The 56,667-nt window shown below is 64.3% G+C and carries 54 protein-coding genes and 2 tRNA genes (1 of these 56 only partly in view); 18 read left to right on the plus strand and 38 right to left on the minus strand.

The features are described 5' to 3' along the window. From C491_RS18490 to C491_RS18515, 6 genes are all read right to left on the minus strand, one after another. On the minus strand, positions 1-1,009 hold a 1,009-nt coding region (locus tag C491_RS18490), incomplete at its 3' end, for a PAS domain-containing protein (RefSeq protein WP_005559155.1). Positions 1,010-1,200: 191 nt separating this feature from the next. Next, positions 1,201-1,623 carry a universal stress protein gene (locus C491_RS18495; RefSeq protein ID WP_049892340.1) on the minus strand — a complete coding sequence of 141 codons (423 nt, stop codon included), beginning with the start codon at positions 1,621-1,623 and terminating at the stop codon, positions 1,201-1,203. 100 nt (positions 1,624-1,723) lie between these two features. Further along, on the minus strand, positions 1,724-2,395 hold the full coding sequence (locus C491_RS18500) for a cytochrome c biogenesis protein CcdA (protein WP_005559160.1): 672 nt from the start codon (positions 2,393-2,395) through the stop codon (positions 1,724-1,726). Then, positions 2,392-2,934 (minus strand): TlpA family protein disulfide reductase, encoded by a 543-nt coding sequence (locus C491_RS18505; RefSeq protein WP_005559161.1) that lies wholly within the window; start codon positions 2,932-2,934, stop codon positions 2,392-2,394. Before C491_RS18505 ends, C491_RS18500 begins: the two co-directional genes overlap by 4 nt. Before the next feature lie 2 nt (positions 2,935-2,936). Next, the gene (locus C491_RS18510; protein ID WP_005559162.1) at positions 2,937-3,782 is read right to left on the minus strand and encodes an SCO family protein; all 846 of its coding nucleotides are present in this window, start codon (positions 3,780-3,782) and stop codon (positions 2,937-2,939) included. Between the two features lie 849 nt (positions 3,783-4,631). Then, positions 4,632-4,706: transfer RNA gene (locus C491_RS18515), tRNA-Glu, on the minus strand. A gap of 161 nt (positions 4,707-4,867) precedes the next feature. Between C491_RS18515 and C491_RS18520 the strand changes: the two genes are divergently transcribed. The 3 genes from C491_RS18520 to C491_RS22340 all read left to right on the plus strand — a co-directional run bounded on the left by C491_RS18520 (position 4,868) and on the right by C491_RS22340 (position 7,353). Further along, on the plus strand, positions 4,868-5,605 hold the full coding sequence (locus C491_RS18520) for a fumarylacetoacetate hydrolase family protein (protein WP_005559163.1): 738 nt from the start codon (positions 4,868-4,870) through the stop codon (positions 5,603-5,605). A 45-nt stretch (positions 5,606-5,650) separates the two neighbouring features. Continuing rightward, positions 5,651-6,349 (plus strand): MBL fold metallo-hydrolase, encoded by a 699-nt coding sequence (locus C491_RS18525; RefSeq protein WP_005559164.1) that lies wholly within the window; start codon positions 5,651-5,653, stop codon positions 6,347-6,349. Positions 6,350-6,477: 128 nt separating this feature from the next. Continuing rightward, the gene (locus tag C491_RS22340; protein ID WP_049892343.1) at positions 6,478-7,353 is read left to right on the plus strand and encodes a zinc-ribbon domain-containing protein; all 876 of its coding nucleotides are present in this window, start codon (positions 6,478-6,480) and stop codon (positions 7,351-7,353) included. A 15-nt stretch (positions 7,354-7,368) separates the two neighbouring features. On the opposite strand, the gene C491_RS18535 is transcribed toward C491_RS22340, so the two are convergent. From C491_RS18535 to C491_RS18565, 7 genes are all read right to left on the minus strand, one after another. Beyond that, on the minus strand, positions 7,369-8,460 hold the full coding sequence (locus C491_RS18535; protein ID WP_005559166.1) for a DNA topoisomerase IV subunit A: 1,092 nt from the start codon (positions 8,458-8,460) through the stop codon (positions 7,369-7,371). Then, a complete protein-coding gene (locus C491_RS18540; protein WP_005559167.1) occupies positions 8,457-10,910 on the minus strand; it encodes a DNA topoisomerase VI subunit B in 2,454 nt (817 codons plus the stop codon). The genes C491_RS18535 and C491_RS18540 overlap by 4 nt, the downstream gene beginning before the upstream one ends. Before the next feature lie 57 nt (positions 10,911-10,967). Beyond that, complete coding sequence (locus tag C491_RS18545; protein WP_005559168.1) at positions 10,968-12,017, minus strand: potassium channel family protein; 1,050 nt, start codon at positions 12,015-12,017, stop codon at positions 10,968-10,970. 79 nt (positions 12,018-12,096) lie between these two features. Then, positions 12,097-13,344, minus strand: a complete 1,248-nt coding sequence (locus C491_RS18550; RefSeq protein WP_005559169.1) for a hypothetical protein — start codon at positions 13,342-13,344, stop codon at positions 12,097-12,099. Between the two features lie 80 nt (positions 13,345-13,424). Further along, on the minus strand, positions 13,425-13,847 hold the full coding sequence (locus C491_RS18555; RefSeq protein ID WP_005559170.1) for a universal stress protein: 423 nt from the start codon (positions 13,845-13,847) through the stop codon (positions 13,425-13,427). Positions 13,848-13,943: 96 nt separating this feature from the next. Beyond that, positions 13,944-14,723 carry a sulfite exporter TauE/SafE family protein gene (locus C491_RS18560; RefSeq protein ID WP_005559172.1) on the minus strand — a complete coding sequence of 260 codons (780 nt, stop codon included), beginning with the start codon at positions 14,721-14,723 and terminating at the stop codon, positions 13,944-13,946. A gap of 142 nt (positions 14,724-14,865) precedes the next feature. After that, complete coding sequence (locus C491_RS18565) at positions 14,866-16,101, minus strand: NRAMP family divalent metal transporter (protein ID WP_005559174.1); 1,236 nt, start codon at positions 16,099-16,101, stop codon at positions 14,866-14,868. A 348-nt stretch (positions 16,102-16,449) separates the two neighbouring features. Between C491_RS18565 and gyrB the strand changes: the two genes are divergently transcribed. Then, positions 16,450-18,381, plus strand: a complete 1,932-nt coding sequence (gene gyrB / locus C491_RS18570) for a DNA topoisomerase (ATP-hydrolyzing) subunit B (RefSeq protein ID WP_005559175.1) — start codon at positions 16,450-16,452, stop codon at positions 18,379-18,381. A gap of 59 nt (positions 18,382-18,440) precedes the next feature. Continuing rightward, positions 18,441-20,927 carry a DNA gyrase subunit A gene (gene gyrA / locus C491_RS18575; protein WP_005559178.1) on the plus strand — a complete coding sequence of 829 codons (2,487 nt, stop codon included), beginning with the start codon at positions 18,441-18,443 and terminating at the stop codon, positions 20,925-20,927. A 76-nt stretch (positions 20,928-21,003) separates the two neighbouring features. Here the strand turns inward: gyrA and C491_RS18580 are convergent, their stop codons facing one another. From C491_RS18580 to C491_RS18590, 3 genes are all read right to left on the minus strand, one after another. Then, complete coding sequence (locus C491_RS18580; RefSeq protein WP_005559179.1) at positions 21,004-21,537, minus strand: Rrf2 family transcriptional regulator; 534 nt, start codon at positions 21,535-21,537, stop codon at positions 21,004-21,006. 145 nt (positions 21,538-21,682) lie between these two features. Further along, positions 21,683-22,612 carry a ZIP family metal transporter gene (locus C491_RS18585; RefSeq protein ID WP_005559181.1) on the minus strand — a complete coding sequence of 310 codons (930 nt, stop codon included), beginning with the start codon at positions 22,610-22,612 and terminating at the stop codon, positions 21,683-21,685. 141 nt (positions 22,613-22,753) lie between these two features. Continuing rightward, positions 22,754-23,434 carry a metal-dependent transcriptional regulator gene (locus C491_RS18590; protein WP_005559183.1) on the minus strand — a complete coding sequence of 227 codons (681 nt, stop codon included), beginning with the start codon at positions 23,432-23,434 and terminating at the stop codon, positions 22,754-22,756. 96 nt (positions 23,435-23,530) lie between these two features. On the opposite strand from C491_RS18590, the gene rocF reads away from it, so the two are divergent. Beyond that, on the plus strand, positions 23,531-24,451 hold the full coding sequence (gene rocF, locus C491_RS18595; RefSeq protein WP_005559185.1) for an arginase: 921 nt from the start codon (positions 23,531-23,533) through the stop codon (positions 24,449-24,451). A 96-nt stretch (positions 24,452-24,547) separates the two neighbouring features. Next, entirely contained in the window at positions 24,548-25,717 is a 1,170-nt protein-coding gene (locus C491_RS18600) for an NAD(P)/FAD-dependent oxidoreductase (RefSeq protein ID WP_005559187.1), read from the plus strand. Positions 25,718-25,733: 16 nt separating this feature from the next. Here the strand turns inward: C491_RS18600 and C491_RS18605 are convergent, their stop codons facing one another. From C491_RS18605 to C491_RS18640, 8 genes are all read right to left on the minus strand, one after another. After that, positions 25,734-26,255 (minus strand): acyltransferase, encoded by a 522-nt coding sequence (locus C491_RS18605; protein WP_049892370.1) that lies wholly within the window; start codon positions 26,253-26,255, stop codon positions 25,734-25,736. A 52-nt stretch (positions 26,256-26,307) separates the two neighbouring features. Continuing rightward, the gene (locus tag C491_RS18610; RefSeq protein WP_005559191.1) at positions 26,308-27,132 is read right to left on the minus strand and encodes an Nmad3 family putative nucleotide modification protein; all 825 of its coding nucleotides are present in this window, start codon (positions 27,130-27,132) and stop codon (positions 26,308-26,310) included. A gap of 367 nt (positions 27,133-27,499) precedes the next feature. Continuing rightward, a complete protein-coding gene (locus C491_RS18615) occupies positions 27,500-27,688 on the minus strand; it encodes a hypothetical protein (RefSeq protein WP_005559193.1) in 189 nt (62 codons plus the stop codon). An 824-nt stretch (positions 27,689-28,512) separates the two neighbouring features. Continuing rightward, positions 28,513-28,583 (minus strand) — tRNA-Pro (locus tag C491_RS18620). 65 nt (positions 28,584-28,648) lie between these two features. Continuing rightward, a complete protein-coding gene (locus C491_RS18625) occupies positions 28,649-29,551 on the minus strand; it encodes an RNA-guided pseudouridylation complex pseudouridine synthase subunit Cbf5 (protein WP_005559195.1) in 903 nt (300 codons plus the stop codon). After that, positions 29,551-30,126 (minus strand): (d)CMP kinase, encoded by a 576-nt coding sequence (cmk, locus tag C491_RS18630; RefSeq protein WP_005559197.1) that lies wholly within the window; start codon positions 30,124-30,126, stop codon positions 29,551-29,553. Before cmk ends, C491_RS18625 begins: the two co-directional genes overlap by 1 nt. Before the next feature lie 84 nt (positions 30,127-30,210). Further along, positions 30,211-31,164, minus strand: coding sequence for a DUF106 domain-containing protein (locus C491_RS18635; RefSeq protein ID WP_005559199.1), 954 nt, complete (start codon positions 31,162-31,164; stop codon positions 30,211-30,213). A 348-nt stretch (positions 31,165-31,512) separates the two neighbouring features. Next, the gene (locus C491_RS18640) at positions 31,513-32,148 is read right to left on the minus strand and encodes an adenylate kinase (protein WP_005559201.1); all 636 of its coding nucleotides are present in this window, start codon (positions 32,146-32,148) and stop codon (positions 31,513-31,515) included. Positions 32,149-32,207: 59 nt separating this feature from the next. Between C491_RS18640 and C491_RS18645 the strand changes: the two genes are divergently transcribed. Beyond that, the gene (locus C491_RS18645; RefSeq protein ID WP_005559204.1) at positions 32,208-32,618 is read left to right on the plus strand and encodes a hypothetical protein; all 411 of its coding nucleotides are present in this window, start codon (positions 32,208-32,210) and stop codon (positions 32,616-32,618) included. Positions 32,619-32,701: 83 nt separating this feature from the next. Here the strand turns inward: C491_RS18645 and C491_RS18650 are convergent, their stop codons facing one another. After that, complete coding sequence (locus tag C491_RS18650; protein WP_005559206.1) at positions 32,702-32,992, minus strand: amphi-Trp domain-containing protein; 291 nt, start codon at positions 32,990-32,992, stop codon at positions 32,702-32,704. 300 nt (positions 32,993-33,292) lie between these two features. On the opposite strand from C491_RS18650, the gene trkA reads away from it, so the two are divergent. The 10 genes from trkA to wecB all read left to right on the plus strand — a co-directional run bounded on the left by trkA (position 33,293) and on the right by wecB (position 48,967). Then, positions 33,293-34,627, plus strand: a complete 1,335-nt coding sequence (trkA, locus tag C491_RS18655) for a Trk system potassium transporter TrkA (RefSeq protein ID WP_005559208.1) — start codon at positions 33,293-33,295, stop codon at positions 34,625-34,627. A gap of 378 nt (positions 34,628-35,005) precedes the next feature. After that, a complete protein-coding gene (locus C491_RS18660; protein ID WP_005559210.1) occupies positions 35,006-37,327 on the plus strand; it encodes an amino acid permease in 2,322 nt (773 codons plus the stop codon). Between the two features lie 102 nt (positions 37,328-37,429). After that, positions 37,430-37,876 carry a universal stress protein gene (locus C491_RS18665; RefSeq protein WP_005559212.1) on the plus strand — a complete coding sequence of 149 codons (447 nt, stop codon included), beginning with the start codon at positions 37,430-37,432 and terminating at the stop codon, positions 37,874-37,876. A 378-nt stretch (positions 37,877-38,254) separates the two neighbouring features. After that, entirely contained in the window at positions 38,255-40,612 is a 2,358-nt protein-coding gene (locus C491_RS18670; RefSeq protein ID WP_005559214.1) for an amino acid permease, read from the plus strand. A 295-nt stretch (positions 40,613-40,907) separates the two neighbouring features. Then, positions 40,908-41,735 carry a cytochrome c oxidase subunit II gene (coxB, locus tag C491_RS18675; RefSeq protein ID WP_049892371.1) on the plus strand — a complete coding sequence of 276 codons (828 nt, stop codon included), beginning with the start codon at positions 40,908-40,910 and terminating at the stop codon, positions 41,733-41,735. Beyond that, complete coding sequence (locus C491_RS18680; RefSeq protein WP_005559218.1) at positions 41,735-44,218, plus strand: cbb3-type cytochrome c oxidase subunit I; 2,484 nt, start codon at positions 41,735-41,737, stop codon at positions 44,216-44,218. The genes coxB and C491_RS18680 overlap by 1 nt, the downstream gene beginning before the upstream one ends. A 536-nt stretch (positions 44,219-44,754) precedes the next feature. Beyond that, positions 44,755-45,021: a cytochrome C oxidase subunit IV family protein gene (locus C491_RS18685; protein ID WP_005559220.1), complete on the plus strand. Its 267-nt coding sequence runs from the start codon at positions 44,755-44,757 to the stop codon at positions 45,019-45,021. 1,114 nt (positions 45,022-46,135) lie between these two features. Beyond that, complete coding sequence (locus C491_RS23025; RefSeq protein WP_005559222.1) at positions 46,136-46,285, plus strand: hypothetical protein; 150 nt, start codon at positions 46,136-46,138, stop codon at positions 46,283-46,285. Positions 46,286-46,803: 518 nt separating this feature from the next. Next, complete coding sequence (locus tag C491_RS18690; RefSeq protein ID WP_049892346.1) at positions 46,804-47,880, plus strand: DUF354 domain-containing protein; 1,077 nt, start codon at positions 46,804-46,806, stop codon at positions 47,878-47,880. A 1-nt stretch (position 47,881) separates the two neighbouring features. Continuing rightward, a complete protein-coding gene (gene wecB / locus C491_RS18695; protein ID WP_005559227.1) occupies positions 47,882-48,967 on the plus strand; it encodes a non-hydrolyzing UDP-N-acetylglucosamine 2-epimerase in 1,086 nt (361 codons plus the stop codon). 354 nt (positions 48,968-49,321) lie between these two features. On the opposite strand, the gene secY is transcribed toward wecB, so the two are convergent. The 13 genes in view from secY to rplX are tightly spaced (at most 3 nt apart) and all read right to left on the minus strand, a layout consistent with a single transcriptional unit that may run on beyond the window. Next, positions 49,322-50,776, minus strand: a complete 1,455-nt coding sequence (gene secY, locus C491_RS18705) for a preprotein translocase subunit SecY (protein WP_005559229.1) — start codon at positions 50,774-50,776, stop codon at positions 49,322-49,324. Positions 50,777-50,779: 3 nt separating this feature from the next. Next, positions 50,780-51,292, minus strand: coding sequence for an uL15m family ribosomal protein (locus C491_RS18710; protein ID WP_005559231.1), 513 nt, complete (start codon positions 51,290-51,292; stop codon positions 50,780-50,782). A 3-nt stretch (positions 51,293-51,295) separates the two neighbouring features. Next, positions 51,296-51,763 (minus strand): 50S ribosomal protein L30, encoded by a 468-nt coding sequence (gene rpmD, locus C491_RS18715; RefSeq protein ID WP_005559232.1) that lies wholly within the window; start codon positions 51,761-51,763, stop codon positions 51,296-51,298. Then, the gene (locus C491_RS18720) at positions 51,760-52,416 is read right to left on the minus strand and encodes a 30S ribosomal protein S5 (protein WP_005559234.1); all 657 of its coding nucleotides are present in this window, start codon (positions 52,414-52,416) and stop codon (positions 51,760-51,762) included. Before C491_RS18720 ends, rpmD begins: the two co-directional genes overlap by 4 nt. Beyond that, positions 52,413-52,961 (minus strand): 50S ribosomal protein L18, encoded by a 549-nt coding sequence (locus tag C491_RS18725; RefSeq protein ID WP_005559238.1) that lies wholly within the window; start codon positions 52,959-52,961, stop codon positions 52,413-52,415. The genes C491_RS18720 and C491_RS18725 overlap by 4 nt, the downstream gene beginning before the upstream one ends. After that, on the minus strand, positions 52,961-53,410 hold the full coding sequence (locus C491_RS18730; protein WP_005559240.1) for a 50S ribosomal protein L19e: 450 nt from the start codon (positions 53,408-53,410) through the stop codon (positions 52,961-52,963). Before C491_RS18730 ends, C491_RS18725 begins: the two co-directional genes overlap by 1 nt. Beyond that, positions 53,403-54,161 carry a 50S ribosomal protein L32e gene (locus tag C491_RS18735; protein WP_005559242.1) on the minus strand — a complete coding sequence of 253 codons (759 nt, stop codon included), beginning with the start codon at positions 54,159-54,161 and terminating at the stop codon, positions 53,403-53,405. Before C491_RS18735 ends, C491_RS18730 begins: the two co-directional genes overlap by 8 nt. A 3-nt stretch (positions 54,162-54,164) precedes the next feature. After that, on the minus strand, positions 54,165-54,698 hold the full coding sequence (locus C491_RS18740) for a 50S ribosomal protein L6 (RefSeq protein ID WP_005559244.1): 534 nt from the start codon (positions 54,696-54,698) through the stop codon (positions 54,165-54,167). 2 nt (positions 54,699-54,700) lie between these two features. Further along, complete coding sequence (locus C491_RS18745; protein ID WP_005559246.1) at positions 54,701-55,093, minus strand: 30S ribosomal protein S8; 393 nt, start codon at positions 55,091-55,093, stop codon at positions 54,701-54,703. Position 55,094: 1 nt separating this feature from the next. Beyond that, positions 55,095-55,277: a 30S ribosomal protein S14 gene (locus C491_RS18750; protein ID WP_005559248.1), complete on the minus strand. Its 183-nt coding sequence runs from the start codon at positions 55,275-55,277 to the stop codon at positions 55,095-55,097. Further along, the gene (locus C491_RS18755) at positions 55,270-55,809 is read right to left on the minus strand and encodes a 50S ribosomal protein L5 (RefSeq protein ID WP_005559250.1); all 540 of its coding nucleotides are present in this window, start codon (positions 55,807-55,809) and stop codon (positions 55,270-55,272) included. The genes C491_RS18750 and C491_RS18755 overlap by 8 nt, the downstream gene beginning before the upstream one ends. Further along, positions 55,802-56,512 (minus strand): 30S ribosomal protein S4e, encoded by a 711-nt coding sequence (locus C491_RS18760; RefSeq protein WP_005559252.1) that lies wholly within the window; start codon positions 56,510-56,512, stop codon positions 55,802-55,804. Before C491_RS18760 ends, C491_RS18755 begins: the two co-directional genes overlap by 8 nt. Then, positions 56,509-56,667, minus strand: the final stretch of a protein-coding gene (rplX, locus tag C491_RS18765) for a 50S ribosomal protein L24 (RefSeq protein WP_005559254.1). The gene runs 225 nt beyond the window's last position; 159 of the gene's 384 nt are visible here — the last part of the coding sequence; its start codon lies off the right edge, out of view — the gene reads right to left on this strand; its stop codon occupies positions 56,509-56,511. Before rplX ends, C491_RS18760 begins: the two co-directional genes overlap by 4 nt.

Consider the following 56,667-nt stretch of genomic DNA (forward strand, 5'->3'; position numbering starts at 1 on the left):
CCCCCTGTCGATTCGAGGTCTCGAGCTCGAGGGTCGTCGCCCTCTCGCCCGTCCGAACCGCTCGAACGGCCTCGAGTAACGGCTCACGAAGCGCCTCGGGGAGCAACCCATCGAGTGGGGTTCCCGGACTCGGATCACCCTCGAGCAGGTCGGTCGCTGCGGCGTTGGCGTACCGAAGTCTCCAGTCGTCGCCGATCTCGAAGACCGGATCGGTGATCCGATCGAGGATCGACGCGTCCCGATCCGACGGCTCGACGTTACCCGTCGGGCGGACGGTCGCCACGACCCCCTCGAGGCGGGGATCCTCGACCCGGTTTACCGTCCGAAGCTCCGCTGACCGCCACGTTCGATCGGGTCGACCGATTCTGGCCGTCACGCGCGCCGAGGCGCCGAACGCCCCCTCGAGAGTCGCCGCGAGCGCCTCGCGAACGTCGTCCCGGTCGTCTGGATGGATCGCTCGGGTCAGCATCCGTCCCTCGAGTTCGTCCGGAGGGACGTCGAGTTCGGCGTCGGTTGCCGGGTTCGCGTACGTGATCTCGCCGTTTGGCTCGATCACCCAGACGACGGCGGTGGCTCCCTCGAGTATCGACCGGTCTCTCGAGTTCGAGCCGTCCGCCTGCCGGCTTCGTTCGCTCTCGAGGATGCGTTCGAGTCGGGCGAGTACGACCCGGTCGGCATCGGCGGGGTCGACGACGTCGGCCGCACCGGCCCCGAGCGCGTCGACGGGAGCGTCCGTGACCGCGACGATCGGCACGGGATCGCCGGAGTCGGTCTCCCGGCGGAGTTGCTCGAGGGGCGGGCGATCCCGGTTCGGCTCGAACTCGCAGACGATGCAGTGGACGTCGACCGTCCCGAGGCGGGCGATGGCGCTCGAGACGGTTCGCTCCCGGACCAGCGAGACGGAGTCGAACCCCGCCGTCACCGTCTCCGCCACCGAGACGATCGGTTCGGAGGCGCCGACAACGAGCACCCGGCACAGCGGCTCGAGCGTCGAGCCGGCTCGGCTCATCGGGTTGCCTCCGAACCGGCGGCTCTCCGGGGACTCGAGCGTCGGGAGAACGAACGGACGATCGCCCGCGAATCGGCTGCCTGACGGGAGGCCACAGTTGGCTCCCCTCGTGTTCCGGCGGAGTTAATTATCGCTTCCGTAGCCGTCGGTAGCGATCCATTACGTCCCAAGCGACCGCTTCGTAGTCGTCGCTAGCTCTGGTCTCGGACCGTGACGACCGGTACCGGTGCGTTCCGGACGACCTCCTCGGCGACGCTGCCGACGATCAGCTGGTCCAGCCCCGACCGGCCGACGGTGCCGACGACGATCAGATCGGAACCGTGTTGTTCGGCGACGTCGACGATCTCCTCCTGTGGAACGCCGTGGCGGATCGTCTCTCTAACCTCGATCCCGTGACCGGCGGCCTTCTCTTCGACCTGTTTGATCGCCTCGGCGGCCTGGTCCTCGAGGTCGGTCCGCATCTGGTCGCGCTTCGTCTCGGCGTGGGGGCCGTCCTCGGAGACCGAAACGACGTGCAGGTCCGCATCCATCTGGCGAGCGAGCTCGATCGCGTGATCGGCCGCCTGCTGAGCGCCGTCGCTGCCGTCGGTTGCGAGCAAGAGTTCCTGGTACATTTTCGTCTCGGCATTCGGCACACTGTCGAATACGTTTCATACCTGCAGTTGCCAGGGTGTTCGCTGGCTCGAGAAACGGAGACGGGGAGGGAACCCGGCCTCAGAGGACGTCGAGGAAAAAGGCGACGTACAGCTGTCCGATACCGGCGAGGATCATCACCACTCCGGCGACTCGTCGGAGCGTGTCGCCGTAGGCCGACAGTCGACCCGCACCCGCGGCGAGCCCCATCCCGGTCGCGACCGTCAGCGAAACCATGAGAAGAACGACGATCCCGACGTAGGTTCCGATCACCAGCGCCCCCGACGCCGCCGGCAGCGCGGCCGCGCTGGCGACTACGCCGAGAAACACGGGTGCGACACAGCCCGCTGCGGCCAGCGCGTAGCCGGCGCCGAAGAGGCCGAAGCCGAGAGTCCCGGATCGGCGTTTCGGCAGCGCGACCGACAGCGAGGGCGCGCGGTCGAAGAGAACGAGCACCCCGAAGCCGATCAGGGCGATCCCGACGAGCGCCTCGAAAATCGTGATGTCCGCGAGCACCGAGTGACCGATCCAGAACGCGACGCCGAGCAGGAGACCGAACGTAGCGAGAACGCCAGTGCCGGCGACCAGACCGCGCCCGACCGCCCTCGAGAGCGACGACTCCTCGGCGTCGGTCTGGCTCACGTAGAAGCCGACGTAGCCGGGCAGCAGGGGGTAGGCACACGGCGAGAAGAACGTAAAGACGCCGGCGGTCAGCGCGAACGCGAGCGTCGACAACAGCGCCGCGTCGATCATTCGCTCTCGGACTCGAGAACGTCCTCGATGCGAGAGACGATCTCGTCGCTCTCCTTTCGGCCCGACTCCTCCCACCTGACGATCCCGTCGGAATCGAAGAGGACGCCGATCGGCGTCCCCGAGCCGTAGTGGACGATCAGATCCGAGGTCGCGTCCCGGCCGACCGGCCAGTGGCCGTCGTACTCGTCCCACCAGTCAGCGATCTCCGCGTCGGGCACCTGTTCCTCGTTCTCGTTGGTAACCGAGACGAACGTGACGTCGTCGCCGACGCGGTCGTAGGCCTCGCCCAGCGCGGGCATCTGTTCTTTGCACGTTCCGCAGGTCGTCGCGAACAGGTCGACGAACGTAACCGAACCCTCGGCGGGGATCTGCTGTGTGCCGTCGTTGCTGCCGGCCGCCTCGACGGTGTCGATCGTCACGGGATCGTGTCGGGGCTCCTCGTCGTCCTCGTCGTCCGGCATGCCGTACACCGCAAGCGCTCCGGCGCCAGCAAGCGTTCCCGCGCTCGCGACTCCGGCGAGGACGTCCCGACGCCGCATCGTTACTCGACCACCGTCCGGACGTCGTCGATGATCGCCTGCGGACGGTTCTCCTCGCGGTCGTCGGTTACGTTCGGGTACGACCGCTCGACGATCCCCTGCTCGTTGACGAGGAAGACGATGTAGTAGTGGATCTCCTGGTCGTGATCGTCGTGGTCGTGGTCATCGTCTTCGCCGTCGCCGTGGTCGTGGCCGTCGTCCTCGTCGTCTCCGTGATCGTCGTCGTGCTCTGCGTCTTCGTCGTGATCAGCGTGGCCGTCGTCGTGCGATCCGTCGTCGTGGTTATCGTGATCGTCGTGTGCTTCCTCGTCGTGATCGTCCCCGTTACCGATCTGTGCTGGGACGCCGATCTCCTCGTTGAGTAGCTCCATCGCCTCCTCCTCGGTTTCCGGTCGGAGGAAGTGCCAGTTCTCGGCCTCGTAGTCGACGCCGTACTGCTCGCCGTACTCCTGTAGGGCCTCCGGGCTGTCGGTTTCGGGATCGAACGTCATCGCCAGCAGGGCGACGTCGTCCTCGTACCCCTCCTCGACGGCGTCCTCCTGAACCAGTCCCAGCAGGTTCGTCAGAACGCCGCACTCGTCGGTACACGACGTGTAGATGAACGTCAGCAGGTACGCGCGCTCGCCCTCGAACTCCTCGAGCGAGACCTCCCGTCCCGCGTGCGGGTCCGGAAGCGTAAACGTCGGAAACTCGTCGCCGTGGATCGGGTGCGACGGGTTACCACGAGACTGCTCGGGTTCGCCCAGCGCCGTCTCGCTGTTGCCGACGACTGGGAGATCGCCCAGACACCCTGCCAGTCCCCCCATTCCGGCAACCCCCAGCGTTCCCAGATACGCGCGTCGCTTCATACTCGAGTCGTAGGAGCGGGGCGTCAAATGCTCGTTGGTTCACCCGTGAAAACCCACATATCGATGGGTTCGATCCCGCTCGCCGGTTTCCTGCCCGAACATCTCCGCCCGTTTCGGTCGCGCTCTCCCGCCACATTCATTGATTGTCACTGTCTAACAGCCACCTAATTCGTTCACCGAACTCCGCCTCGGACCGCAACGACTCCCCTCGCCACTCTCTCCGGGGCGTTCGGGAGTCCGATCGAAAACGGTCCGACCGATCGGACGCCTGACCGTGAAACGTCGCGAAACGTCACCGTGCCCACGACGTGCCGGAGCTTACGACTCGGATAACTATTTCGGAGTCCCGAGTACGTCGACGTATGTCACAATCCAACAACCCGGACGTGCGTGTCGGTTGCCCTCAGTGTAGCGGAACCGTAAACGCATCCCTCCCGCCCGGGTCCGGTCTCGGAAGCCCAACCCCCAACCGCCTTCGCGGCACGGAAACCGAGTGCCACAACTGCGGCCACGAACTCGAGTTCTACTACTACTGACCTCGTCGTCCCCGTTTTTCGCGTCGATGAACCGTCTCCCGCTCGAGCCGGAAGAGTCTCGGATTCGCACGAACACGTGCTTCTCTTTCGCGGGTAAGAAGGATATCCCGTCTGGGTTTGAACTACGCAAAACGCTCGCTCCGCTCGCGTTTCTCTCGTTCGAATCCAGGGCCACACTCTCGGCTCACGGAGTTGTTCGCCGAAAAGAGCTCCGTCTGGGATTTGAACCACGCGAACCGCTCGCTGTGCTCGCGGTTCTCTACTTCAAACCCAACATACAGCATTTACCGCTCACGAGTTGTTCGCAGCAAAATGCTCCGTCTGGGATTTGAACCCAGGTCATCGGCTCGAAAGGCCGAAATGATTGGCCGGACTACACCAACGGAGCTAACGCATCCTTTGATTGCCGAGGCCTAGTAAAAAACGTTCCGTTCCGCGCCCGTCGTGGCACACCCTGACTCAGAGACAGTCTTTCACTCGAGCGTGGCCCCCGTTGCGATACCCGCCGCCATCTCAATCCTTTTGGAGCCGGGCTACGACCGATCCGCCATGAAATACGTGCGATTCAGGGACCCCGCTGGAGCCGTCCGCCGGGGCGAACTCGAGAGCGGTCACGTCCACTTCGCGAACGAGAGCTACGCGCTCGAGGACGACGAGATCGACGTCCTCCCGCCCTGCGAGCCCTCGAAGGTGGTCTGCATCGGTCGGAACTACGCGGCCCACGCCGACGAGATGGGCAACGACGTTCCGGATCGACCGCTGCTCTTTCTGAAGCCGCCGAACGCGTTGGCAGCCCACGGCGACACTGTCACCGCCCCCGCGGGCAAGGAACGCATCGACCACGAGGCCGAACTCGGCGTCGTCATCGGCGAGCAGTGTCGCCACGTCCCCGAGAGCGAGGCGCTGGACGTCGTCGAGGGCTACACCTGCGTCAACGACATCTCGAACCGTGACGACCAGCGCGAGGAACAGAACTGGATCCGCGGGAAGGCGTTCGACGGCGCGGCACCGATGGGACCGGTGCTCGCGACGCCCGACGAGGTGCCAGACGACGCGACCGTCCAAACCCGCGTGAACGGCGAGACGAAACAGGACGGCTCGCTCGACCTGCTCATCTTCTCGATCCCCGAACTGATCGCCGAGATCACGACCTACATGACCCTCGAGCCGGGCGACGTGATCGCGACCGGAACTCCCGAGGGTGTCGGTCCGCTCGAGGACGGCGACGACGTCGAGATCGAAGTCGAGGGCGTCGGCACGCTCGAGCACTCGATCCGACGACCCTGAACCACACCGCCAACGCTTTTCGCCCCGCCTCACCAATCACCGTCCATGACTGTTCGATACGGCGCGGTCGATATCGACTGGCTCGGCTACGCGACGGTTCGCCTCGAGGGCGAGATGGGGACCGTCGTCTACATCGACCCCGGCCGGTACGGGGTGCTCGACGACTACGACGCCCGCGACGGCGACCTGATTCTGGTGAGCCACGACGACCACTACGATCCCGAGGGGATTCGACGGGTGGCCCACGAGGACGCTATCGTCGTCGCCCACGAGGCGATTGACGCCGACGAGATCGATCGGGTCGACGAACGGCTCGAAGAGCTCCCCTACGAGATCGAACGGGTACGAGGCGACGAGTCGTTCGTGCTCGGCCCGCTCGACCTGTACACGACCCAGGCGTACAACGAACCCGGCGGCCCGTACACCGACGACGAGGGCGAGCCCTACCACCGCGAGGGCGAGGGATGCGGGTTCGGTGTCACGATCGACGGTGTCACCGCCTTCTGGCCCGGCGACACCGACGTTCTCCCAGTCCACGAGGAGCTGGCCGTCGACGTCTTCCTGCCCCCGATCGGGGGCTCCTTTACGATGGACCGCCGCGACGCGGCCGAACTCGCGGGGACGATGCGGCCGGGCCTCGTCCTCCCGATTCACTACAACACGTTCGAGGCGCTCGAGACCGATCCCGAGGCGTTCGTCGTCGACGTCGCACGCCGTCAGGTTCCGGTCGTTCTGGACGAGTAAGCGGATCGTCGAGACGACCGACGACCGAGCGACCGACCGTCCGCTCTGCAGGTTTCGTCCCACCCTCGAGCGTTTCCGACGACTGATACCTCCAAAGAGTTAGTGTCGTCCTCGCCCTCCCCTCGAGTATGAGCGGTGATCGTCGGCGAGGAGGCAGTCGGGTCGCGACTGGCGGGCTGTACTGCGCTCACTGCGGGACGGCACTCGAGGCGTCGATGAACTTCTGTCCGGACTGCGGTCGTCCCACCAGCGACGACGGGTCCTCGGATCCGAACGCTCGCCCCGCCCTCGAGCGACGCGTCGCGGCCGCGATGCGAGACGGCTGGGAGCTCGAGCACGACTTCGGCGACCACGTCGTTATGGTTCGGCGATCCTTCGGCAGCGTCGACGCCCACCTCGTCGTCGCGGCGCTGACCGTCTGGTGGACGATGGGGCTGGGCAACGCCCTCTACGGCGCCTACCGGTACGTCGGCGACGCCGAACGAATGGTGTTGCGGGCCGAGCAGACCAGCGACGAAGCGGAGACCGACTCGAGCTGGATGATCGCGGGCCGGGTCGCCGGGGCCGGCTGTCTCGCAACCGCGCTCGCCCTCGTCGGCTCGGCCGTCTTCCTCGCCGGCTCGACGATCGCGCCGGTTCTCGTTGCGGCCGCGATCGGACTCGCGACCGTCGGACTGGGGCTGTTTCCGGGCGTTCGACGCCGGTTCGGGCTTCGACGCTCTCCGTCGACGAACGGCTCGGCCAGAACGGTCGACGAGCGGTCGATCACCGACTACGACCGCCCCTGTGCGGCCTGTACCGATCCCGTCGGTCGCGGGCTCGAGCGCGTCTACCGGAAGGGGTTCTACGTCCTCGGCGTCCCGGTGACGCTGTCGGAGGGGCGAAACGCCTACTGCAGGCGGTGTGCGAACGCGGAAGCCGACGGCTCGCCGACGATCGAGGAGATCACGATCCCGATCGAAGACTCGAGTACGAGCGAACGGGAAACGGAGCTTCGACGCTGAACGCTAGTGGCTCCCTCAGATGACGTCCATCTCGCTGAGACGCTCGGGGAGATACGTCTCCGTCACGAAATCAAGCCCGCGAGCCGCCAGCGACTGCTGTTCGGACTTCTTGCCGATCTCGAGCTGGAGCTCGATCTGTTCCTCCCAGTAGTCGGTCTGGAAGCGGGGGTCCTCGAGTTCGCTCTCCAGGGCGTTGATGTCCGAGTCCGACAGCGGATCCGTCGGCAGGTCGTACTCGACGATATCGGCGGGCTGGATGCCGATGTACTGAGCCTCTGGCGTCGCGAGGTACTCCGAGAGGTGAGCGGACTTGATCGAGCCGTAGGCGACCGAGCCGTAGATACGGTACGACCACGGGTCACCGTCGGCGAAGACGGTGACGGGAAGGTCGAGCTCGTCGTGGAGTCGCTTCGTGATTCGACGGGTCGCTCGTGCGGGCTGGCCCTTGAGGTGGACGATCAGGGCGTTGTACTCCTCGTCGAACCCGTTCTCGACGAGTCGGTCGCGCATCCCACCGGTCTCGACGGCGAGGATGAAGTCGGCGTCGGCGTCGAGGAACTCGATCGTATCGGGGTTGTTCGGGATCTGGTAGCCGCCCTCTCCAACGTCCTCCTGACAGTGGATCTCGCGCTCGCCGCGGCGGGTCTGCTCGCGGAGGTGCAGCGGTCCCATAATCGTCGCGCCGGACTCCTCCGGGCGCATGTGGAAATCCTCGCGGGTGACCCCCGAGACGATCTCCAAGTCCTCGATGAGCCCGTTGGACTCGTCCTGATCGTTGAACTGGGCTTCTTTGTTATCCCAGCTCTCGGAGAGGTAGTACAGTTCACGCAGCGTCGAGGAGCGATCCTGCTCGAGCTGGTTCGCGAGGAACTCGATCGTGTAGACCGCCTTGAGCAGTTTGCGGGCGCCGCGCACGGAGTTCGCCGAGCGGGTCGACTCGCGGTCGCCGTACACCCAGACGGCCTTCTCCTCATCGTACTCGATGTTGCTCTTGGTCCGCGTCGGCACGGACATGTGGGGGATCTCGCCCAGTTCGAACTGGTCGTAGAACTGCGCGGCGAGATCGAGCAGCTGTTCTCGGGCCTGCTGGTCGGTGTCTGCACTCATTGATCTGTTACGGTGAGTTTCGCGCTTTCGACGCCCTTCACGTCGAGGTCGAACGCGGCGTCGTCGTCGACCTCGTACTCGAGGACGGCCTCGTCCTCGCTCGATACCTCGGGTTCCCACTTGACGAACCACTCGCCGTCCATCTCGACGGCGGTCGCGCCGTCCGAGAGGTCGCGGGGTTCGGCCGAGACGATGTCGGTGACCTCGAGCGACTCGTTCGTACTCGAGTGGTTCTCGACGACCACGGAGACGGCCTGGCCGTCGCCGTTGGCCTCGCAGTGGCGCTCGACGAGCACGTTGTTCATGATGCGGGCGATGGCGTCGTCGATGTCGGGCTCCTCCCGATCCGTGACCTCCGCGACCTTCTCGGCCATCTCCGGGAGGATCTGTCCGAGGACGTTCTGTTTCTTCCGGCGTTTCTCCATCGAGCGGCGCTTGCTGAGGAAGCTCTTGAGTTCGCGGGCGGCCTCGCGGATCGCGAGTTCGATCTCGTCCTCGATCGCCGGCACGTTGGCGACGGCGTCTTTCGACTCGCTCGTGAACGGCACGTTCGTCGAGGCGACGTGGACCATGATGACGGCGGGGCCGTTGGGCAGCCCCGAGCCGCCGGGCTGGTCGAGTCCGTAGTTTCGCCAGCCGATCGACTTGACGACGTCGGTCGTCGCACACGCCCCGCGCTGGTAGACCAGCGGAACGCGGTTGGCGAAGCGAAGCACGTCGGCGCTACCCTCGGCTGGAATCTCGCCGCCGTAGGCGATACCGGCCTCGACGACGAACGGGTCGCCGGAGTGGACCTCGGCGTCCCGAGTTGCTGCAGCGTAGAACTCGGCGTCGAACTCCTTCTCGAGGCCCGCCCGAATGAGGTCGTCGGTGATCGGCGAGAGACACCGCGTCGGCGGCGCCATGATGTCAGTCGCCCGCATCCCGTCGACGAGCTCGCTCGTCGCGTCGCGGTCGCCCGCGAGCTCTCTGACCAGCGGTGGGTCGTCGGGGACGGTCACCATCAGGTCCCAGACCGCCTCCGTCACGTTCTCTCGAGCGGTGTCCCCGAAGGACACCTCGTCGTACTCCTCCGTGAGGGCGGCCGCGCGGTCGACGTGCTCGCGGAGCTGTGCGCGAGTGAGGCGGTGGCGATCGTCGTCCTCGTCCTCGAACTTCGCCGCGAGCCGGCTCGCGAAGCCGTGGATCACTGCGTCGTCCTTGCGGGTGCTCGTCGCCCCGTCGGCGATCTCGTAGCAGTCGGTGACGAGACGGGACTCCGCGACGGCGTCCTCGTCGGGATCGGCGGTCTCCTCGGGGGCGTCGATCAGCGCGTTCCAGACCGCGTCGGCGGCGTTCTCCTGGACCGTCTCGCCGAAGGCGGTGCCGTGTTCATCTTCGACGGCGTCGGCCACCTCGGCGACGAGATCGAGCAGTTGGTAGTGGGCGACCCGCTCGCGGTCCGCGACGGCGTCGGCGATGGCGTCGGCGAAGGCGGCCGTGGCCTCGGCGCCCTTGTTCGCGGTCGCGTCGGAAACCGCTGCCCCGATGTCGACGTCTTCGGTGTCGTCGGGAGAACTCCAGCGCATCTCGCGGCCATAGTGGCGGTCGCGGAACGCGTCGATCACCGAGTCGGCGGTCTTCTTCCCGACGCGGGTGAACTCCTCCTGGAGAAAGCCGGAGATGGTCTGGGAGTCCGTCGCCGAGAGCATCTTGATCACGGTGCCGAGTTCGACCCCGTGAGGGTGGGGTCGGATCTCCTCGGTTTCCTCGGGGAGCTGGTCGGTTCCGCGTTCGAATTTGAAGTGAGCGTTCGGTTCCTTGAGCTCGAGCCTGGCGTGGGGGTTGACGACCGCCGTGTGCTTGACGTAGTCGTGGAGCTGCTGGCGGGCGCGCATGTTGCCCTCCATCTCGAGTTCGATGCGGGTGCCGTGGGGACGGTCCCAGCTCGTGGTCTCCTCGACGCTGATCTCGGGCTCGTTCTCGTCGGTATCGACGATGAGCTCGAAGTACTCGGCCTCGCTCGAGCCCTGTGTTCGGCTGGTGATCTTCGCGGGTTTCCCGCTGGTTAGCTGGGAGTACAGCACCGCAGCCGAGATACCGATCCCCTGCTGACCCCGGGACTGTTCGCGGGCGTGGAAACGAGAGCCGTAGAGCAGCTTCCCGAAGACCTTCGGGAGTGACTCCTTCGTCAGTCCGGGGCCGTTGTCCTCGACGATCAGTTTGTAGTAGTCGCCCGACTCCTGGATCTCGACGTAGATATCCGGCAGAATACCGGCCTCCTCGGCGGCGTCCAGAGCGTTGTCGACGGCTTCCTTGACGGCCGTGACGAGGCCTCGAGCACCGCTGTCGAAGCCGAGCATGTGCTTGTTCTTCTCGAAGAACTCGGCGATGGAGATCGCTTGCTGGCTCTCGGCCAGCTCCTCGGCGATCCCCGACTCTTCGCCGAGTGTCGACTGGAACGACGTCATCGTCTCCCCCTACAAACGGCGAGGGTAAAAGGCGTACGCTACCGCGGTGAAAGTGAACTATCGCGAGCCGCTCTCCTCGGCGGCGTCGTCGGGACGGGGCACCGAGTCGTCGTCGCCGATCGGCGGCCAGTGCCACGCGTCGGCCTGGACGACTCCCAGCAGGTTCCGCCGGCGCTCGGTCAGCTCCGCGACGGCGTCCTCGAACTCCCCGTCGTCGACCGTCGGGATATCGTCCTCGCGGAGTCGCTCGAGGTCCGGCTGCGGGGGGACCTCGTCGGCCGGTTCGATAAAGGCGGTCTCGAGCGTGTCAAGGTAGCTATCCGTGCTCGAGCGGGCGTTCTCGACCAGGGCCGGGTTGAGCTGGGTGTCGTCGTCGACGCCGTAGCGAAACAGCGTCATCGCCTCGTCGAAGATCGGGACGGCCATCGCCGAGGCCCGTTCGCCCTTCTCGCTGTGGTAGTAGTGAAGGATTGGGTACGCTTTGTGTTTATCCGCGAGTTCGGAGAGGTCCGAGGCCAGCGACTCGACGGGCAGATCCAGCCCGCCGAACTTCTCGTCGCTCCAGCCCGCACGGACGAACTCCTCGCTTCGCTCGCCGAGCCCGGTGACGCTGTTGGCGAACGCCCGCTTTTCCGAGACCGCGCCGAGAACGGTCAGGATGTAGGAAACGCCGAGCGTAACGAAAGCCATCCCCGTCGCGGTCGTAAAGGAACTCGCGATCTCCCAGGTCCCCGAGGTCGGCGAGTAGTCCCCGTTTCCGTTGGTGAACATGGTGTAGGCGACGTAGTAGAAGTGCCCCGTCCAGTCGGCAGGCTCGCCGGTCTGGGGACTGATGAGCGCGGTGTCACCCCCGGCAAAGAGGAACGTCCAGCCGAACCACAGCAGCGCGATCCACATCGCGAGCGTCAGCGTGAGGATCAGCGGCCCGGCGATGCTGAGCGCCTTCGAGTGATCGCCGGTCAGAATTCGAAGCCCGCGCCAGACGGCCGTCGTCAGCCGACCCGAGAGCGGACCCGAGCCGCCGTCGACCCACAGCGTCGTCCAGATGATATCCACGATGACCGCGATCAGCACGACGATCCCGAGCGCGAGGTACAGCGGTTGCATTTCTCGAGGATACGATCTCGAGCCCCGTCAACGACACCCCGGTTACTGCACCGCCGGGTGAACGAATTCGGACCCGGCGCTACCGGTCGTCCTCGACGACGTCGGCCAGTACCTGGGCGATCTTCCTGTTGGTCTGGGGGCTGTAGTGGCCGCCCTCGCCGCGCTCGACGTACAGCGACTCGACGTCGCCGCCGCCCGAGAGGTGCGTCGCCATGTCGACCGTCTCGAGGTCGTCGTACTCGGTGTCGAGTCGCTCCATGAGGTCGCCGTAGATCGGGCCGTGCTCGGCCTCGTACTTCGCGTACCGGAGCTGCTGGACCATCACGAACACCGGGGTGAACTCCTGCTCGTCGGCGTAGTCGACGAACTCCCCGATCAGGGCGTCGAACAGGTCCTCGTGGGTGTCGAACAGCCGCTCGTGGTAGCGAACTCGGGGCCGTTCCATCCGCAGTTCGGTGCGAGTTTTGGCGTCGTCGAAGTCGACCCCCGGGATCGCTCGCCCGGTTCGTTTCTCGAGTTCGATTCCACCCTCACAGAACGCGTGGCGGACGTTCTCCGGGTCGTCGAGCAGGTCCGCGGTGTAGGGCCGCGAGGCGTGGTGCGGTTTGAACCAGTGGTCGTAGTGGAAGTCGTGTTCGCGCAGGAAGTCGGCCTTCGACTCCAGATCGAGCAGGTCCTCCTTCTCCTCGATCGGACTATCGATGCGCTTCAGGGCGCCGTCCTCGAGTGTGTAGCGGGGTTTGACCGCTAAGATGTTGCCGAACTCCTGGTAGTGTTTCCACACCGAGAGGATGCGGGCGATCGAGGAGGCGGTGACCACGACGAAGACGTAGTCGGTCTCCTCCTCGGGGTACTGGCGTTTCATCCGCATCAGCGCTTGGTCGAGTCCGTAGTTCCCCCCGCCGTAGTTGGCGACGTGGGTGTCGAGTTCCTGGGACAGGTAGTGCTGGAACGTCTCGTCGTCGTCGACCTCCCGGCAGAAACAGTAGGAGTCGCCGTAGGTCGACACCGTGACGTCGGCGTCTTCGTCCCGATCGTTCGCGCGACAGACGCGGCTGCCGTACTCGTCGGTCGAGTAGGTGACGACGCTGCGGACCTCCTCGCCGGGGAGGTGGTCGCCGGTGTCCTTCTGTTTCTCCCGGTCGGGCTGGGGAACCCAGCCCAGTTCGGCGTCGAAGCTGCTGAACTTGCCCAGCAGTTCGCGATCGATCCCGGGGAACTCCTCGGTCGCGACGGAGGGGTTTCGCTCGAGCGCCCGATAGGAGAGGCGCTCGAGACCGACCGCTGCCACGAGTACTGCGATGCCCAAGACGACGTACGGAAGCATTCTGCCGGTGATTTCGGAGCGAACTGGAAGTCGGTTGGGCCGGCAATGGCCACCGCCGGCCGACCAACACGCGCTCGCGGTCACCGAACGACGGTCACCGGAACCGGCGAGTGTCTGACGACGGTCTCCGCGACGCTGCCCAGCAGGAGTCGCGTCACACCCGATCGACCGCGACTGCCCATCACGACGTGGTCGAACGCACCCTCCTCGGCGCAGTCGATGATCTCCTGGGCCGGCGGGCCGATTCGACTTCGCTTCTCGAGGGAGACGCCGTGCTCGCTCGCGATCCGCTCTGCACCGCTCAGTTGCTCGTCGGCCTCCTCGCGGATCTCCTGGAACTCCTCGTCGGCCTCGTCGGCCGCGTTCGGGATCACCGGCTGCGAGTCGGTGTCGACGACGGTCAACGCGAGGAACTCACCGTCCGGAAACAGCTCGATTGCGTACTCGAGGGCCGCTCGAGCGGGTTCGGAGCCGTCGAACGGAACGAGGATCCGGGGTGGCATGCTATCGGGAGGCTAGGCCGGGATCCTCTTGAGTCTGCTACCTGATCGACAGGTTGCAGGGGCGATCGCCGACCCGAACCCCCGGGGTCCGAGCGGTCACAGCGCGAGGTACGGGCCGACGCCGAGCAGGACGACGCCCAGGGCAACCTTCAGTCGCGCGGGATCGACGACGTGGGCGACCTTCCAGCCGACGACGACGCCGAGCAACAGCGGCGTTCCGACGACGACTGCAAGCGGGAGGAGGACGTCGCCCTGGACGGCGTAGCCGGCGGTCGCGAACACCGCGATGAAGATCGACTGGACCTGCGCGACCGCGACGGCCAGCAACATTGGGACGCCGACAAGCACGAGCGCCGGCACCGCGAGGACGGGGCCGCCGATCCCCAGCAAGCCGCTGGCGACCCCGAGGACGAGCCCCAGTCCGCCGAGCGCAACCTGTCCCTCCCGGGTCAGCGGATCGACGTCGACGATCGGCGTGAACCCCCGGCGCTCGCGGTAGAGGATGACCCCGCCGACTGTCATCGCGACGCCGCCGAGCAGGATCCCGAACAGCGACCGCGAGACGAGGGGGTTGATCTGGGAGCCGAGCAGGGCGCCGAGGACGCTCGAGAGGCTGAGGACGATCGCGATCGCCCGGCTCTCACCAGTCTTCATCTCGCCGGAATAGAGGTAGGCGACGCTGCCGACCAGCCCGGTGACGATGAACGTCGCGTGGGCGGTGCCGGCGACCTGGCTCGAGGGCAGCGACGTCAGCGAGTAGAGCGCGATCGTCACGAAGATGCCGCCCGGACCGATGGTAGTGATGCCGATCCCGGAGAAAAAGGCGATACAGACGAGCAACAACGCGAGCGCGAAACCGAAGGGTAACTCGAGCATCTGGAGCGTTGTCGGGTCGATTAACTCGGGAGACCTGACTCTTCCGATTGCACCTCCAGCGTCGATACCGTCGGGATGGGACGCCGGTGACGTGAGAGAAGCAGCGGAGCGGGCGGGAGTCCCGGCCGAACGTCCTCGCCCGCTACAGCAACTCGAGGACGGAGCGAGCGAGGTCTTCGCCCGTGACGAGCGACGTGAGGAACAGCACGACGACAGCCGCCAGGAAGATCGCCTGCTCGAACCGCGACGGCTCGAAGTACCGGCGGACGGCCGCGAACAGCGCCAGCGCGGTCAGCGGAAGTCCGATGACGCCGTTGACCGCGGGCATCAACAGTGCCAGATCGACCGGCGTGAAGTCGGTGAAGGCGAGGATCGGAATCGCCAGGGCGACCGAGAGTCCGATCAGGAAGTGGACGGTGCGCCGGAAGTGCAGATCGCCGAACTGGGTCGAGATCCCCGAGGACTGGGGCACCATGAATCCGGCGGCGAACAGCGTCCCTGTGGCGCTGCTGAAGGAGGCGGCGCCGACTGCGAGGATGAAGAGGCCGAGGACCCACTCGCCGATCATCTCGACCAGGGGTTCGGCGGGCGTGGTAAACGCCAGGTCGGCGTCGGGCATCGAGATCGCGGCCGCGACGATCACGGTCGCACTGAGCGCGATGACGGCCGCCAGTCCGACCGTGTGATCGCGCCGGTAGCGCGAGACGTCCCAGTTTTTCTCGTGTTGCATGCTCGTCTGGATGAAGAAGTTCGGGTAGTAGACGGTCGTCCCGAGCAGCGCGATAATCATCGTCATGTACTCGATGTCCCCGACGATCTCGGGGACGAACCCACCGGCGATACCCGTCGCCGGCGGCTGGAGGTTCGCCACGATGACGAGATAGGAGGCGAATATCGCGAACACGAGCGCCGCGATCACGCCTTCGATCCGGCTGTAGACCCGGAGTTCGACCAGTGCGATTCCCAGCGCTGCCGAGACGATGACCGCGACGTACAGGTTCGACAGCGGCGTGAGGTAGACGAGTGCAGCCCCCGCGAGGGCGTAGTTGGCCACGCTCCAGAACTGCATGATAAACGAGATCCCGAACGCGAACGGTTTCGCGGTCCGCTCCCCGAGAACGTCCCTGATGTAGGTCATTAGCGGACGGTCCTCGGCGGCCAGGCGCGCGGACATTTCGTGCATCGCCAGCCCGACGCCGAGCCCGAGGGGTAACACCCACAGGAGGCCGTATCCGAACAGGAGTCCTGCCTCGGTCAGGATGTAGACGGAGCCGGCGCCGAAGATGTTCGCTGCGAACAGGAGCCCGAGCCCGTACTGGTGAACCGTTTCCTTCGCCCGCTCGAACGGCACGTCGACGACAGAACTGGTTTGGCCCATGGATCGAATCTCACCCTGAATCGCGCTGGAGAGTCAGCGTCGTTCGGTGCCGACTCTCCGACAACCGCTCGCCGTGGATCGGATTCCGAATCACCATACCCGAACCGTCGGGCGGGATTCGTTTGAGAAGACAGCCTGAGATGGCGTATGTTCGGAAAGATAGTAAAGAAGTGCAACCATTCGTCGACTGCCGATCGGGACGGACGCTCATTTACGGTCCGGCGATAGCCGTCAAACACCCGTTACACCCCCCACACACCCATTACACCCCCACATTCGTCTCATCGCGCTCGCGCGCGTACGCGAAGTTTTATACCCAACCGGGCGCTACCCGAAAACAGGTTTCTCATGTCCCAGGAAAGCGAGTACGGCGCCGGACAGATCCAGGTCCTCGAGGGCCTGGAGGCTGTGCGAAAGCGACCAGCGATGTATATCGGCTCTACCGACGCGCGGGGGCTTCACCACCTCGTCTACGAGGTGGTGGACAACTCGATCGACGAGGCCCTCGCCGGTCACTGCGACGACATCACCGTCACCATCAACGCCGACGACTCGGTGACCGTCTCCGACGACGGTCGCGGGATCCCCGTCGACACCCACGACGAGTACGAGCGCCCCGCACTCGAGGTCATCCTGACGGTCCTCCACGCGGGCGGGAAGTTCGACAACAAGTCCTACCAGGTGTCGGGTGGGCTCCACGGTGTCGGCGTCAGCGTCGTCAACGCTCTCTCCGAACGGCTCGAGGCGGAAGTCAAACGCGACGGTGCGGTCTTTCGCCACGCGTTCGAGGCGGGCGAGCCCGTCGGCGACATGGAGCGCGCTCGCGACATGGACGACGACGAGGAGACCGGAACGGAGGTCACGTTCTGGCCCGACACGGACGTCTTCGAGACCAGGGACTTTTCGTTCTCGACGCTGTCGAACCGCCTTCGGGAGCTCGCCTTTCTCAACTCCGGCGTTCGCATCACCCTCCGTGACGAGCGCCAGGAGACCGAGGACGGCGAGGTCATCGAGGAGACCTACGAGTACGAGGGCGGTATCCGCGAGTTCGTCGAGTATCTCAACGAGACGCGCTCGGTGATGCACGACGACGTTATCTACTTCGAGGACGAGGACCAGAATATCCAGGTCGAGGTCGCGATGCAGGCGACAGAGGACCTGCAGGGGTCGATCCACGCCTTCGCAAACAACATCAACACCCGCGAGGGCGGGACCCATCTCACCGGGTTCAAGACCGCGCTGACCCGGGTCGTCAACGACTACGGCAACGAGAACAATCTACTCGGCGACATCGACGGTAACCTCACGGGCGAGGACATCCGCGAGGGACTGACCGCGGTAATCTCGGTCAAACACCCCGACCCGCAGTTCGAGGGCCAGACGAAGACGAAACTCGGCAACAGCGAGGTTCGGGGAATCGTCGAGGGCGCGATGCACGAACAGCTGGGCACCTACTTCGAGGAACACCCCGACACCGCCCAGGCGATCGTCCTCAAGGCCGTCGAGGCCGCGAAGGCCCGCAAGGCCGCCCAGAAGGCCGAGGAGCTCACGCGCCGGAAGTCCGCCCTCGAGTCAACCTCCCTCCCCGGGAAACTCGCGGACTGTCAGACGAAAGACCCCGAGGAGGCCGAGCTGTTCATCGCGGAGGGTGACTCCGCGGGCGGCAGCGCAAAGCAGGCCCGCAACCCCGAGTTCCAGGCCGTCCTCCCGATCAAGGGGAAGATTCTCAACGTCGAGAAACACCGCCTGGACCGCATCCTCGAGAACGACGAGATCCGCAACATGATCACCGCGATCGGCGCGGGGATCGGCGACGAGTTCGACATCGACGACGTGCGGTACAAGAAGATCATCATGGCGACCGACGCCGACGTCGACGGCGCCCACATCCGGACCCTGATGCTCACGTTCTTCTACCGGCACATGCGACCGCTGCTCGAGGGCGGCTACGTCTACGCGACCCAGCCGCCACTGTACCGCATCCGCTACCGCGGCGAGACCTACGACGCGATGACCGACGCCGAACGCGACGAAATCGTCGAGGAGGTCTGCGACGGGAATCCGACCCAGGTCCAGCGGTTCAAGGGACTGGGCGAGATGAACCCCGAACAGCTCTGGGAGACGACGATGAACCCCGAGAACCGAATCCTCAAGCAGATCACGGTCGAGGACGCGGCCGCGGCGGACAAGATGTTCTCCGTGCTGATGGGCGACGCCGTCGAACCGCGCAAGCAGTTCATCAAGGACCACGCTCCCGAGGCGGAGTGGATCGACATCTGAGGTAATCGAATGCACGAGACTACACGAAGACGAGACCGAGACGCAGCGAGTACCCACGCATGAGTTCGGAAGTACCCGATCCCACCGATATCGAGGCGGCCTCGATCGAGTCTGTCCGGATCGAGGACGAGATGGAGCAGAGCTACATCGACTACGCGATGAGCGTCATCGCGGGCCGGGCCCTGCCCGACGTCCGGGACGGCCTCAAGCCGGTTCACCGGCGCATCCTGTACGCGATGCACGAACTGGGCGTCTCCTCGGGCAGCAGTCACCGCAAATCCTCCTCGATCGTCGGGGAGACGATGGGTGACTACCACCCCCACGGCGACAGCGCGATCTACGACACCCTGGTCCGGATGGCCCAGGACTTCTCGATGCGCTACCCGCTGGTCGACGGCCAGGGGAACTTCGGCTCGATGGACGGCGATCCGGCCGCCGCACCCCGGTACACGGAGGCCCGGATGGCCCCCGTCGCCGAGGAACTCCTCGAGGACATCGGGAAGGATACGGTCGACTTCTCGGCGAACTACGACGACCGCCTGCAGGAGCCCGACGTTCTGCCCGCAGCGTTCCCGAACCTGCTGGTCAACGGCTCCTCGGGGATCGCGGTCGGGATGTCGACGAACATCCCGCCGCACAACTTAGGCGAGGTGATCGACGCGACGATCGAACTGATCGACAACCCCGACGCCACCGTCGAGGACTTAATGGATCACGTCAAGGGTCCCGACTTTCCGACCGGCGCGAACATCGTCGGCCGAGACGCCGTCTACTCGGCGTACAAGACTGGCCGCGGACGGGTTCGAGTTCGCGCCGAGTTCGAGGTCGAGGAGTGGAAGTCCGGTCGCGAGCGGATCGTCGTCACCGAGCTTCCCTTCCAGGAGAACAAGGCTCGCCTCGTCGAGCGCATCGCCGAGGACGTCACGGAGGGCGACCTCGAAGGGATCACGGACCTGCGCGACGAGTCCGACCGCGACGGCGTCCGCGTCGTCATCGAGCTCAAGCGCGGCGCGAACGTCGACGTCGTCAAGAACAAGCTTCTCGAGAGCCACCTCGAGAAGACGTTCGGTATCATCAACCTCGCGCTGGTCGACGGCCAGCCCCGGGTGCTCTCGCTCAGAGAGACCCTGTCGGAGTACGTCGACCACCGCCGCGAGGTCGTCCGCCGGCGCAGCGAGTACGACCTCGCGGAGGCCGAGGACCGAGCGCACATCCTCGAGGGGCGACTGAAGGCCGTCGAGAACGCCGAGGACGTCGTCGAACTGATTCGCAACAGCGAGGACCGGTCCGCGGCCAAGGCGGGGCTGCAGGACCAGTACGGCTTCTCGGAGGAGCAGGCCCAGCACATCGTTCGGATGCAACTCGGCAGTCTCACCTCGATGGAGGCCGCCGAGATCGACGAGGAGTACGAGGAGGTTCAGGCCGAGATCGAACGCCTGACGGAGATCCTCGAGAGCGAGTCCGAACTGCTCTCGGTCATCAAAGACGAACTCCGCGAGATCAAAGAGGAGTACGGCGACGAGCGCCGAACCTCGATAATCGAGGACCAGGGGACGGTCACCCACGAGGACCTCATTCCGGAGGAGGAGGTCGTCGTCGTGATGACCGAGGACGACTACGTCAAGCGGATGCCGATCGACGACTTCGACCCCCAGGGCCGAGGCGGGAAAGGGATCATCGGCGCGGACGTGAAAGACGACGACCGCGTTTCGACGGTGTTCCGGGCGAACACCCACGACTTCCTGCTTTGCTTTACCAACCAGGGGAAGGTCTACCAGCTGAAGACCTACGAGATCCCCGAGATGGGCCGGACAGCCCGCGGGAAGTCCGCGGTCAACATCCTCGATCTGGACGCCGGCGAGGATATCACGGCGATCGTCGACACCGATGCGTTCGGCGACGACGAGTATGTGACGATGGTCACCAGAAACGGCTACGTCAAGCGGACTGCCGGCGAGGAGTTCGACAACATCCGCTCGACGGGGATCATCGCCGCCGATCTCGAGGAGGACGACGAACTGGTCGACGTCGAAGTCACCGACGGCTCCCAGGACCTGGTGATCGCCACCGAAGGCGGGATGACGATCCGCTTCGACGAGGGCGAGGTCCGGGCGATGGGACGAAACGCCCGCGGGGTCAACGGCATCAAGCTCACCGACGACGACGCCGTCGCCGGACTGGTCGCGACCGACGAGGCCGACGAGCGCGCGCTACTGACCGTCACCCGGAACGGGTACGGCAAGCGGACGCCGCTCTCGGAGTACCGGACCCAGTCCCGGTACGGGAAGGGGCTGATCGATATCAAGACCGACGGCCGGAACGGACACGTAACGACCGTCAAGGCCGTCGACGCCGACGACCACCTCGTCATGATGAGCGAGCGAGGCCAGATCGTCCGGACACGGGTCGACGAGGTCTCGACCGTCGGCCGGAACACGATGGGCGTGACCGTCATGGACGTCGACGACGGCGACGCCGTCGCGAGCGTCGACGTCCTGCCGGCGGCCTCGGTGGCCGAGGAGAACGAGCACGCCGACGCGAACTGACGGCGCCACAGCTCGGTTTTCTGAGGGGTAAGAACGGACGACAGAGCGGAGAATCGAGAGAACGGTCCCCAGCCAGCTAGTGGCTTGGCTCCTCGGCTGGCGCGACCATATCGTCGATCCGGAGGATGAGAATGTTGTTCGTATCGTCTCGCCCGTCGAGGGTCCCCTCGATGACGAGCTTCGACAGCGGCGTCGGGCCGACCGTGACCGCGTCTCCTTCCTCGATCCCGTCCGAGGTGCCCTGCATGTGGATCTCTGCCCGGCAGAGTTCGGGGTGGTGGACGCTCGAGAGGTCGATCTCCTCGACGATGATACCCTCGAGGGGTTCGCCCTCGTGTTCGACGGGGACGGAGGCGGGGTCGTCCATCTGCTGGATCTCGAGGGCCTCGAACGCGGCAGCGGTCGGCTTGTAGCCGCCTTTCGGACCGGGGACGCCCTCGACCAGCTGCAGTGCCTTCAGGCTCTGCATCTGGTTACGAATCGTTCCGGGGTTGCGGTCTACCTGTTCGGCGATATCCTCGCCCTTGATCGCGTCCTCCGATTCCTTGTGCAAGTTCGTCAACGCGCGGAGAATTTTCTTCTGGCTAGGGGTGAGTTCGATTGATGACATGCTGTATTCTTCGTGATTGATTTCCTTAAACCCGACGGGTAGGTCGGGACGTTCGGTCGATTAGGAGGTAGCTGCCCGACCCAGTAATCAGTTTCCTTTCCGCCCTCTGTGGAATTCGAGCTACAGCCGCGTCCCCGCGAACGGGTCAGCCGGGGAGGATCCACCCCTCCACGATGACGTCCTCGAGGACGAACATGAGCGCGACGCCGGCGACGAACGTCACGGCGTTGAGGCGCGTCACGATCGTGTCGGCGTCGAAGCGGATGAGTTCGGCGAGTTCGACCAGCACCTGCAGGATCGCGCCGATCGCGATCGCGTAGAAGATCACGGCGAGCAGCGCCGAGTCCGCGAGACTGCCGATCCAGCCGCCCAGGATCACCGGACCCCCGGCCAGTACGCCCATGATGGCGAAGTGGTGAAGCGGCGGGCTCGCCGTATCACGGGCGACCGCGGCGACGACGGTCGGGCCCTCCATGATGTTGTGCATGACGAATCCGATCACCAGGAGCATCACGAGTTCGCCCTGGCCGAGAACGAACGCCGTCCCGATGGCCAGCCCCTCACCGATGCTGTGGAGACCGAGCGCGACGGCCACCAGGTACGCGACGTGGAGGCCGCTCTTCTCGGCACCCGTCGCCGCCGTTCGCTGGCGCCACCTGCTGAGTGCGTACATGATTCCGAACGTCGCGGCTACACCTCCGACTGCGGCGACTACCGCGACCGACGTACTCTCGAGTTCGCCACCGTAGTCGATCACCTCCTCGGTCATCTCGAAGGCGATAAAGGCGAGCACGCCGGCCGAGAGGGCGAGAAACGCGTGGATGAGCCGGTAATCCAGTGCGCGAATGAACGGAAACCAGAGCATCCCGATCGCGACCGGAACGATCCCGGCCAGGAAGCCGATGATCGTGAGCATCCAGAGGATATCGACGGTGCTCGCGTCCGCCATCGATCCGAGATCACCAAACGGAGAGGTAACGACCAGCAGGGCGAGCACGGCCGCCAGAACGACGAGCGGAGCGATAGCGAGAACCCAGTGGGGGACTCGCTCGTGTATAGGCAACTCGTTATCCATACTGCCACACCTCGATCCGGACGCGTCGCTGATTCATTACGCATTCTTTAGACGCGTCTAATCATATACCTTTCTCACTTACGTTTCGACTGAGATTAATCAAATGTCGGCGACAAGACGACTACGGTTCGGAATCGTAAATTAGCCTTCGGCCTCGACCGGTCGGGCGACGCGGACGTGATGAGCGACCGTCTCGGGGATCGACACCGGCTCGTCGTGTGCACTCGAGCGGGCCGTCACCATGCCGAAGGGTGCGACCTCGAGGATCTCGAGTTCGACCCCCGGTTCGATGCCGTGGTCGGCCAGATAGGAGAGAATCTCCGGATCGCGGTCGGCGACCTCCTCGACGACGACGACGTCGCCTTCCTCGAAGCCGGCGATAGATTCGCCCGCTCGGCGCTCGGGCGGCTCGAGGTCCGCGCTGGGGATCGGCGAGCCGTGGGGATCGACCGTCGGCTCGTCGAGCGCGGCCGCGACGCGAGCCTCGAAGTCCTCGCTAATGTGGTGTTCGAGCCGGTCGGCCTCCTCGTGGACCTCCGACCAGTCGTAGTCCAGATGCTCGGTCAGGTAGGACTCGAGCAGCCGGTGGTGGCGAACGACCTCGAGTGCCACCGTCTCGCCCTCTTCGGAAAGGGTGACGCCGCGGTACTTCTCGCGGTCGACGAGGCCGCGTTCCTCGAGTTTCTCGAGCATGCTGGTGACGGTCGGCGACGTAACGTCCAGCTCCTCGGCGATCGCCGACGTTTTGATCCGGTCGTCGGTCCCCTGCTGAAGCTGGTAGATCGCCTTGAGGTAGTCTTCCATCACGTCGCTCAGCATCATTTCGATCGGTTTTCGAGCCGTCTAACCCTAAACCTATCGACGCCGAGATTCGACGTGAACCGGCACGAACAAAACGCTGCTCCCGAAAGGGATCGTATGGGTCAGACAGTGCGAATCATCGGCGCGCCGATGGACTACGGGGCGAACCGTCGCGGCGTCGACATGGGACCGTCGGCGATCAGGTACGCCGCCCTGGCCGACGAACTCGAGGGGGCAGGGGTCGAACCGGTCGACGCCGGCGATCTACACATCCCGCGGGCCGAGGAACGCGATCCGGACGCCACCCAGCCTCGCGAGGGGAACGCGAAGTTCCTTCGCGAGGTCGGCGACGTCTGCTCGCGGCTCTCGGAGGAAGTCGCCGAGACGCTCGACGACGGGGAGTTTCCGCTCGTGTTGGGCGGCGATCACTCGGTCGCGATCGGCTCGATGACGGGAGCCTCTCGAACCGCGGAGCTGGGTGCGATCTGGTTCGACGCCCACGCCGACCTCAACACGCCCGAATCCTCGCCGAGCGGGAACGTCCACGGGATGCCACTCGCCGCGGCACTCGGCTGGGGGGCGTTCGACGAGATGGAGTGGGCCAGCGCCCCCAACCTCCGCGAGGAGTCGATCGCGTACGTCGGCCTCCGCAGTATCGACGAGCGCGAACGCGAGTGGATCCGCGACAGCGAGATGACCGCGTTCACGATGGCCGATATCGACGAGCGAGGGATCACGAACGTTGTCGAGGACGCCCTCGACGTCGCGACCGACGGGACCGACGGGATCCACGTCAGCCTCGACCTCGACTGGCTCGATCCGAAGGCGGCCCCCGGCGTCGGGACCCCGGTTCGTGGCGGCGTCACCTATCGGGAGGCCCACTCCGCGCTCGAGCGGGTCTCGACGCGAAACCGGCGTGACGACATCCTTCGCTCGATGGACGTCGTCGAGGTGAACCCGATCCTCGACGAACGTAACGAGACGGCGACGCTCGCGGCCGACCTCACGGCAAGCGCCTTCGGCAAGCGGATCCTCTGAATCGCGTTCGCTCGGGCGGACTCCAAGCATGTGAATCTCTCTCCCGGCCATTCCTGTTTCAACACCTTTGTATCGGAGTGTTTCAGAGTGACACGTATGACCGAGAACGTCGTCGTACTCGGCGCCGGCTACGCCGGGGCCGGTGCGGTCAAAACGCTTCAATCGGAGCTCGATGACAACGCGCGCCTGACCTGGATCGCCGACGTCGACTACCACCTCGTCCTTCACGAGTCCCACCGCGTGATCCGTGATCCCGACGTCCAGGAGGACATCACGATCCCTGTCGAGGAGATCGCGGCACCCTCGACCCGGTTCGTCGAGGACGAGGTCACCGGTCTCGACACCGACGAACGAGTCGTCGAACTCGCCGACGGCGAGGACGTCGACTACGACTACGTCCTCGTCGCGCTGGGAAGCCAGACCGCCTACTACGGCATCCCCGGCCTCGAGGACCACTCGCTGACCCTCAAGGGCCTCGACGACGCCCTCGAGATCCACGAGGCCGTCGTGGAGGCGAGCCGCGAGGCGACCCGCGGCGACCCCGCCCAGATCGTCATCGGCGGCGCCGGCCTCTCGGGCATCCAGACCGCCGGCGAGATCGCCGAGTTCCGTGACAACCACCGCGCGCCCCTCGAGATCCACCTCGTCGAGGCCTTAGAGGAGATCTTCCCCGGCAACGATCCGGAGATCCAGCAGGCGCTTCGGGACCTGCTCCAGGACGCCGGCGTCCAGATCCACACGGACGATCCGATCACCGAGGCGAACGACGACGTGATCCACTTCGACGAGGGCGAGCCCCTGAGCCACGACGTGCTCGTCTGGACTGGCGGAATCACGGGCCAGGACGCCCTCGAGACGGCCGACCTCGAGAAGGAGCACAACCGCGTCAACGCCGGCGCGAACTTCCAGACGTCGAACGAGCGCGTCTTCGCGATCGGCGACTCCGCGGTCGTCGATCAGGGCGACCGACCCGCACCGCCAACCGCGCAGGCCGCCTGGCAGGCCGCGGACGTCGCCGCCGAGAACATCAACCGCGCCATCCAGAACCGACCGCTGAAGACCTGGGAGCACAAGGACAAGGGGACCGTCGTCTCCGTCGGCGACAAGGCCGTCGCCCACGGCGTCAAGCCGGCGTTCGGTCTCGCGCTCCCCGTCGACACCTTCGGCGGCGTCCCCGCGAAGAACCTGAAGAAGGCGATCGCCGCCCGCTGGATCGCCGACGTCTCCTCGGCGAACCGCGCTCGAAAAGCCTGGCCGTCCCTGTAGCTGCGCCGTCGTTCGATCAGTCCTCGGCGAGCGACTCCGCGTCCATCGGACGGGCCGGCACACCCGCCACGGTCGCACCGGGTTCGACGTCCCGCGTGACCAGGGAGTTCGCCGCGACGCTCGCGCCCGCGCCGATCTCGACGCCCGGTAACACGATCGCGCCCGCGCCGATCATCGCCCGCTCGCCGACGACGACCTCGCCCGTTCGGTACTCCTCCTGGAGGAACTCGTGACACAGCAGCGTCGCATCGTAGCCGACGATCGCGTGATCCTCGACGGTGATCAGCTCGGGCCAGAACACGTCCGGCGTGGCCTCGAGTCCCCAGGAGACACCGGTGCCGACGGTGACGCCAATCCGCCGCAGGAGCCAGCGCTTGAGCCGCAGGCTCGGCGAGATCCGGACGAGCCAGACAACGACGTAGTTGATCGCGACCCGGAGCGGGCTGCGCGCTCGGGTCCAGTGGGCGAGGGAGTTGGCGACACCGGGCGTTCGATGGCTGCGCACGCGGTCGTGGCGGGAGGGCGTCTCGTCGGTCACTACGGGAAGCGTTCGGGTCGTCGACACATGAAACCGATCGGTTTCACCGCCTTCACTCGGCTCCACTCCGTCTCGAGGGCGGGTCCGCACTCGAGCGCTCCCCGGGAAGCCCGACTTTCTCGCGGAAGCGCTCCCCCGAGAGTTCACACCGATAGGCGGGTTTGAACATCATGTTCGCGCCGCCCTCCCGGACGTTCCACGCGGACTCGACCTCCTCGCGCAGGTAGTACTGGGCCTGGACGTTACCCTCCCTGACGTAGTAGTCGCTGATCCGGATCGGATCCCGGTCGAACAGCCCGCCCGGCTCGCGGCCGTCGACGATCACGACCGGCTTCTCGAGGTAGAGCTCGTCGCCCCGCGCGCGCTTGGCGTGGGCGTTCTCGGGGTGGGCCTCGAGGATCGCTCGCCGCTCCTCGTCCGACTGTTCGGGGGTGACGACCGCGACCGAGTCGACGGTGAAGTAGCCGATCAGGTAGCGGTGAGCGCGGTCGCCGCCCGGTCGCCGGAGTCCGGCGTAGAAACCGACGACGTCGCCGGGTTCGAGGGCGCGCAGCCGGGAGACGTAGCCGCTAGTGCGGTGTTCACCGTAGGTCAGGGCCTCGAAGTTGGGATCGCGGTGTAGCGGCCAGGACTCGAGGTCGTCGCCGGAGATGGGGTCACGGCCGCCACGAACCGGCTGGGGCTCGATCCGGGTCGTGAGATCGGCCGCGACGCCGTCGTCGCCGCGCAGCGCCCAGGAGCCGAGCGTCTCCGTCTCCGTCGTCTCGCGGGTCTTCTCCGGGATCGGGACGTACTCGAACCGTCCGTCGTCGTACAGCGGCCCGAGCGCTCCGAGGTTCGTGCTGTCGGCGCCAACGCCGGCGAGAACGACCGTCATAGCCGACCTCTCCGCAACGAACGCCGATAAAGCCGCCGGTCGCGGACCGTTTGCGGTCGACAGCTACCGACCCGAGCGAGCATCGTTCGCTGTCGGCTCGTGTCGGACTGGAGCCATACCTACACAACGTGGTGAAGGCTACTCAACTGTCGAGTTCCAACCGTTTGGCAGTGCGCGAGTTCGTCGAGTGCAGCGACTGTGAGTTCGTCCTGCTGGCGGGGGGTGGCTCCGATCCCGTTCCAAAGCGCCAGGATGTCTGCCCGAGGTGCGACGGAACCGAATTTCGATTTCCCGACGGAGGGCCGGTCGACTGAAACGATTCCTACACCGATATACAACCGTCGCGTAGCTCGACCTGAACCGACAATTAGCGGCTGCTACCGCTCCCGTCGGGTGCGCCGAGCGCGTCGACGACGCGAAGCGCTCGCTTCTCGCAGTCACAGCCACTCGTCGAACTGATCGGACGAATCTTTCCGTCGGGTCGGCGCCAGACGGCACAGACCGCGCCGCAGTTCTCACAGACAGCGGCTCGTTTCTCTCGGTTTTCCGTCGTCATCGTCGAAACGCCGGGTCGGGGTGGTGGTCAGCGGGTGGTGGTCGGCAGGTGGTGGTGTGTCATCGGTAGCTCTTCCCGGCATCGTTCGTTGCTCGCGACGAGCGTATTGAACCGGGCGATCGTCCGCTCGAGTTACCGATCGTTTATCGGAATTATCGTGACTTTCTCCACGCCATCCCGAACCCGTTTGGATCTCACTTTCTTCGTCCGGTCTGCGAACGGTCGGGTCGGCGATCCTGCCACTATCCGCGTCGATCACCGAATCGGCCGCACGCTCGAGACGACACGCCGACCTCGGCTGCTCTCCGCGTTCAGTACGAGGATACGAGCGCGTTCTGGACGGTATTCTCGTCAGAATCCCACTGCCGACGCGTTCAACGCGGGTATTACCGTGGTTGATGATCCCTCGAGTCGACCTCCCCGGTGAAATACGCCGGCACTCGACTTCTGCGGCTCACGTTTTTGCTCGCGTCAAAAGAGAGAGTACGGGGACTCGCTACGCTCGCCCTCGTATCCCCACGTTTGCTCCGAAAACAGTGGGACAACGGTCGCAGCGGAGCTGCTCCCTGTTTTCATTTTCACGCTGCGAAAAGTGGGACCTCGGTCGCAGCAAAGCTGCTCCCTGCTCCCATTTCCACTCCTCACGTCACAACGGTCGCTCCGCTCCCTCTTTCGTTACGTCGTGAAAATGGGACCGCCGAGAATTGAACAGATGCAAGACGGTCCAGCTCGCTTCCGTTGGTCGCTCGCTGGCTGCGACTTGCGTGCTCAATTCTCGGCTCTTTCGATAGTTCTGCCGCTCACGTTTTTGTTCGCGGCAGAAATGGGACCGCCGAGAATTGAACTCGGGTCCTACGGACCCCATCCGCAGAGGATACCACTACCCCACGGTCCCGTACCTTGACCGATGGCCGTCTGCCGTTTAAGCGTGTCGTTTCGCCTCGAGACTGCCGTCCGAACTCAGATCAGCACTCGCTCGAGGTCGACGACGGTTCCCGACGCCGCGTCAGAATCCCCGACCAGTGTGCCCAGACAGACGGCGGCGCCGTCGGACGTGAAACAGGCCACCAGCGACCCCCGCTCGGCGTCGTCGGCCTCGAGCACGCCGGGCGCGTAGACGGGCGCGCCAGTCGCGACCTGCTCGGCCGCGCTGTCGGCGATCGTCACTCGAGGGATGTGCTCGAGGATGCGCTCGGCGGGCTCGACCACGTCGTACAGAGGCTCGGGGTCGTCGTCCTCGAGCCAGAACGCGAGTGCGTCGTAGAACTCCTGTGCCGTATGCAGCGTCGAGTCGTCGAACGGCGTCGTCGCCGTCCGGCGGAGGTGGCCCATGTGGCCGCCAGTGCCGAGTGCGAGCCCCAGGTCGTGACAGAGCTTGCGAACGTAGGTCCCGCTCTCGCAACCGATCCGTACGAGCAGCCGTCGGTCCTCGACCTCGAGGACGTCGAGGTCGTAGATCTCGCGCACCCGGAGCCGACGCGAGACGGCACTCTTCCGGGGTGGTTTCTGGTAGATCGGTCCCTCGAACTCGCTGGCGATCGATTCGGCGTCTCCCGGCACCGAGCCGTGACACTCGAGGACGGCGACGTACTCCTTTTCGCCCTCGAGAAACGTCTGGGCGAGTCGGGTCGCCTCGCCGAGCATGACCGGCAGACAGCCCGTTACCTTCGGATCGAGGGTGCCGGCGTGGGCTGCCTGGTCGATCGGCTCCGCGCCGTGTTTGGTGAGGGCGTCGGCGACCTCGTCGCGGAGCCAGCCGCTGACCTGATGAGAGGACGGTCCCGGAGGTTTGTCGAGGTTGACGACGCCGAAGCGCAACAGTTCGGCGGGTGAGCGTTCCTCGGGTGGGCCACGTAACGCCATCAGAACTCGTAGTCTGCGGTGACGGGTGCTTTCCCCTCGTCGCCGTCGGCCTCATATTCGTCGACGGCGGTAACGAGCATGTCGAGGACGGCGTCCGGACCCCAGCGGGCCGTGTTCACCGAGAGGTCGTAGATCGTCAGATCCCGGATGTCGATCCCGTAGTACTCCTGGTAGCGCTGGGCCTCGCTCGCCTCCCGTGCCTCGGTCTCTTCGGTCGCCCGCCGCGGATCCTTCTCCTCGCGTTCGGCGATTCGCTCGCCGCGGACCGACGCCGGGGCGTCGAGCCAGAACCGGAAGTCGGCGTAGTCGCCGGCGAGCCAGCCCGCCAGCCGGGACTCGAGAACCAGATCGTCATCCTCGGTGGCGATCTCGCGGAGCCGACGGTCGAGATCCCGATCGATCTCGTCGTTCTCCTCGGCCAGCTTGTTGAACTCGAGGGGGGTGTAGCCGCGTTCGTCGGCCAGTTCGCGGAAGATATCCCCGCCGCTGACGTGGTCGAGATCGAAGGCGTCGGCGAGTAACTCAGCGGTCGTACTCTTCCCGCTTCCCGGCGGGCCGGAGACGGTAAGTAACATATTCGAACTGCGGCGGGGCGGGTAAAATGGGTTTTGAATCGGCCGACGCCTCGAGCTCGGTCGCGCGAAGGGCGTCTCCGCGCTTTACGTGCTCGAGGGCGTCATGTCGATGTTCAACGCCTTGCGAAGCAGCTGGGTGAACCCCATCGAGCACAGGAAGTACCAGACGATCCAGGCCCACATCGGACCGAGCAGCCCCTCGTCGAGGGCGACCTCGCCGACGATCGGCATGATCATCATTCGGTCGGCCTCGGTGATGTGGCCGCCGAGGATCTTCCAGTACATCCAGAGGAACAGCGGGATGGTAAACAGCATGATCCAGACCATCGGCCGGAACTGCTCTTTGAACATCCCGAGGTTGTCGGCCATCGCCTCCATCTGTTCCTCACGAACATCCTCCATCTCGTTCTCGAGGCGCTCGATCTCGGCTTCGCTCGCGTCCCGTTCCTCGGCTTCCTTCTTGCGCTCGCGGACGTCCTTCTGTTTCTCCTGCATCGCCTTCATCCGTTCCTGGTACTTGCCGATCCGCTCGGGGTTCATCAGGTTCGCCTGCAGGAGCGTCGAGTACAGTCCCGTCAGCAGCGCGACCGAGAGGATCACCGCGTAGAACGGCAGCGCCGCGTCGAGCGGGCCGAACACGAGATCGATTGTGCCGCCGACGGTGTTCCGGACGGAGTCGAGCCAGTAGCCGATCATCAACAGGACGGAGCCGACGGCGGCCAGCTTGTCCCACTGGGACCAGCTCGCGGCATCCTCGTCGATGTCGACGTCCGGCACCCCGCCGCCGACGTCGCCGTCACCGTCGAGGGCCTCGTCGTAGGCCTCGCGGTCGGCGATTTCGAACCCCTCGTCGCCATCGACCAGCACCCCCTTCTCGATCAGTCGGCCCCACTGTCCGCTGGTCAGATCGTCGTTGACGTCTCCCCACTGAACCTCGCCGCCGTTCCTGTCGGCTTCCTCGCGGACCGCCTCCAGGGCCTCCGTTATCGAGGAATCCTCGCGGACGAGGGCGTTGATCTTCTCGGCTGTACGCGTCATCTGCCAGAGGCTAGGGTACGTCCGATATACAAGTGTTTTTCTTCGCGTGCCCGAGCCCCGACCGGACTCGAGTCGCGTTCGGTCCGGCTCAGGTAACGTCTTCGATCGTCGCCCTCTCGAACTACTCCGGTGGTAGACAGCCTACAGAGCGAAAATACCGCACTCGAGACGTTACTCCCGCTCGAGCTGGTCGTACGTCTCCCTGTTCCGATCCCGATTGTATCGGGCAAGATTCAGTATCGCTTCACGGCGCTCCTCAGCCATGGATCCGGTTCGAACCGCCTCGAGAAGCCTCAAGCCTCGAGTGTTGGGAGTCGATCTCACCGGACGTCACGCTTGAGACTCGTTCTACGCGGCGTCTTCGATCGTCGCCTTCACGTCTGCCCAGACCTCGTCGGGCGCCTGATTGCCGTCGACGCGTTCGAGGACGCCCTCCTCCTCGTAGTGTTCGACGACCGGCTCCGTGTTCTCCCGGTAGACTCGCAGCCGTTCCTTGACGGTTTCCTCGGTGTCGTCCTCGCGCTGCTCGAGGCGACCCTCGATCTCAGGGTCCTCCGGCGGGTTGTACTCGACGTGGTAGATCTCGCCGGTCTCGGGATCCATCCGACGACCCGTCAGCCGGTGAACCAGCTCCTCCTCGTCGACGTCGAGGTAGAGCACGACGTCGAGGTCGGTCATCTCCGAGAGCTCCTCGGCCTGCTCCAAGTTCCGCGGGTAGCCGTCGAGCACGTAGCCGTCGGCTTGGGAGAGCGCCTCGTCGACGATGGCGTTGACGACCTCGTCGGGGACGAGTTCGCCCTGGTCCATGTACTCCGCCGGCGTGTCGTACTCCGTGTCCATGTCGGAGATGTCCATCTCCTTGTTCGAGCGGAGCGCGTCGCCGGTCGTGACGTGTTCGACGTCGAACTCTTCGGCGATGTTCGCGCTCTGTGTCCCTTTTCCCGCTCCGGGTGCGCCCAGGATCAGGATGTGTGGCTGTGCCATGTTCCCTCGTTCAGCACCGTCACATAAAGGCTTAAAGAATCGGGCACGTCGGTACGGGTATGACGCGATTCGACGCCGACGAGCCGGCCGAGCGACGGAAGCTGTACGCCGACGGAATCCAGGCACACCGCGAGCGAGGGGACGGGTTCGTCACGTTCGAGGTCGATACGGACTCCGTCTCGGCGGCCGAGGACCTCGACCCCGAACTGGGAACACCGTGGGTCCAGTTCGCCGACGGGACGATCAACGTCGACTGCACCGACGAGGAACTCGAGACTCTCAAGGGACTGCTCTCGGAGTTTCCCGTGTTCAAAATCGACGAGATCCACCGCTCCGAGGAGGTCGAGGGCGTCAACGTTCGGATCAGCGCGAAGGCCGATCCGAACCGGATCGGGCAGTTCGTCGACGCCGTCTTCGCCCGCGTCTACGGGCTCCCCGAGGAGTTTCGCGTCTGGGTCGTCGATCTCTGATACGGACTACTGGAAGACAGTTTCGGCGCAACCCCGAGCCGTCTCGCGGTTACGCCGGCAAACTGGTACAGCGGACCGTCTGATCACTCGATTCGGAGCTCGCCGCCCGAGCCGTCCTCGCCCTCGCTTCCCTCGTCCCACTCGAGTTCGAACTCGACGCTGAGCTCGGCGGGGCCGCCCGAACTCGAGGTTTCGCGTTCGGCCTTGATCTCGAAGGTCGGGCGAGCGGGCGGAGACATCGTGACCGACTCGCCGCCGGCCTCGAGGGAGATGTCGCCGCCGCCGTCGACCGAGTCGGCGACCGACCGGAGGTAGTCGGCGATCTCGTCGCGGTCCATCGATTGTTCGAACTTGAACAGCACTTCTTCTGGCATACGAGAGGAGAGGAGCTATCGGGTATAGAACCTGTCGCCGAGTTCTGACCGACGGGAGCGATCGAAAGCCGTTCGATCCGTCCAGTCGCTGGATTTATCGCGGCCGAAAATAGAGGATACGGTACAGACGGAATCGGATCGCTCCGGTCTACGGATCCGACCGTTCGCCGCTTCGGAGCGGCGATCCCTTACCTTGTTACGCATGACGTCTGCTAGATCTCCGCCCTGTCGATCGTCGTCTCGCCTCGAGATCCCCGATCTCCCGAACTCGATCGTCAGCACGAGTATGAGGTGGTCGCCGTGCACGTGATTATCGTCGGGGCCGGCGAAGTCGGCCAGTCGATCGCCGAAAACCTTCAGGAAACCCACGACGTCGTCGTCGTCGACCGGGACGAGGAGATCATCGAGGATCTCACCTACTCGATGGACGTCCTCGCGATCCGGGGGAACGGAACCGACATCTCGACGCTTCGAGAGGCGGGTCTCGACGAGGCCGATCTCGTGATCGCATCGACGGACAACGACGAGTCGAACGTCGTGATCTGCGGGGCCGCCAAGACCGAAAGCGATGCGTTCACCATCGCCCGCGTGCGACGCCGGACGCTGCTCGAGACCTGGCAGGGAACCCAGGGAGCGTTCGGCGTCGACTTCATGGTCTGTACGGACCTGCTCGCGGCCCAGACGATCTTCCGGATCTCCGGGCTGCCGGCGGCCCAGGACGTCAACATGTTCGCGGGCGGGCTCGTCCGCATGGCGGAGTTCGAGATCGGTCCGGACAGCCCCGTCGCCGACCTCTCCATCCAGGAGGCGGACTGTTACGACTCGATGACGTTCGCCGCGATCTTCCGAGAAGGGGAGATGACCGTCGCGAGCGGGGAGTCGGTCATCCGATCCGGTGATCGAGTCGTCGTCATCGGGAGCCCCGATTCGGTGAAAGGATTCGCCTCGGATATCACGACGCCCGATCACAGCGAGAACAGGGAGATCGTCATCATCGGCGCCAGCGAGATCGGCTTCCAGACCGCCCGCGAGTTCGAGGACCACGGCTACGAACCCCGCCTGATCGAGCAAGACCACGATCGCGCCCGGGAGGTCGCGGAGGCGTTGCCGAACACGATGGTGATGGAGAGCGACGCGACCGACACGGACTTTCTCGTCCGGGAGCACGTCGACGAGGCCGACATCGTCATCGCGGCGCTCGACGGCGACGAGAAGAACCTGCTCGTCTCGCTGCTGGCCAAACGTCTGGGGGTCGATCGAACGATCGCGGTCATCGAGAACCTCCAGTACGCCGAACTCTTCGAGCAGGTCGGCGTCGACGTCGCGATCAACCCCCGCGAGGAAACCGCCGAGGAGATCATTCGATTCACGCACACGGCTCACACCGAGAAGATCGCGATGGTCGAACACGACCGCGCCGAAGTCATCGAGATCGAAGTCGGCGAAGACAGCGCGATTACCGGACGACCGATCGCCGAGGCAGCCGCGGAGTTCCCCGACGGCGTCGTGATCGGCGCGATCTCGAGACGGGGCGACCTGATCACGCCACGGGGGACGACCGTCGTCGAACCCGGGGATCACGTCGTCCTCTTCGTCGACGCGACGGTTCTCGATCAGGTCCTCGAGATGCTGTAGACCGTCGTCCGCGTACCGACTGTCGTCCGGTCACCGTTCCTCGAGTCGCCTCCCGTTCTTCACTACGAACCCGTCTTCAGTCTCTCGGCTCGAGCTGTGGCGTTCACCCCGTTGCCCTGTTCCTCCTAATGCGACCAGTCGCTCACGACGCTTCCCGAGCCGAATCGCTCGGTGGAACCCGTCCTCGAACGTATTCCAAATCAACTGCACTTATCCCTCCCGACGAGAGAGTACGAACGCAACGCCGTACGCACGGCGCCGTCTCGGCTACGTCGATGTGATCCGTAGCTACGAACCCTCTCAGTTATATTCGAGAGCTTTCGCGACGATACGCCCCCGTCAAAATGATACGAAACACTCAACCAGCGGTGAGCGGCCATGAGCGATAACGAAGAACTCGCAAAAGACCTCGGACCGCTCGCCGCCCTGACGATCGGAATCGGCACGATGGTCGGCGCAGGAATCTTCGTGCTCCCCGGAACTGCGGTGATGCGAGCGGGACCGCTCGCGGCGCTTACGTTCGTCCTCGGCGGCGTAATCGCGCTGTTTACCGCGCTTTCGGCGTCGGAACTCGGGACGGCGATGCCGAAATCCGGTGGCGCGTACTTCTACATCAACCACGCGCTTGGGCCGTTGTTCGGCTCGATCAGCGGGTGGGCCAACTGGATGGGACTCGCGTTCGCCTCCGCGTTCTACATGTACGGGCTCGGCGAGTACGTCAACACGTTTATCGGTATGTCCGCGATCGCGCTCGGTCCGCTCACGCTGGAAGCCGCCCAGCTCATCGGGTTAGTGGGGGCGCTGCTGTTTATCGGTGTCAACTACTTCGGCGCCAAGGAAACCGGCGGGCTGCAGATTGTCATCGTACTCCTGCTGATGGGAATCCTCACGATCTTTACCGTCATCGGCTTGCTGAACGCCGACTTCGGGACGCTCACCCCGATTGCGCCGTCGGGGACGACGGGAGAGATCCTGCCGGTGACCGCTATCATCTTCGTCTCCTATCTCGGGTTCGTCCAGATCACGTCGGTCGCCGAGGAGATCAAGAATCCGGGCAAGAACCTTCCGCGTGCGGTCATCGGTTCGGTCCTGATCGTCACAGTCGTGTACGCGCTGTTTCTCGCCGTGTTGCTCGCGGCGGTGCCGACGGAACTCGTCGCCGGCAACGACACCGCCGTCGTCGATGCGGCTCAGCTGCTGTTCGGCCAGTACAGCTTCTTCGGAGTAGAGATGGGGGCCGTCGGCTGGGCACTACTGCTGTTCGGCGGACTGCTGGCGACGGCCTCGAGCGCGAACGCCTCGATCCTCTCGTCGTCCCGAATCAACTTCGCGATGGGACGCGAGAAGATCGTCACGCCGTCGCTCAACGAGATTCACCCCCGGTTTGGAACGCCGTATAAATCGATCGCCATCACTGGCGCTCTCATCGTCCTCTTCTTACTGGTTGGCAACCTCGAGCTGCTGGCGACGGCGGGCTCGGTACTCCACCTCATCGTCTACGGACTGCTGAACGTTGCACTGATCGTAATGCGGGAAGCGGAACCGGACGGGTACGATCCGGAGTTCGAGGTCCCGTTCTATCCGTTCGTCCCCATCATCGGCGCCGTAACGTCGTTCGCGCTGATCGCGTATATCGAGCCCCTCGTCATCGGCCTCTCGGTCGCGTTCGTCGGCTTCGCCGCACTCTGGTACTTCCTGTACGCTCGCTCGCGCGTCGAGAACACCGGCGTTCTCGCGAACTGGGTGCTCGATCGCTCCGAGGAGCTTCCGGAGTCCGCAGTGTCGGCTATGACGTCGGTTCAGCCCGAGGGCGACGACTACCGCGTGATGGTCCCGTTGTCGAATCCCGCGACCGAGAAACACCTCATCACGCTCGCGTCGGCCATCGCAAACCAGCACGACGGGACGGTCGTCGCGGTCAACGTCGCGAACGTCCCCGACCAGACGTCCCTGGAGGCCGCTCGAGATCGGGGGGCCCACAACGCGGCCCACGACCTGCTCGATCGGGCCCAGGACGACTCGGAAACGTTCGGCGTTGAGGTGGAGACGCACGTCGTCCTCTCACACCGTGCCTTCGAGGAGGTGTTCAACGCGGCGGATACCTACGGTGCCGACATCACCGTTATGGGGTGGGGGCCGGAGTCTCACGGAGCGCCGGGACGCGCCGAGCCGATGATCGACGAACTGGCCCACTCGTTGCCGTGTGACTTCCTCGTCTTCCGCGACCGCGGGTTCGATCCGTCGAGAATCCTGGTCCCGACCGCCGGCGGCCCGGACTCCGACCTCTCGGCTGCGGTTGCCCGGATGCTCGAGGCGGAGTTCGACGCCGAGGTAACCCTCCTGCACGTCGCCGACGACGAGGACGCGGGCCGGACGTTCCTCGCGGAATGGGCCACAGAACACGGCCTGTCCGACGCCGAGCGACGGGTCGAAAGCGGCGACGTCGAGGAGAGTATCGGGCGGGCCGCCGAGGATGCGACGCTGTTGATCATCGGCGCCACGGAGAAAGGAGTTCTCTCTCGGCTGGTCCGCGGGTCGTTGGTGCTCGATGTGCTCAACGAGGTAGAGTGTTCGGTGCTTCTCGCGGAGAAAAAACACGATCGCGGCGTGCTCAGTCGGTTCGTTGGCTCCGGCGAGCGAGACGATTCACCGTCCGAAACTGGCGTCACGACGACGCTCGAGGAAGACGAGAAGCGCTGACGTCGTCCGACGACCGAACCTCGTTGCTTGCCACGACTGAAGCGATCGTTCGTGGTGCCAGTAGTGTCGGTACTATTTGACCGATCGTTCCCAAGACGTCGTATGGTCGACGAACTCTTCGAGACAGTACTGGTTCCGATCGCGGATCCGGCCGACGCGCGCCAGACCGCCCGAGCCGTTCGATCGTACCTCGACCCGGACTCCGAAATAATCGTCGTTCACGTCGTTCCCAAGGGGGAAGGCGTCCCCGACAAGGCGTCGCTCGAGCAACGAGAGGAGTTCGCCGAGAACGCCTATCGGGTCTTTCTCGACGTGCTGGGGCGGGGCCCTGGACTGGTTGGACGGCACACCCTGTACGGCCGAAACGTCGGGAAGACGATCGCCGACGGTTCGCGGGAACTGGGCGCCACCGCCATTGTGTTCACCCCGCGGGGTGCGAGTCGATGGGTAAAACTCGTTACCGGCAGCGTCACCGACAACCTCATCTCGAACACGACTGTTCCCGTTTTGGTCCTCCCGCCACGGGAGGACGACGTTGCTGGTGACTGATACGGATTGCCGTACCGAGTTTCCGGGGCAACCGCCGACCGAGTTGCGCTTGCGCCGGAAACAACTCACAGTACCCTATCGTCGACACTGCGCTCGGATTCGAGCAGGTGAACGATTCCGAGACAGAAACCCGAGTGAACGTGGCGAAACCTGCGGCGGTCGATTCCGGCCAACTTATATCGATTAGGTAACTTCACCCGAGTATGCACCCATCGTCCGGCACGGTTACCCACGTCTCTTCGACCGAACCGGTCCGTTTGCGAGAGGAACGATCGGCGGAGGTGTCCTAAGTGCCGCGGTCAGAGTGTGGCCCCCCGCTTCCGATCGATAACGGTTGCGGGCTTCGCGAGACCGGCTGTCGCTCGAGGTGGACGGTCGATGAGTGACGAGGAACTCGCGAAGGACCTCGGCCTCCTCTCGGCGCTGACCATCGGTATCGGGACGATGATCGGCGCCGGGATCTTCGTCCTGCCTGGGATCGCAGCCCAGGAGGCCGGACCCGCCGTCGTCCTCTCGTTCGTTATCGGCGGCATGATCGCGCTGATCAACGCCCTCTCGGTGAGCGAACTCGGGACGGCGATGCCGAAAGCCGGCGGCGCCTACTACTACATCAACCGCGCGCTCGGACCGCTGTTCGGCTCGATCTCGGGCATGGGCGACTGGATCGGACTCGCCTTCGCCAGCGCCTTCTACTCGATCGGGTTCGGCGGCTACCTCGCCGACCTCCTGGACGGCGTCGTCGTCTCATTACCCGTTCTCGGGACCGTTTCCCTGTTGCCGACGATTGCGCTGGGCCCGTTCACGTTGAACGAGATTCAGATCGGCGCAATCATCGCCGGTGCGGTATTCGTCGGCGTCAACTACATCGGCGCCAAGGAGACCGGTAGCATCCAGACCGTCATCGTTACGCTCCTGCTCGGGATCCTGACGATCTTCGCGGTCGCCGGCTTCTTTTCGTTCGACTGGGCAACGGTCACCGCCGAGGGCGGACTGGCCCCGGAGGGAACGGGCGCGATCCTTCCGGGCGCCGCGCTCGTGTTCGTCTCCTATCTGGGCTACGCGAAGATCGCGACGATCGGGGAAGAGCTGAAAAATCCCGGTCGGAACCTTCCGATCGCGATCGTCGGCAGCGTCGTGATCGTGATGACCATCTACACGATCCTCGTCGGTCTCCTGATGGGGCTGATCCCCCACAGCGAGTTCTTCATCGAGCAGGCCGAGAACGCACCGATGTCCTACGCGGCCGAAACCGTCTTCGACTACGAGTTCGCGGTCGTCGGCTTCGAGATTCCGATTCTCGGTATCGGGGTCACTTCGATCACGATCGCCGCGCTGTTAGCGACGGCCTCGAGTGCGAACGCTTCGATCCTCGCTTCGGCCCGGATCAACTTCGCGATGGGACGGGACAAGATCGTCACCGACTGGCTCAACGAGATCCACCCCAACTACGCGACGCCGTACCGCTCGATCGCGGTCACGGGGCTGATGATCATCGTCTTCATCATCGCACTCGGCGAGACCGTCGAGATCCTCGCGAGTGCCGCCAGCGTCCTCCACTTGGTCGTCTACGCGTTGATCAACGCCTCGCTGATCGTGTTCCGTGAGACCGACGTGCCCGAGTACGATCCGGAGTTCGAGGTTCCGCTCTATCCGTTTACCCCGATCGCGGGCTTCGTGCTCTCGCTCGCGCTCATCTACTTTATGGACCCACTGGCGACTGCGATCAGCGGTCTGTTCGTCGTCTTCGCCGTCCTCTGGTACTTCTTCTACGCGCGTACTGAAACCGATCGGGAGGGGATTCTCACCGCCTACATCCTCGATCGATCCGACGAGATGCCCGAGCCGGCGGTGTCCGCGGCGACCGCGGTGAAGCCGATCGGCGACGGCGAATCGGGCCCCCGCGTGATGGTCGCCATCGCGAACCCGCGCACCGAGCAGGCGCTGATCACGCTCGGTAGCGCCATCGCGCAAGCGAAGGGTGGGTCCGTCCTCGCGACCCACATCGTTCAGGTGCCCGACCAGACGCCCCTGCAGAAGGGTGCCGAGCAGATCGATCAGATCAGCGCAGAGTCCGAGCGGCTGCTGGCCGACGCGGAGGCGTCCGCCGAGACGTTCGACGCCGACGTCGAGACGAGAACGATCGTCTCCCACCGGTCCTTCGAGGAGGTGTTCGACGCCGCCGGGACGTACGACGTCGACACCGTCGTCATGGGCTGGGGTCGGTCGACCGTCGGCGAGGGTCGCGTCGAGCGTCCGCTCGACGAGCTCACACACGATCTGCCGTGTGACTTCGTCATCCTCGACGGCGAGGAGGTGACGGCCGACCGGATCCTCCTCCCGACCGCGGGCGGGAGTGGCTCGGAAGTCAGCGCCGCCGTCGCACGCGCGCTTCAGGCGGAGTACGGCGGCGAGATCAGCCTGCTCCACGTCGTCGACGATCCGGACGAGCGCGAGGAGGGTGTAGCCTTCCTCGAGGAGTGGGCCGCCGAGCAGGGGCTCGAGGAAACCACGCACATCGTCGACGACACCGGAAACGTCGGAGAGGCGATCGAGCGCGCCGCCGCCGACCACTCGCTGGTGATCCTTGGTGCGACCAGACGCGGCGTACTCTCCCGACTCGTGCGCGGATCGCTCGTCTTCGACGCAGCGACCGACCTCGACGTCCCGGTTCTGCTCGCGGAGAAGGAGAGTTCGCGGTCGCTTCGCGAGCGAGTCCTCGGCGAACGGCGGGACTGAGCCCGCTTCGCCCGAACCTGTTCGTTCGTTCGATCGGTCCTATCAGACGGCTGTCTATGAGTGAGGGACACAAGCGACAGAAAAAAGGTCCCCCACTCCAACTGGCTCGTGATGGATCGACATGGAAACGGTCGAGCGGGTCGGTCGAAGGCGGCAATATCCACCCGACAGCGCGTCGCAACGCGAATTACCCGGGTGCGTTTCCAAATAGATAAGTGCCCACGGAAACCATCGACCGACATATAAGCAGTCTTCAAACGAGGTGAACACAATCTTCAGCACAGCTACAATTCCCCTGGAAGTGCAAACGCGTGTTGACGTCTTCGAGCAGATTTTCCTGGTCTTTCTCGGACTCGGAACGCTCATCGGCGTCGTCGTCGTCGCGTACACGTTGTACAACGCGTACAAGTATCGTGACGGCGCCGCGAAGGCGTCCGACGAGGACACGCCAGTACTCGGGGAGTTACCGACGGGTGGAGAGGGCGGCAAGAAACTGTTCCTATCGTTCGGCCTGAGCGCGATCGTCGTGATCTCGCTCGTGATCTGGACGTACGGAATGCTGTTGTACGTCGAGGATCCGGGTGACGACATCCCAGAGGACGACGCTATCGAGATTGACGTCGAGGGTGATGGCTTTGCCTGGCACTTCGAGTACGAGAACGGAGCCGAGACGACCAATACCATGACCGTTCCGGAGGATACGCCCGTGTGGATCAACGTCACCGGTGGTGACGTCTGGCACACGTTCGGCATCTCTGATCTGCGCGTGAAAGCCGACGCGATCCCCGGCGAAACCGACGAGACGTGGTTCATGACCGAGGAGGCCGGTGAGACCCACACGATCGAGTGCTTCGAACTCTGTGGCGACGGCCACTCCGCGATGGACGGCACTCTCGACGTCGTCGAGGAAGAGGAGTTCGAGGAGTTCCTCGAGGACGAAGCGCCGGACGATGACGAGAACGGCGACGACGAGGAAGCAGAGGACGAAAACGGTGATGACGAGGCTGACGACGAAGAGAACGGTGACGACGACGAAGCCGACGAGAACGGTGACGACGAGGAGGATGAGGAAGAAGAGACCGACGACGAGGACGACGAGGAAGACGACGGGGGTGACGACTGATGGGTGATCTGCCGCCGATGACATCCGTCAAGCGCTGGCTCGTCACGACCAATCACAAGGACGTCGGGATCCTCTATCTCGGAACCGCCCTGTTCTTCCTGCTGCTGGGCGGTGTCCTGGCGTTGCTGTTCCGTGCACACCTCTGGGAGAGCGGTGGAACCGGACTGCTGACGGACAGCCAGTTCAACCAGGCCGTGTCGACCCACGGGCTGCTGATGGTGTTCTGGTTCCTCTCGCCGTTTGCAGCCGGGTTCGCGAACTACTTCGTCCCCCTACAGATCGGGGCGAAAGACCTCGCGTTCCCGCGTCTAAACGCCCTGAGTTACTGGTTCTACCTGTTTTCGGGGATTCTCCTCGGAATTTCGTTCTTCCAGGGCGGCTCGTACTCCGGCGGGTGGACGATGTACGCCCCGCTGAACGTGCCGACGTACACGCCCGCACTCGAGGCGACGACCGGTGGCAACGCGACAATCCTCGCGTTGATGCTGTTCGTCTTCTCGATCACGATCGGGACGGTCAACTTCCTCGTGACGATCCACCGCGCCCGCGCGGAGGGACTCGGCCTGTGGAACATGCCGCTGTTCACGTGGTCGTGGCTGCTGACCGTCTGGATGATGCTCTTTGCGTTCGCAGCGCTGCTGGCCGCGCTACTGCTGCTCTCTATCGACCGGCTGTTCCTGACGCAGTACTTCGCGACTGATCAGGGGTCGGGACTACTGTGGGCGCACCTGTTCTGGTTCTTCGGACACCCGGAGGTGTACATCGTCTTCTTCCCCGCACTGGGAATCATGTTCGAGACGTTCCAGACGTTCACGGGACGGCGACTCGTCGGCCGCAAGTGGGTCATCATCTCGATGGTCCTCGTCGCGGTCCAGTCGTTCCTCGTCTGGATGCACCACATGTTCCTGACGACGATCAACCTGGAGATCAAGACGCTGATGATGGCGACGACCATCGGGATTTCGTTACCGTTCGACCTGATGGTCTTCGCGCTGATCTACACGATGGTCAAGGGGCGGGTGCGGTTTACGACCCCATTCCTCTTCAGCCTCGGCGCGCTCGTCCTGTTCATCCTGGGCGGGATCACCGGGGTGTTCCTGGGTGCTGTCGTGCTCGACTACGAGTTCCGTGGCACCTACTGGGTCGTCGCGCACTTCCACTACGTGATGGTCTCCGGCGTGACGGCGCTGATCGGCGGCCTCTACTACTGGTGGCCGAAGATCACCGGCAAGATGTACTCCGAGTCGCTGGGTAAGCTCAGCTTCGCGGTGTACTTCCTCGGCTTCAACCTGCTGTACTTCCCGATGTTCCTCGCCTGGGAGACGCCGCGGCGCGTCTTCCACTTCGCCGAGGGCGTCGAGATCTACCACCAGGTCGCGACCGTCGGCGCGTTCGTCCTCGGCGCGGGCGTGTTGCTCGTCCTCGCGACGCTCGCACACAGCTTCGTCGCCGGACCGCGAGCGCCCGAGAACCCCTGGGAGTTCTCCCGCACGGCCGAGTGGGCGATCCCCTCGCCCCCGCCGCTCGAGAACTGGGACGGCCGGCCCAGCTACGCCTCGGGCTCCCTCGAGTTCGTCGAGGACTCGAAGGCCGTCCCCGACGGCGGCGCCGAATACGGACAGGGAACGGTCGCCAAGACCGAGGCAACCCACGAGGAAGAACACGCCGACCACGCCAGCATCTGGCCACTCGGCATCGGTGTCGGTCTGTTCACGTTCTTCCTCGGTCTCTCGGGTCTGACGCCGTACATGGTCGAGTTCGCCGAGGGAACTGCCGCTCCGCCCGAGGGACTCACCGGGACGGCAGCCGAGCCGAACATCATGTATCCCGTGATCACGGCGCTCGGGCTGGCGATCATGGCGTACACGCTGTTCAAGTTCGGTGTCGAGCAGTTCGAGGCCCCCGAGATGCAGATCGCCGAACGCTGGCCGTTCGAGGGCGTCGGTAACACGAAGTTCGGCGTCTGGGTGTTCCTGGCCTCCGACGTCGTCGTCTTCGGTGCTGCGATCGGCGCGTTCGTGTTCATGCGCCTTCACACCGGCTGGGGCGACTGGGAGACGATTCCGTTCGCCTCCTGGCCCGGCCTGCTGAACACCTACGTCCTGCTGACCTCGAGCTTCACGGTCATCCTCGCGCTGGTGATGGCCGAACGCAAGAACAAGCGGGGGCTACTCGCGACGCTGGGAGCGACCCTCGCGCTCGGACTCACGTTCATGAGCGTGAAGGCCTACGAGTACGCCTACAAGTTCCAGATCGACGAGTACTGGTGGACCAGCGTCGAGCACTCCATCTACTTCGTCACGACCGGGCTACACGCTCTGCACGTGATCCTCGGGCTGCTGATCGCCATCTTCATGATCTACCGCATCTGGTCGATCGACGCCTACCTCGAGGACCACCGGCCGGTGGAGTTCTTCGGACTCTACTGGCACTTCGTCGACATCGTCTGGGTCATCCTCTTCCCGCTGTTCTACCTGATGTAGCGGTTCGCCGCTACATCGGCCCGTTCGAGAACACGATTCTCTTTTAATCGCTCACCACCCGCGTGAGCTCCGCGACCGTCCGCCGTTTCGTCTACGGACGCTACCGGGCGATGCGTTCGTTCGAGCGCTGTGACTCCGATCGAGTGCGCGCCACCCGAGCCGCCGATCGCTCGCGGTGTGGACCGAACGCAATCCTCGGGCCGTCCGCCAGCTCTGACGCATCGTCCTACCGGGAACAGCGTCGCGACAACGAACTCCCGGTTCGGCCCGTCGTATCGAGATGGAATTCGAGAGATCGTTCCCTTGGGGTGTCCCGCCCCGACTCGTCGGCGTCGACGGCCTCCGGAGTGAGAACCTCTCGTCAGATCTCAACTGTTCTCACGGTTCTTTACGAGCGGACTCGAACTCGTTGTCGCGTTCCTGTCCGACCCGAGACGGGCAAACTGACCGAACGTGATCGCCTCGTCCGCCTCGAGTGCGCCCTCCACCGCCCGCATGAGGAAGGTATAAGTGGTCCACACACTCATTGCTCACCAATGGCCGACGTTCGTACGTACACCCTCATTTACGTCGTACTGCTGGTGTTGGGTACCGGAAAGTTCGTCTTCTTTCAGTTCCCCGAAATATTCCCGGAGGCCGCTGCGATTGGCGGGACGATCATTCTGGCCGTAATCAAGGTGTTGCTGATCGCCGCCTACTACCAGCACCTGATCGAGGAGCCCCGCGCGATCACCTACATGATGGGGGTCGCCGTGTTCATGGTCTTCCTGCTGACCATCGCCGCGGGCTACTCGATCCAGTAAGCGATTTCCGACCTTCTCTTTCGACGCGACGCTCGGCCAGCGTCGGCTCTTTCAATCTCGAACGACACCAGGCGGTGTCGATCCTCTTCGAATCCGATTTCGGTGCCGACGATTCGCTCGACTCGAGTCCGCTCGAGACGTGATCACTCGTCGAACTGTGATCCGTGCCGTTCTCGAGGAGAGCTGACGTACAATCGCTGTCGGGAGTCGCTGACTGAAATCGTGGGCCTGTCAGTGGACCCCTTTTGCTGACACGAAATCGGAGGCGTGGAGATCGCTGTGTAGATTCATTGCTCCCGACGAGAGCGCACACTGATGGACTCGCCTCCACCCGAAGACTTCTGCCCCGAGTGGAGTTGCTTGAGACGTTTGCGAACGGCGTTCTTGCTCGCGTTGGAGTCAGCGTCCAGTTCGTACACACGCTTCTGACACACTGGTGCTTCGACTTCGGGTTGGAGGCGTCTCGTCACCGAGCGATCCCGACGGTCTCGCGGACTTCACGGACCGACGTTCCGTACAGGTCACGGAAAATCGAGGGGTTCCAAGCGATCCAGAGTGCCCAGTCTGCGTCCGTCTGTAGACCGCGAGCATCGCGACTCGTCGCCGTTCGACGAAACTCGAGCAAACTACCCAGCGGTCGGGTCGCACGGTCCACGCGCCCGCCACGGCGCGACAGCGGTTCCTCGTCGAGGAACGAGCCGATCGGTCCTCGAGTGGGCCCGACGCGCGTGAAGGCTTCCCCGAGAACTCGCTGCCCGCTCGAGTCACAACCGTCACCGGCGCCGTTCGGATCAGGAGACGCTCTCTCGCCGCCTCGTTCGCTACCACGGCGGTCGCGTCTCGCAAGTCTGACGTTGCTCCCGATTACAGCCGAACGTCCGTAGGAGCGCGCTCACGACCGCTCCGTCTTCGACGATCCGTCTTCCGATAGCGGCGAGTTGTCCGTGCGTCTGCGCGTGAGACGCGTGGGGTGTCTCGGGAGGACGCAACGCGTCTCGAGTGATGGAGTGTGTACCGTACTCGAGACGCCGGGCGAGGTCGACTCGACCGGCGACTGGGAAAACGGCCTGATCGTCCTACGCGACGAAGTCAATGAGGACGATCCGTCGTTCTGATGAGCGCCCGCCGGAACAACATGGGTCGGCACAGCGAACTAGAAACCCCGCCCAAGAGTCTCTCGACGCTCACCGACGGGAATTTCATCACCGTCTATCCGGCACAAGAGGAGCGGGCAGACGACCGTCGCTTCCTCCAGTTCCAGTAACGAACAACAGCTTTCTGCTGTTACCTTCGCCGGGGAGAGGATGCCGGGGTCGTCATGGCAGACGAATACCAGCGGCAAGCCGAACCGGAAGCGATCCAGTACGTGTCGATCGCTGTCATCGTCACCAACCGCGTCGCGATTGGCCCCGTATCCGGTGCTCTGGTCGCCTTATATATACTGTATGCGGACCATACAGCTGATGACTCTTCACCGTTGTGTGGATCCCATCTGTGAAAGGGGTGGCTCTTAGGATAGGCCTCGCGGACGCGGCAGCCGTCAACCCGGCGGGTGCCCCTGTTCGAAAATCAACCGCCCGTTGTCGGTTCGGTCAACCGCGACCGGGCCAAGTATAGGGTCTAAGCATCCCTCAAATGCGAGAAATTCGGGTGAACCATACGATATCGGGTCCGCTTGCGAACACGATCTGGATCAGTAGCTGCCTGCTGAATGTGGGCCCCGAGAATTCGACAAATAACAATAGTCGGGACGATGGTCTGTAGCACCTGTGCTGATCACCAGTGAAAACATTAATTTTCACCAACACACCAGCCCACGTTCATCTCTATAAAAACGTAGCCAAGCGACTCGAAGCGACGGGGTACGAGGTGCTCGTACTCGCCCGAAGCGACGAGTGTACGGAGGCGCTCCTCTCGTACTACGAACTCCCGTACGAGACGTACGGGAAGCGCAGTGAATCGCTCCACTCGCTCGCGTGGGAGCTCCCGTCGCACCTCCGGACGATCGCGCCGCGCGCGAGGGGGTTCGATCCCGATGTCATCTTTGGGAAGGGGCCATACGCGGCGGCGGCCGGAACCGTATCGAAGACCCCGACGGTTGCGGTTCTCGACTCGGAGACGTCGTTTGACCATGTCATCGCGCGGCCCTTCGTTCGGGCCATCCTCACCCCGGACGCCTTCCAAAAGGATCTCGGGAGGAAACATCATACGTTTTCGGGCGTCACGGAGCTGGCGTACCTTCATCCGGACAGCTTCGAGCCAGACCCGGCGGTCCGTGACGCACTCGGCGTCGAACGCGACGAGCCCTACGTAATTGTTCGGTTCAACGCGTTCAACGGACACCACGACGTTGGAAAGAAGGGGTTCTCGATCGAACAGCGCCGTCACCTGCTGTCAGAACTCTCCGAGCGGGCGACCGTCTTCGTTTCCGACGAGCGCAGCGAGCTCGTGACCGATGGAACCGAAGCACAACCGTTTGATCTGCACCCGGCACAGATGCACGATGCGCTCGCGGAAGCCGCGCTACTAGTCGCGGATACGCAAACGATGGTGACCGAGGCCGCGCTGCTCGGCACGCCCGCAATTCGATCGAACTCTTTCGTCGGCGCAGACGACATGGGAAACTTCATCGAACTCGAAGAACATGGTTTGATCAGAAACCTCGAATCGTTCGACGCGGTTCTCGAGCAGTCTCGGACGCTCCTGGCGGACGAAACGGCCAGGGAGACGTGGGAACGCCGCCGCGACGAGTACGTCAGCGGGGCTAACAACGTGACCGAGTTACTCTACGAAATCGCCGTCACGTACTGTGACTCGCAGCAGTCATCGGCGGCGACCCGCGCGAGAGAGGTGAGCTGAGATGCGGGTCTGTTCGATCATCGGTGCGCGGCCGCAGTTCATCAAAGCGGCGGTCGTCTCACGGGAACTCAGAGACGTCGGAGAGGAGGTGTTGATCCACACCGGCCAACACTACGATAAGGAACTCTCGGACGTGTTCTTCGAGGAACTCGATATCCCGACCCCAGATTTCAACCTCGGTATCGAATCAGATACCCACGGCCGACAAACGGCGCGGATGATCGAGGCGATCGAGCCTGTCGTCGAAAAGACCGATCCGGACGTCCTGTTGCTCTACGGTGATACGAACTCGACGCTCGCCGGGGCGATCGTCGGCTCAAAGTGCGACGTGCTCGTCGCACACGTCGAGGCGGGCCTTCGAAGTTACAACCGCGACATGCCCGAAGAGATCAACCGGGTTCTAACGGATCACGCGTCCGATCTGCTGTTCACACCCAGTGAGAGCGCCGTCGAAACCCTACGTGCTGAGGGGATCACTGACGGTGTCCACTGGACCGGAGATGTCATGTACGACAGCCTACTGGCGGTCAGGGACGACGTCGCGGATCGGTCGACAATCCTCACGGATCTGGGACTCTCGGCCGGCGAGTTCATCCTAGCAACGGTTCACCGACAGGAGAATACGGACCAACAGCCGAACCTCGAAGCGATCGTGGACGGACTCGGGAGCGCCTCGCTGCCGGTCGTATTCCCCGTCCACCCACGGACGGTCGACCGACTGAAGACGTACGGGCTCTGGGAACGAACGACCGACAGGTTCGAGGTTATCGATCCGCTGGGATACCTGGATTTCATCAGACTGCTCGATACCGCCGCTCGCGTCGTCACAGACTCCGGTGGCGTCCAGAAGGAGGCGTTCTTCCTCGAGACGCCATGCGTGACGCTCCGGGAAGAGACCGAGTGGATAGAAACTGTCGACTGTGACTGGAACGAACTCGTCGGCGCGGACGAGGCGCGAATATGTGATGCACTGCGGGAAGACCGGACGCTTGAGGCGACGCCGAACCCGTATGGCGACGGTAAGGCGGGCCGCCGAATCGCGGAACACCTTCGTGCACGAATCAGCGCACCCGACCCGGAGCGGTAGCCCGGTCGTCGACTTCGTTCCGGAGCTGAGACGCGCGAACGTCCCATGAAAACGACGGTCGTCCGGCTGTCGTCGGTCATCTCCGTGATCTTCGCGGCATATCTCTGGCGCCACTTTTACCAGGCGCTCGAAGTGGCCTGTCGAGTCTCGAGGTTCAGGATCTTCGTCCCCGGTCAACCGCGTTCTCGATTTGGTGTTGAGATACTCGGCTATCGTCGGTTTGTCTAGCCGACGGGCAGGCTGGTTGTGGCGTGTTCGAGCGGTTGCTGGCCTCCGCCTCCAGCGGGAGTAACCGCTATAATCGTAGACGGATAGCTCTCGGGTCGCCTATAGAACGTAAAGAAGTGGAGAGATTCAGTCGTCGCGGCCGAACATCTGGCGCATCATCGGATGCATCTCCATCATCTGCTCCTCGGCGATCTCCTCGTACAGCTTGTACGTGATCGAGACCGCGAGCAGCAGCCCCGTCCCGGTGACGGCACCGATGGTGCCCAGCATGTTCGCCCAGACGGCGAGCAGTCCGACCAGGGCGCCGCCGATGACGGTCACCTGCGGGATGTACCGCTCCATGACCTTCTCGATGACGCCGACGTTCTGTCGGAACCCGGGGATCTGCATCCCGGAGTTCTGGATCTGTCGGGCCGTCGCGTCGGGGCCCATGTTCGTCGTTTCGACCCAGAAGATGGCGAAGATCGCCCCGCCAATGACCATGAACGTCAGGTCGACGGAGATTCGGATCAGCACCATCCAGGTCGCCTGAGCGACCTCACCGGTCCACCACATCCAGTCTTCCGGCGAGTAGATCGGCGCGGTGTAGTAGAAGAACCCGCTGACCGGCTCTCCCTGCGCGTTGTACTGACCGAGGACGGCGGGCATACCGGCCCACGTTCGGTCGAGGATCTGACCCATGAACTGGATGTTCGCCTGCAGCGCCCGAACGAGGATCATCGGCAGGACGCTCGCGTAGATGAGCTTCACGGGGAAGCGACCCCGGGCGCCCTTCACACGGGCGTGACTGAGCGGAATCTCGACCCGAACGGACTCGGCGTAGACGACGATCCCGAAGATCAAAATCGTCGTCATGAGGGCGATGATCTGGCCCTCGCCGAGCAACAGCGTGTTCAGCGTATCCCCGGCGAGATCGACGTCGCCGAAGATGATCTGGTACCAGTCGTAGAAGAACCCGCCTTCCGCGGGCTGGATAAATCCAGTGACCAGTCGCTGGCTCACGCCGGCGATGATGAACAGGCCGATCCCGCTGCCGACACCCCATTTGCTGACGACCTCGTCCATGTACAGGATGAGCACCCCGCCCATGAAGATCTGGAGGAACATCAGCACCTGGAGCTGCGTGCTATCGAACGTGAGCCCGCCAAGCGACAGCGACTGCTGGACCGGGAGGAAGCCGCCGGCGAACACCATCGGCAGCGCGGTTAGCGCCGTCATGATGATGACCAGAAGCTTCTGGAGCCCCTGGTAGAGAACCTGATCCCGCGGGTCGTCGGTGTCGAGACCCAGGAGGTTCGCTCCGCCCAGTAACTGCATCACGATGCTTGCCGTAACGATCGGACCGATACCGACCTGGAGCAACGAGCCGTGCTCACCGGCGAGGATCGCACGGAACTCTCCGAAGAGGTCGGTCGCACCATCGGCCTGCATCCCAAGCAGGGCGATGTTCGTCAGGAAAAAGTACAACACGAGGATGCCGGCCGTCCACGCCAGCTTTCGCTTGAAGGGGACGTGCCCCTCCGGACGACGTACCGTCGGCATCCGTGTCAGAACCGGTTCAGCGGCTTCCTTCCATCCCATGCGTTAGTCCTCGACCTGTTCTGACTCGTCGTCGGTGTCGTCCTCGGCCTCAGCTTCGGCCTCGGCTTCCTTCTGGGCTCGCTCGGAGAGCACCGCCTTCCCGCCGGCGTCCTCGAGCTTTGCCTGAGCGGCCGCCGAGAAGGCGTCCGCCGTGACCTCGAGTGTGTTCCGGACCTGGCCGGAGCCAAGTACCTTCACGATATCGACGTCGTGGCCGCTATCGACGACGTCGCGCGCGTCGAGTCGGTAGCCGTCGTCAGTCTCTTCGGCCTCACCCTCGGCGGCGTAGAGGACCGCGTCCTCATCGAGCTTCTGGACGTCGATCTCGGCGACGTCGGCCTGAAGCTCGTCCGGTCGGTTGAAGCCGTGTTTGCCCTTCGGTTCGTAGTTGTGGAACTCGTGTTTGCTGCGGCCGGCACGTCCGCGTCCGCCGCGATGGCCGGCTCCTCGGCGGTTCTTGTGGGAGCCGCCGCTGTGCGTCCGGGATCCGCGCTGGCGTCGTTTTTTACTCGTCATGGTTTATCGCATCGATTCTAACAGTTGATTAATCTCCTCGGTTGTATGTTTTCCGAGTTGGCCGCCCTCCGCGGTCGGCTTCTTGATCCCCTCGTGACCGCCACGCGGGGGGTGGAGACGCAGCGTCGGGGAGAGGCCCACCTCGCGGAGGGTCGTCTCCTCGGCGAGCAGCGCTTCGGCGAGTCCACCGAAATCGTCGTAGTCGGTGTTCTCGGCGAGCCACTCCTCGTCGACGTCTGCCTGTCGTCCCTCGAGCGGCTCCGCCCGCTTGGCGAGGACGGTCTCGAGGACGTCCTGATTGGGTTCGCCGATCGCGACGTAGTCGTTGACCTTGGCGACCATCCCGTCGTACGTGTCTGTCTCGGGGACGAGCGCGCAGTGGTTGACGCTGTGGATGTTGAGCATCTCCAGGGTGTCCTGGATGTCGGTGTTGCGGTTGACCTCGCCGCGGACCTGCACGACAGCTCTCATTGGTCAGCCACCTCCGCTTCGTCCTGGCCCCGGGCGCTCGGATAGCGCGACTGAGAGGCGTTCTCGAGCGCGTTGAACGTCGCCTTCGCGAGGTTGACCGTCGTTCGCGTGTTGCCGTGGCTCTTCGTCCAGGCGTTCTCGATGCCGGCCAGCTCGAGGACGGCGCGAACCGTGTCGCTGGCGGCCAGTCCCAGCCCCTCGGGGGCGGGGATGAGCTCGACCTCGACGGAGCCGGCCTTGCCGGTCGTCTGTCGGGTCAGCGAGTGCGGCCGGTCCGAGCGGTCCTCCCAGGAGCCCGAGCCGCGGGGCACCTTGATGATGTTCAGCTTCGCGATACCGATCGCCTTCTGGATGGCGGACCCGACCTGGTCGTCGCGGCCTTCCGCGTAGCCGACGAAGCCGTTGCGGTCGCCGACTGCACAGACACAGCGGAACTTCACGCGCCGTCCGGAGTCGGTCATCCGCTGGACCATGTTGATGTCCAGCACTTCGTCGTCCAGTCCGGGGAGGAGCTGGTCGACGATCTCGGGCTCCTTCAGCGGGAGGCCCGAGTTGAGGGCGTCTTCCATCGTGTCGATTTCGCCCTCCTGGACCATTCGGCCGAGACGGGTGACGGGCTCCCATCCACCGTCGTTGTAGTTGTTTCCACTCATTCGAGAATCGCCTCTCGTACCTCGTCGAAGTGTTCTGGTAGCTCTGTCGCGTCGAACTCGCCGCCGTACAGCGGCTCGTCCAGCTGTTCGGCGTACTCGGCGATATGCTCGCCGCGGGTACGCGACCAGTCCGCGAGCACGCTATCGTTGTGCGGGATCTCGAGGCCGGCGTCGATCGCCCCCTCCTGAACGGCGAACACCTTGTTGCCCGGTGTCGCCTTGTTGAGGCCGATGTCGAGGACTGCTTCCTCGAGGCCGGCGTCGACCGCCCGCTTCCCGGCCAGCAGGCCGGTCAGATAGGCCGCGGAAATGTTGCTCGTGGGTGCTTCCCAACCGTACTCCTCGAGATCGCTCGAGTGTGCGCTCGCAAGCGTTTCGTCGCCCTGTGGGCCGGGAACGATCAGCTGCGCCGTAGTGTGCTTGTTGCTCTTGCGGGCAACGAGGCGTGGCTTATCCGATTTCAGCAGGCGCAACCTCTGATGGTAGTCCGTCCGGACCTCACGGCGACGGCGCATTGGAACGTTGTATCGTGGTCCTGTCGCCATTACTGGTCACCGTAGTTTTCGTCGATGTAGTTCAACAGATACCGGACGCTACGGAACTCGCCACCGCCAGCCTTCTTGTAGAGCTCGCGGTACTGCGTGGGCGTGATCTCGCCCTTGTCGCGGAGTTCGCGCAGCTTCCGTCGCTGTGCACGAATCTTGTCCTGCCATTCGTCCTTCTGGCTCTGGCGGGCGCCCTTCTTGCCCTTGCGCTTGCCCTGGCCCTTGCGGTGGCCGTAGGCGCGTTTCGCGTTGCGCTCGCGGGCGCGGCCTCGGGAGTTGCCGCGGGCGGTTTTGGCCTGAATGCGGCCGTCCTCGACGAGTTCGCGGATCTCGTCGCGGGTGATCGCCTCGGCGATGTCTCCCTGGGCGTCCGGGTCGATCCAGACGCGGTTCTTGCCGACGTCGAGGACGTCGGCTGCCAGTCGCTTCTGTGCGGAGAGATCAGTCATTGGATTCCACCTCGACTTCCTCGTAGGTCGGGTTCAGGACGCGAACGCCCTGCTCCTCGGCCTGCTCCTCGATGCGCTCGCGCTTGCGTGCGCCGACCGAGGAGGAGATGCGGACCGCCTCCGTGTCGCCGTCGACACCCTCGAGGTCGTCCGTGTTCTCGACGTAGACCTCGTCGAATCCGCTCGGGTGTTTGCCACGAACCGCTTCGGGGGTTCGGTAGCCGGCCTGGACCTTCGGGCCCTTGCCCTTGATGCCGCGGCGCTGCTTCGAGAGCTGGCCGCGGGGACGGCGCCAGGATTCGGGCGTCCGCTTTTTCTTGTGGTAGTCCTGTCGATTGAACTGCGGTTTGCCCGCCTGCTTGCGTCGGGTGAGCAGCCGCTGCTCGTTCTCGGAGAGCTCGGGCGTCTTCTCGGTCAGCCCGCGGGGCTGCAGTTCGGTCTCGACGTCCTCTTCGGGTGCTTCTTCCTCTTCGACACCCTCGTCTTCGATCTCGGCCTCGGTCTCCTCGGTTACCTCGAGGTCGCCGACGTCGGCCTTGATACGAGCCGCGAGTGCGTTTCCGACGCCGTCGGCTTCCGCCAGGTCCTCCTGGTCGGCCTCCTTGACGTCGTCGATCGTCTCGAAGCCGGCGTCGCGGAGCGCGTCGGCCTTGCTCGCGCCGACGCCGCTGATGTCCTCGAGATCCTGTGGACCCTCTTCGGCTTCGGCCGTGGCGTCCTCGGTCTCGGTCTCTGGTTCGTCGTCAGCCATCTATCAGGCACCTCCTTTCGCGGGTTTCTCGGTGATGTAGACCCCGTCCTGGAAGACGCGGGTGTCCTTACCGCTGACTCGGGTCAGCTGCTCGATGTCTGCCGCCGTCTGGCCGACGTCCTCCTTGTTCGGACCGGAGAGGACGAGCCGTTCGTCGTCGACGGAGACGTCGGTCTCACCGTGGATGGTCGTGCGTCGCGGTGCCTTCTCGCCGAGGAAGTTCTCGATGACGACATCGTCGCCCTCCACGCGGACCTGCATCGGGAAGTGAGAGTAGAAGACCTCCATCTTGTACTCCCAGCCCTCGGTCACGCCGTGGAACGCGTTGTTCAGATGGCTCTCGAAGGTGCCGACGGTCGCGTTCGTCTTCGCGTCCTCGGCTCCACTTTCGATGACCACCTGGTCGTCTTCCGCTTCGACGGTCACGTCGGGGTACCAGAGACGCCGGCTCACGGCGCCCTCGGGTCCGTCGACGGTCACGTCGAGATGATCTACCTCGACAGTTACGTTTTCGGGGATTTCCAGTTCGACTCGCATTGTTAGTAGACGTATGCGATCACCTGGCCGCCGATCCCCTGCTCACGAGCCTCGTAATGGCTCATGATGCCGCTGCTCGTCGTGACGACGAGCGCACCGAAGTCTCGAGCCGGGAGGTATCGCTTCTCCCATTTCTCGAAGTCCTCGGCACCGGCGGCGTAGCGGGGCTTGACGGGGCCACATTCGTTGATCGCTCCTTTCAGTTCGACATCGAACTGACCGGCCTTACCGTCGTCGACGAACTCGAAGCCGTCGATGTACCCGCGGTCGTAGAAGACCTCGAGCACGCTGCCGATCTCGTTCGAAGCGGGCGTTACCTCGTGGCTCAGTTTCCCGACGCTCTCGGCGTTATCGATGCCCGAGAGCGCGTTGCTGAGTGGGTCGTTTCCAGTCATGTTATCGGTACTTCCTGAATCCCATGTCGCGGGCGATCTCTCGGAAACACTGTCGACAGAGGTTGATGTCGTACTTGCCGACGAGTCCCTGTTTGCGGCCACAGCGCTGGCACTCCTCGATCTGGCCGGTGCGCTTTGCCGCGTGCTCGCCCGTCTGGTCGTTTTCTACGTCGCTTTCACTCATCCGTGGACTCCTCTACGTTGACGTCGAAGTTCGCCTCGAGGTACTGAATCGCGTCCTCGGGGGTAAGTCGGTGCTTCGACGGGATCGATCGAGTCACCTTGTTGCGCTTGGCGATGCGATAGCCCGGGCGGACGAGGTTGACGGTCACGTCCATCCCGTAGATCCCGACGTTCGGGTCGTACTCCTGGCTCGGGAACTCGGTGTGTTCCTCGACCCCGAAGCTGAAGTTTCCAGTGTTGTCGAACTGGTTCTCGGCCAGCGTCGCCAGCGGCAGGGCGGTCTCGAGGAACTCGGCCGCGTCCTCGCCGCGAAGGGTGACCTTCGTGCCGATCGGGTCGCCCTGTCGGATGCCGAAGTCGGGCTCGGTCCGTTTGGCCTGGGTCCGGACGCTCTGCTGGTCCGTGACCTCCTCGATGATGTCCTCGGCCTTGCCGAGTTCGCGACCACCGCGACCGACGCCCATGTGGACGACGACCTTCTCGACGCGGGGCTCGCGCATCTCGTGGAACTCGCCCTCGGCTTCACTACTCATCGTCATCACCGTCCTCGCCGGTGAAGTTCTCGTCGATCACGACGACGTACTCCTCGACGGTCTCGAACAGCCCGTCGTCAGCGTCGACGGTGACGATGTTCGATCCGCTACCGGGGGTGACGTCGATCTCGGTGACCTCGCCGATCTTTCCGCCGTGGTTGCCGCTAATGGCCGTGACGAGTGCACCCTCCTCGTAGGGGAAGTGTGCGACGACCGACTTGTCGTCGTTGTCGACGACGACCGAGTCGTTCGTGCTGTACTCGCTTTCCTCGGCGAGGATGTTCGTTCCGTCGTGCAGCGTCAGCTGAGTGTCGCCACCCGGAACCTGACGCTTACCCTCGATCTTGCCGAGACGGCTGTCAGCGGCGTCGGCGTCGATCTCGGTCAGGGCGAGTCGGCCGCCCTCGTCGGGGAAGACCCGGTAGTACTCCTCTCGACCGGGGAACGCAACGATGTCGAACATGCCGATCGGGCGCTGTTCGTCGTTGATCGGTTCCCCGTTGATCAGGATCGAGTCCTGCGAGAGGGCGTACCGCGCTTCCTTCTTCGAGTCGACGTAGCCGAGCACGTCCCGAAGCAGGACGACGAGCGGAACGCCGTCCTCACCGTGCGGGCCGGAGTCGGCCTTGACAGTGAAGACGTTGGTCTTTCGCTCGACTGGCCAGGACTTCGGTACGGACAGTCGTTTCTGATGTTTCGTCATTCGCTATCACCTTCGTCGTCGTCTTCGTTCGCGTCGCCCTCGAGGCGCGCCTCGCGGCGCTCGTCCTCGAGGTCGAGGTCCGTGACTCGGACGTTCGACGGGTCGAGCGGCCGCGGGACTTCCTCGCCGTCGGCCGTCTCGATGGTCACGTCCTC

It is taken from the genome of Natronococcus amylolyticus DSM 10524, assembly GCF_000337675.1.
Lineage (GTDB): Archaea > Halobacteriota > Halobacteria > Halobacteriales > Natrialbaceae > Natronococcus > Natronococcus amylolyticus.

Excerpts from the sequence above, each read along its gene's own strand:
- C491_RS18545 (WP_005559168.1), bottom strand. The coding sequence starts at position 12,017 with ATGCAACCGCTGTACCTCGCGCTCGGGATCGTCGTGCTGATCGCGGTC.
- gyrB (WP_005559175.1), top strand. The coding sequence starts at position 16,450 with ATGTCCCAGGAAAGCGAGTACGGCGCCGGACAGATCCAGGTCCTCGAG.
- C491_RS18640 (WP_005559201.1), bottom strand. The coding sequence starts at position 32,148 with ATGGCACAGCCACACATCCTGATCCTGGGCGCACCCGGAGCGGGAAAA.
- secY (WP_005559229.1), bottom strand. The coding sequence starts at position 50,776 with ATGGGATGGAAGGAAGCCGCTGAACCGGTTCTGACACGGATGCCGACG.
- C491_RS18730 (WP_005559240.1), bottom strand. The coding sequence starts at position 53,410 with ATGACTGATCTCTCCGCACAGAAGCGACTGGCAGCCGACGTCCTCGAC.
- C491_RS18525 (WP_005559164.1), top strand. The coding sequence starts at position 5,651 with ATGACTGTTCGATACGGCGCGGTCGATATCGACTGGCTCGGCTACGCG.
- C491_RS18495 (WP_049892340.1), bottom strand. The coding sequence starts at position 1,623 with ATGTACCAGGAACTCTTGCTCGCAACCGACGGCAGCGACGGCGCTCAG.
- C491_RS18685 (WP_005559220.1), top strand. The coding sequence starts at position 44,755 with ATGGCCGACGTTCGTACGTACACCCTCATTTACGTCGTACTGCTGGTG.
- C491_RS18590 (WP_005559183.1), bottom strand. The coding sequence starts at position 23,434 with ATGATGCTGAGCGACGTGATGGAAGACTACCTCAAGGCGATCTACCAG.
- C491_RS18755 (WP_005559250.1), bottom strand. The coding sequence starts at position 55,809 with ATGAGTAGTGAAGCCGAGGGCGAGTTCCACGAGATGCGCGAGCCCCGC.
- C491_RS18760 (WP_005559252.1), bottom strand. The coding sequence starts at position 56,512 with ATGACGAAACATCAGAAACGACTGTCCGTACCGAAGTCCTGGCCAGTC.
- C491_RS18585 (WP_005559181.1), bottom strand. The coding sequence starts at position 22,612 with ATGGATAACGAGTTGCCTATACACGAGCGAGTCCCCCACTGGGTTCTC.
- C491_RS18735 (WP_005559242.1), bottom strand. The coding sequence starts at position 54,161 with ATGGCTGACGACGAACCAGAGACCGAGACCGAGGACGCCACGGCCGAA.
- C491_RS18505 (WP_005559161.1), bottom strand. The coding sequence starts at position 2,934 with ATGCGGCGTCGGGACGTCCTCGCCGGAGTCGCGAGCGCGGGAACGCTT.
- C491_RS18600 (WP_005559187.1), top strand. The coding sequence starts at position 24,548 with ATGACCGAGAACGTCGTCGTACTCGGCGCCGGCTACGCCGGGGCCGGT.
- C491_RS18650 (WP_005559206.1), bottom strand. The coding sequence starts at position 32,992 with ATGCCAGAAGAAGTGCTGTTCAAGTTCGAACAATCGATGGACCGCGAC.
- C491_RS18610 (WP_005559191.1), bottom strand. The coding sequence starts at position 27,132 with ATGACGGTCGTTCTCGCCGGCGTTGGCGCCGACAGCACGAACCTCGGA.
- C491_RS18550 (WP_005559169.1), bottom strand. The coding sequence starts at position 13,344 with ATGCTTCCGTACGTCGTCTTGGGCATCGCAGTACTCGTGGCAGCGGTC.
- cmk (WP_005559197.1), bottom strand. The coding sequence starts at position 30,126 with ATGTTACTTACCGTCTCCGGCCCGCCGGGAAGCGGGAAGAGTACGACC.
- rocF (WP_005559185.1), top strand. The coding sequence starts at position 23,531 with ATGGGTCAGACAGTGCGAATCATCGGCGCGCCGATGGACTACGGGGCG.
- C491_RS18565 (WP_005559174.1), bottom strand. The coding sequence starts at position 16,101 with ATGGGCCAAACCAGTTCTGTCGTCGACGTGCCGTTCGAGCGGGCGAAG.
- C491_RS18615 (WP_005559193.1), bottom strand. The coding sequence starts at position 27,688 with ATGACGACGGAAAACCGAGAGAAACGAGCCGCTGTCTGTGAGAACTGC.
- C491_RS18750 (WP_005559248.1), bottom strand. The coding sequence starts at position 55,277 with ATGAGTGAAAGCGACGTAGAAAACGACCAGACGGGCGAGCACGCGGCA.
- C491_RS18535 (WP_005559166.1), bottom strand. The coding sequence starts at position 8,460 with ATGAGTGCAGACACCGACCAGCAGGCCCGAGAACAGCTGCTCGATCTC.
- C491_RS18510 (WP_005559162.1), bottom strand. The coding sequence starts at position 3,782 with ATGAAGCGACGCGCGTATCTGGGAACGCTGGGGGTTGCCGGAATGGGG.
- C491_RS18745 (WP_005559246.1), bottom strand. The coding sequence starts at position 55,093 with ATGACTGGAAACGACCCACTCAGCAACGCGCTCTCGGGCATCGATAAC.
- C491_RS18580 (WP_005559179.1), bottom strand. The coding sequence starts at position 21,537 with ATGTCATCAATCGAACTCACCCCTAGCCAGAAGAAAATTCTCCGCGCG.
- C491_RS18720 (WP_005559234.1), bottom strand. The coding sequence starts at position 52,416 with ATGAGTGGAAACAACTACAACGACGGTGGATGGGAGCCCGTCACCCGT.
- C491_RS18560 (WP_005559172.1), bottom strand. The coding sequence starts at position 14,723 with ATGCTCGAGTTACCCTTCGGTTTCGCGCTCGCGTTGTTGCTCGTCTGT.
- C491_RS18710 (WP_005559231.1), bottom strand. The coding sequence starts at position 51,292 with ATGACGAGTAAAAAACGACGCCAGCGCGGATCCCGGACGCACAGCGGC.
- C491_RS18645 (WP_005559204.1), top strand. The coding sequence starts at position 32,208 with ATGACGCGATTCGACGCCGACGAGCCGGCCGAGCGACGGAAGCTGTAC.
- C491_RS18625 (WP_005559195.1), bottom strand. The coding sequence starts at position 29,551 with ATGGCGTTACGTGGCCCACCCGAGGAACGCTCACCCGCCGAACTGTTG.
- wecB (WP_005559227.1), top strand. The coding sequence starts at position 47,882 with ATGCGGGTCTGTTCGATCATCGGTGCGCGGCCGCAGTTCATCAAAGCG.
- C491_RS18740 (WP_005559244.1), bottom strand. The coding sequence starts at position 54,698 with ATGCGAGTCGAACTGGAAATCCCCGAAAACGTAACTGTCGAGGTAGAT.
- C491_RS18660 (WP_005559210.1), top strand. The coding sequence starts at position 35,006 with ATGAGCGATAACGAAGAACTCGCAAAAGACCTCGGACCGCTCGCCGCC.
- C491_RS18725 (WP_005559238.1), bottom strand. The coding sequence starts at position 52,961 with ATGGCGACAGGACCACGATACAACGTTCCAATGCGCCGTCGCCGTGAG.
- C491_RS18665 (WP_005559212.1), top strand. The coding sequence starts at position 37,430 with ATGGTCGACGAACTCTTCGAGACAGTACTGGTTCCGATCGCGGATCCG.
- C491_RS22340 (WP_049892343.1), top strand. The coding sequence starts at position 6,478 with ATGAGCGGTGATCGTCGGCGAGGAGGCAGTCGGGTCGCGACTGGCGGG.
- C491_RS23025 (WP_005559222.1), top strand. The coding sequence starts at position 46,136 with ATGAGCGCCCGCCGGAACAACATGGGTCGGCACAGCGAACTAGAAACC.
- C491_RS18670 (WP_005559214.1), top strand. The coding sequence starts at position 38,255 with ATGAGTGACGAGGAACTCGCGAAGGACCTCGGCCTCCTCTCGGCGCTG.
- C491_RS18520 (WP_005559163.1), top strand. The coding sequence starts at position 4,868 with ATGAAATACGTGCGATTCAGGGACCCCGCTGGAGCCGTCCGCCGGGGC.
- C491_RS18540 (WP_005559167.1), bottom strand. The coding sequence starts at position 10,910 with ATGACGTCGTTCCAGTCGACACTCGGCGAAGAGTCGGGGATCGCCGAG.
- C491_RS18555 (WP_005559170.1), bottom strand. The coding sequence starts at position 13,847 with ATGCCACCCCGGATCCTCGTTCCGTTCGACGGCTCCGAACCCGCTCGA.
- rpmD (WP_005559232.1), bottom strand. The coding sequence starts at position 51,763 with ATGAGAGCTGTCGTGCAGGTCCGCGGCGAGGTCAACCGCAACACCGAC.
- C491_RS18680 (WP_005559218.1), top strand. The coding sequence starts at position 41,735 with ATGGGTGATCTGCCGCCGATGACATCCGTCAAGCGCTGGCTCGTCACG.
- C491_RS18635 (WP_005559199.1), bottom strand. The coding sequence starts at position 31,164 with ATGACGCGTACAGCCGAGAAGATCAACGCCCTCGTCCGCGAGGATTCC.
- C491_RS18500 (WP_005559160.1), bottom strand. The coding sequence starts at position 2,395 with ATGATCGACGCGGCGCTGTTGTCGACGCTCGCGTTCGCGCTGACCGCC.
- gyrA (WP_005559178.1), top strand. The coding sequence starts at position 18,441 with ATGAGTTCGGAAGTACCCGATCCCACCGATATCGAGGCGGCCTCGATC.